Consider the following 53,847-nt stretch of genomic DNA (forward strand, 5'->3'; position numbering starts at 1 on the left):
CGTTCGCCACTAATCATTCTGTGCAAGCACAGAAGTCATCGTTCGACTTGCATGTGTTAAGCACGCCGCCAGCGTTCATCCTGAGCCAGGATCAAACTCTCCGTAAATGTGTTACAGACACAGCACCGAAGCCAAGGAAAATTGGCTGCAGGCACTGCACTAAATTCGAAACCGGCTAAAAAAACCGTCCCTTACCCACGGGGTGGGCGGAACGGCCTGTTCAACCAATCAAAATAAATTGGTATCAATAAACTTGGCACACTATTGAGTTCTCAAACAACAGACGCAATCCGAAAATACTCGGGAAAACAATTTTTTCCTTTTCTTCTTCGCTGCAATGTTTTATATCTTATTCCATTCCGGCGTTATTTGCAATTCGCGGTTTCCCTTGTCGGGACCCCGTGAAAAGCGTTTTCCGCCGTTCCGGACCCAGCATCGAACGGAGTCTTTCCCACCGGCCCTGCAAAGGGCGCGCACTGGTTGGACTCTGTTTTTTGTTGGGGTTTGGCCGCCATGCTCGGGCGCTTTTCCAGCGTCCCGGCCGCGGCGACTTAGAAAACTTTACACAGATTTACCCTCCGCAGCAAATCGGATTCGGGGTGACTCCCGACACGCATTCTGCGCCCCGATTCCGGCGTCGTTTTTGCTGAGCCGAGGGCGCAGCGTCGAACAACTGCGCGGCGCCGATTTCAGCAGCACCCCCGAACTATACGGGCGGCAACAGGGCTTCTTCGAGCCCCTGAAGCCCGGAGGCAGCCGCCTCATCCGAGATAACAGTGACCCGCGGATGCAGCTGGAGGATGGAGGCCGGGCAATCAACACCCACCGGCCCGGTCAGCGCCCGCTTCAGGATTCCTGACTTTTCCCCGCCCCGGACCAATAGCAGCAGGTGCTTGGCACGCCGGATGGTCCCCAGCCCCTGGGTAATACAGAACTGCGGAACCTCCCCTATAGAAGGGAAGAAGCGGGCGTTGGCCCTCCGCGTGGTTTCGGACAGACGCTGCACGCGGGTACGGGAGTCCAAGGATGAGCCCGGCTCATTGAAGGCCAAATGGCCGTTATGCCCGATTCCCAGCAGCTGAAGGTCCACTCCCCCGGCACTTTCCAGCCGGCGCTCGAATGCTTCGGCTGCTTCCGCGGGGTCCTCCGCACTACCGTCCGGTACGGCCACACAATCCGGGTCCAATCCAAGCGGGCGCGTGACCTCCCGGTCTATGACGGCGGCATAGGACTGTTTGCTGCCGGCCGGCAGTCCAACATACTCATCCAGGGCAAACGCCCGTAGGCGGGACAGATCCAGTTCATGCTCCGCCAGCGCCCGGTACACCGGCAGGGGCGAGGACCCCGTGGCCAGCCCGAGTACGGCATCCGGGCGGTCGCGAACCAGCACCTCTATAAAGGAGGCGCCAAGCGCGCCCAGCCCGGCGGCGTCGGGCACTGTATATAGGGCGAGACTCAACGCGGCACCCTGGGAAAATCGCCGGCCAGATAGCGGGCGGGAAACAGTGCGGAACTCGGGGAGCGCTCCGGCGCCCGGTACGGCAACACGGGACGGGCTGGGATGAGTGTCCGGGCGGCAGCCATAACCTGCGTAGCTGGGGAACGGCGCTTCTGCATGCTGCACTCCTGATCCGGCGGGTTTTCCAGTATGGCTCCGCAGCTGGAAGATGGCTCCGCGTCCCGGAAATCCACCCGGAATCCGCCGCGAGTCGAGGCCCGGAATTTTCGGGTAGACTGGTTCCCGGCCCCTCATGTGGTGTCATCCTGTGAACTCCCCCAGGACCGGAAGGTAGCAAGGGTAAGCGGGCTCTGGCAGGTGCATGGGGGGTCTTTAATTTTTTTGAGGAAGTGGAGTTTCCACCGTGCCTGCCGCCGGAGGAAAAACCGTCAGTGCCAACCGATAGGCTTCTATCTGTGAGTACAGCCCTTTACCGCCGCTACCGTCCCGAGAGTTTCGCAGACGTGATCGGCCAGGAGCACGTCACGGAGCCGCTGATGGCGGCCCTGCAAAAGAACCGCGTGAACCACGCGTACCTCTTCTCCGGCCCGCGCGGCTGCGGCAAAACCACCTCTGCGCGCATCCTTGCCCGCTGCCTGAACTGCGCCGAGGGGCCCACCCCGGTCCCCTGCGGCAAGTGCGACAGCTGCGTTGAGCTGGCCCGCAACGGTTCCGGCAGTCTCGACGTCATCGAAATTGACGCAGCCAGCCACGGCGGCGTCGACGACGCCCGCGACCTCCGGGAGCGCGCCACCTTCGCCCCGGTCCGGGACCGCTACAAGATCTTCATTATCGACGAGGCCCACATGGTCACGTCCGCCGGCTTCAACGCCCTGCTGAAGATCGTGGAAGAGCCGCCGGAACACATCAAGTTCATCTTCGCCACCACGGAGCCGGACAAGGTTATTGGAACCATCCGGTCCCGCACGCACCACTACCCCTTCCGCCTCGTTCCGCCGGAGCCGCTGCTGGCTTATCTCGAGAAGCTCTGCGCGCAGGAGAACGTAGCGGTCGCCCCGGGCGTCCTCTCCCTGGTCATCCGCGCCGGCGGCGGGTCCGTGCGTGACACCCTTTCCGTCCTTGACCAGCTCATGGCCGGTGCCGGTCCCGACGGCCTGGACTACGAACTGGCCGTCTCGCTGCTGGGTTACACCCCCGTGTCACTGCTCGACGACGTCGTCGACGCAGTTGCCGCCGCAGACGCAGCTACCGTGTTCCGCGCCGTGGACCGTGTCATTCAGACCGGCCAGGATCCCCGCCGGTTCGTCGAAGACCTGCTGGAACGCTTCCGGGACCTGATTATTGTCAACGCCATGCCGGACAGCGCATCCACTGTGCTCCGCGGCATGCCGGAAGACCAGATCAACCGGATGCAGACCCAGGCCACGCAGCTGGGCAGCAGTGAACTGTCCCGCGCCGCAGACATCACCAACACTGCCTTGACCGAGATGACCGGTGCCACGTCACCGCGGCTGCACCTCGAACTGCTTTGCGCCCGCATCCTGCTTCCGGCCGCAGACCAGGCCGAACGCGGGACGGCCGCCCGCGTGGACCGTCTGGAGCGCCGGCTCAGCTATGCAGGCGATCCCACCGAGGCAATGGGCCGCGCCGCAGCTGCAGCGTCTCCGGTGAACACCATTCCCGCGGCCGCGCCCACGGCTTCGCAGGCCGGTACTTCCGCGCCTGCAGTGGACGAAGCTCCGTCATCTCCGCGCGGAATCGACTTTGCGGCAACACCCGCCCCTGATGCAGCAGCGGCAGCCCCTGCCGCGCCGGCAGCCTCCAGCCAGGACAACAAGCCTGCCGGAAGTTCCCTGGACTGGGGCGGCACGTGGTCCACCCCGGCGCAGACACCTTCTGCGGATGCCCCTTCCGCTTCAAGCTCAGCGCCCGCAGCGGGATCCAACGGTTCCCGCCCTGCCGCCATCAGACCGTCCCAGCCGGCGCCGTCGCAGCAGGCACCGTCCCAGCCGGTGTCCCAGCCGATGCCGGCACAGCCGTCGCAGCAGGCACCGACTCAGCCTGCGCAGCCTCAGCAGCGGCAGGCTCCGGCCGGCGGCCCCGGTTCGGCTCCCGCCGGCGGAAGCGGCCAGATCGAAATGATCCGCCGTGCCTGGCCGGAGATCATGGATGCCCTGACCAGCATCCGCCGTGCCACCTGGCTGAACGTCAGCAAGAACTCCAGCCCGCGCGCCTTTGACGGCAAGGTACTTGAACTTGCCTTCACCAACCCCGGCGCTGCCACCAACTTCAACCGCCCCGACCATTTGGAGAACCTGCGCAAGGCGATCCATCAGGTCCTGGCGCTGGACTGCCAGATCAATCCGATCCATGACAGCTCGGCGTCAGCGGGTGAGTCGGGCCCAAAAGCCGATAGCCGGCAAGCGCCGGCATCCGCACCGGCCGCCAAGGCACCGGTAGTTCAGGCGCAGCCAGCCCAGGCGCAACCGGCTCCGGCACAGCCAGCTCAAGGGCCGGTGCCGGATGGGCGAAGCGCCGGGTCCGCCGCGGCTTCGGCCACCGGGACCACCAAGGTGGCGGGACCGGCTTCCAAGGCCCCGGATTCGCGTGCAGCCTCGGCGTCAGCCTCAGCGTCAGTCCCGGCGACTGCTTCCACACCGGAGCCGGCGAAGCCAGCTAACCGGGAAGTTCCGTCACCGCAGGTGCAGGCCGTTGCAGCGCCGGTCGCAGCACCCGCGTCCGTTGCCCCGGCCGAAACGGTTTCCCCCAACGAAGCGGCGGCACCGGGCGCACGGGTGCCCGGACCGGCAGTCGGCGCACCGGTTAACGCGGCTGCGGTTGCCCTCCGGCGCCGCGCAGGCAGCTCCAACGGCGGCAGCTCCAACGGCAGCGGAACGAAAACTACAGGCCCACGAACCGCAGGGCGGCCCGGCAGGAATAGCCCGTCGGATGAGCCCTGGCCGGACGAGCCCAGCGACCCGTTCAACGATGCGCCGGAAAGCAACGCCTGGGAAACCGCAGAGGCCCCTGTGGACGTGTATTCCGGCGGACACCTTTCGGACTCCGAGTGGGCAAGCACTGACTGGGCCGGCACCGGGTCCACCACGCGTCCGGCAGGCGGAAACTCCGCGCCGGACACCCGGAACGGCAGCAGTCAGGCAGCACCGTCCGTACCCGCAGGCGGCCCCCGTGCAGGGGTGCCGGCGTCGGCCGCACCCGCCGGCTTGACCTCACGGCCCGGAACCACAACCACGCCGGGTCAAGATCGGGACGCAGCGGCAACAAACGTCCGGACATCCGTTCCGCCGACGACGACGGCCCCCGCGGCCCCCGCCGGCGGTGCTCCCAACCAGCCGCTGAGCCGCTATCAGAAGCTCCTCAATGAAGCTGCCCAGCGCGGCGGCGGATCCCCCGTCAGGGGGAGCCGCCCAGTAGACTCGACCTACGTCGAAGATGTTCCCAGCGCGGATGACATCACGCTTGAGGATTCCGGTCTGGTGGGGCGTAAGGCGATCGAACGGATTCTGGGCGGACGCCTGATCGAGGAACGCAGCCTGGACGGCCGCTGACCTGCGCTGGCTCCCACCCGGCATGCCAGATCCGGGCCGCATCATGCGGAAACCCGGTAACACCCAGCTATAAACGCAGTTCAACCCAGCAGAGAAGGTTACGTGTACGAAGGTGCCGTTCAGGAACTCATCGATGAACTAGGCCGTCTTCCCGGCGTCGGGCCCAAGTCCGCCCAGCGCATCGCGTTCCACATCCTCGAATCCGATCCCGATGACATGAAGAAGCTGGCCACCGCCATTGTCACGGTCAAGGACCGGGTGAAGTTCTGCAGTGTCTGCGGCAACGTCACGGAGCAGGAAACCTGCAGCATCTGCAGGGACCCGCGGCGGGACCCGACCATGATCTGCGTGGTCGAAGAGTCCAAGGACGTGATTGCGGTGGAGCGTACGCGGTCCTTCCGCGGCCGCTACCACGTGCTGGGCGGCGCCATTAATCCGATTGCCGGCATCGGTCCGGACCAGCTGCGCATCCGGGAGCTGCTCAGCCGGCTGTCGGATGAGCAGATCTCCGAAATCATCATCGCCACCGACCCGAACCTCGAGGGTGAAGCCACCGCCACCTATCTAGTGCGGATGCTCAAGACCCTGGGTATCAAGGTCACGCGCCTGGCCTCCGGCCTGCCCGTGGGCGGAGACCTCGAATATGCGGACGAGATCACCCTGGGCCGCGCCTTTGAAGGCCGTCGGAGCATGTCCTAAGCTCGGGGTTCCCCAAGGCGCGGCGCCGTCCACGACTCGCCTGTGGCAGCAGGTTACGTGTAGGTATTTCGGGTCTTCCCGACGGCGGCGATAGACTTTCTGGACCGACGAAAGCCGCTAGTACCGCCCGCTTTCCGAGGAGAAGAGTTCGAAGCCGCGTCGAAGATGCCGGGCGCCAGCACCCACAACGAAACTTGAGAAAGTGTACGCATGAGCCTGATAGTGCAGAAATTCGGCGGTTCCTCAGTCGCGGACGCCGAAGGCATCAAGCGCGTAGCCAAGCGCGTGGTGGATACCCATGCCGCCGGAAACGAAGTGGTTGTCGTGGTCTCCGCCATGGGTGACAGCACCGACGAACTGCTGGATCTGGCCGGCCAGATCACCACGCTGAACAACGCCCGTGAAATGGACATGCTGCTCAGCGCCGGGGAGCGCATCTCTATGGCACTGCTGGCCATGGCCATCAACCAGCTCGGCGGCTCCGCGCAGTCCTTCACCGGCAGCCAGGCCGGCATGATCACCGATGCGATCCACGGCAAGGCCCGGATCATCGATGTGTCCCCGCACCGCATCAAGACCGCCATCGAGCGGGGCGACATCGCCATCGTTGCCGGTTTCCAGGGCGTCAGCCAGGACAGCCACGACATCACAACCCTTGGCCGGGGCGGTTCGGACACCACGGCGGTGGCTCTGGCCGCGGCTCTCGAGGCCGACGTCTGCGAGATCTACACCGACGTCGACGGCGTGTACACCGCCGATCCGCGGGTGGTTTCGAGCGCCCAGAAGATCGAGAAGATTTCCAGCGAGGAAATGCTCGAATTGGCGGCTTCCGGCGCCAAGATCCTCCACCTGCGCTGCGTGGAATACGCCCGCCGCTTCGGCGTTCCCCTGCACGTCCGCTCATCCTTCAGCTCGCACGAGGGAACCTGGGTGCTGCCCAGCCCCGATGACAAAATCAAGATTCAAGAGGGAGAACCCTTGGAACAGCCCATCATCTCCGGCGTCGCCCATGACCGTTCCGAAGCCAAGGTAACCGTGGTGGGTGTTCCGGACATCCCCGGCAAGGCCGCGGAGATCTTCGGCATCGTGGCGGGCGCCAACTCCAACATCGACATGATCGTGCAGAACGTTTCCACGCAGGGTTCGGGCCGGACAGACATCTCCTTCACGCTGCCCATCATCGACGGCAAGGAAGCCATCGACGCGCTGAACGCCGCGAAGGCCGAAGTCGGCTTCGACTCCATCGACTACGACGAGCAGATCGGCAAGCTCTCCCTCATCGGCGCCGGCATGCGGTCCAACCCGGGTGTCTCGCACCGCTTCTTCGAGGCCCTGCACCATGCCGGGGTGAACATCGACATGATCTCCACCTCCGAGATCCGCATCTCCGTGGTCACCAGCGCCAAGCTGCTGGACAGCGCAGTACGCGCGGTCCATGCGGCGTTCGGGCTCGACGGCGACAGCGAGGCCACTGTGTACGGCGGCACCGGGCGCTAGGGCAGCTTAGGAAAAAATCGGGCAGTAAAAAGGCCGGCACCCACACGGTGCCGGCCTCTACGCGTATCGGGAGCCTATTCGGGCTTGCGCGAGACGATGTAGCTGCTGCCGTCAGCCCGGGTCACGGTTTCCCACATCGCCTTCTCCTGCGCCTGCTGCGCCTTGAGCAGGGCCTGGTTCTCCTCCGTCATCGGATGGTCCAACGACCCCTGCTGCGCGGGTCCGAAGATCAGCCGCACCTTGCCCGTGGTCCGCATGAACCGGGTTACAAAGCTTTCCTTCTCAACCATGCTGCACCTTTCCGACGGGCATTCCGCTCCTATCGTACTAACGATCGGAGCGGTATTTTCCGTCAACCAAGCCCTGCCTGAACCAGCGGATGACGGGCGTACCGCGTGGCGCGATAATGGAATGGTGATTGCTTCCGCCCACCCCACCGTCCTCAGCGAGGACCAATGGCTGCCGCGGCAGTCTGCGCACGAAGAACGCGTCCGGCCCTTCACCGAAGGATTCCTCGCACGGCGCTCGGCCGGGCGGAAGCACCCGGTGGAGGACTTCCTCTTCACCTACTACTCCCAGAAACCCGGCCAGCTGCTGCGCTGGCACCCGGGCGCCGGCGTCGTTCTCACCGGTCCGTCCGCACTCGAACGCACCGGGTGGAAGTTCTACCGGACGCTGACGGAAACGGAACGGGACGCCGAGGGGATCGACGCCGAAACACCCGCCGTCACTGTGGATACCGAGGGGTTCGCCGCGGTGCGCGGGGACGCCCTCGGATTCACCACCATGCTGCTGTCCCGCACGGCCGCGCGGAGGCCGGTACTGGGATGCTTCGGCATGCACGAGTGGGCCATGGCCTATAAGTCGGAGGACAACGGCATCCGGCACGATTACCTGCAGCTGCGGCTGGGTGCCGACGGGACGGATGAACTGGTGGAGCGCAGCCGGATCCGCTGCACCCACTTCGATGCCTTCCGGTTCTACACACCGGAAGCAGTGCCCCTGAACGAGCTCACACCCACCCGCGAGAACCAGCGGGACCTGGAACAGCCCGGCTGCCTGCACGCCAACATGGACCTGTACAAATGGGCCTACAAACTGGTGCCGCTGCTTCCCAGCGAGGTGGTTATGGACGCCTTCGAACTGTCCTGGCGCATCCGCGAAATGGATATGTGTGCCTCACCCTATGACCTGGCCGACTGGGGTTACACCCCGATTGCGGTGGAAACTCCGGCCGGTCGGGCGCAGTACGCAGCCGCACAACGCGGCTTCGCCGAGGAATCGCAGCAGTTGCGGGCTCGCATCCTGGGCCTGCTGGAACCCTTTGGAGGACAGCTGTGCAGCCAGAACCGACCGGCCGGGTTATCCGCACCGGAACCGAGTCCTACGACCTGATTCTTCGCCGCGGCTTTCCCGAACCGGCTGCGGCCGTGTGGCCCAGCTTCACCAACCCCGACCAGACGGCCCAGTGGTTCGGCCGCTGGGAAGGGAGCCCCGTCAGGGGAGGCACCGTCGATCTGCAGCTGCTCTTCGAAGAGGGCCTGCCCTGGAGCAGGGTCCGGATAGCGGAGTGTGTCTCCCCGGAACTTCTGCGCCTGCTGGTCGAGGATGAATACGGCGGCTGGGACCTGGAGATCCGCCTCCGGAACGAACCGGCCGGCACCGCACTGGATTTTATCCACCATTTGGAGGATCCGCAGGCCGTTTCCAGCATCGGGCCGGGCTGGGAATACTATCTGGATCACTTGATGGCTGCCCGAAGCGGCGGACCGGCGCCGGACTTCAAGGACTACTTCCCAAGCCAGGAAGCCTACTTCGCGGCGCAGGCAGAGGCTGCCGCTGATTCGCCCGACCCTGCTTGACAGAGTTGGCTAGGCTGGTGGCTCCGCTACCGATGGAGGCCGTACAGTGCGCAACATTCGAGGAACCGCGTTAGTCCCCATGCTGCTGTGCACCGCCCTTCTGTTGGCAGCCTGCGGGGGCGGTTCCGGCCGTTCTCCGGAGTCCCCGGAATCGACCGACTCCCCCAATGAGCCAACGACGGCGCCGACCTCGCCCGTCGGTTCGCCTAGACCGATCGGCTCCCCGACCCCCCTTCCCGGGACCGGCGGGACCGGCGGCACCGGCGGCACCACCGCGGAGGCACCGGTTTCGCTGACCGTCGAGTTCAGTGCGGACGGGACGACGCCGAGCAGCACCTGGACGCTGCAGTGCGACGGCGCCGAGCCGCGGGAAGGCTCGACCGTACCGGATCCTGCCGGGGCCTGTGCCGTGCTCGCCGACCAGGGGGCAGCCGCCCTCGCGGAGCCGGCGGCGGGCTTGATGTGTACCCAGGAGATCCGCGGAATGCAGCGTGCACACGTCACCGGCATGGTTAACGGCGAGGCCGTGGACACAACCTTCTCGCTGACGGACGGCTGCCAGATTTCGCGCTGGGAACGGCTTACCGCCCTGCTGGGACCTGCGGACGGTTCCCTCTAGCTACCGGCGCACGCTTTCCCGCCGGGCTAGGATCACCAAAGTGCAGATTGGCCCCAGCACGGGGAATATCAGGCAGAAGAGAAGCAGCCCAAACCGCTCCCCGGCAGTGACTGCGCTCGAGCGGGCCAGGCGGATGATGGCCCACACCAGTAAAAGCAGCAGCGCTGCAGCAATGCCGGAAACCAGGACTGTGTCGACCGCCGGGATGCTCGGGTTGGCATCGTCATCCATGGGCCGCCGCCGTTCCGCTGGGCTCCGGCACGCCGGGCCGTTCCCGTTTGCGCCGCACATGAACCTGCTTGCGTATCCGGGCCACCACGTCGCCGCTGCTGTCGGTCACGTCCACCGAGAACCATTCGAGGACCTTCTCCCCGCCCGCGGCCAGCTTGCGCAGGCGTTCGACGTCGGCCGGATCCAGGACAAACTCGGCCCGCACCTCGCCCTTTCCCGGCTTCAGGAACTCAATCTCCGCTGCACGGTCCCAGACAACGTGGTCACGGCCGAGGTGGTGGAGCAGCATCATCATCCAGAACGGGTCCGTCATGGCGAACAGTGAGCCGCCGAAATGCACGCCGGCCACGTTCTTGTTCCACCAGTAGGACCGCAGCCGCACGGAGACACCCAGATATTCAGGGTCCAGTCGGGTGATCCGAATGCCGGTAAAGGCAAAGGGCGGCCACACGTTCATTAGCCGGCGGACGGTGGCGGGGCTTGCTTGTAGGAGTCTCACGGCCCCCACTCTAACCGGAAGGTAATCCACGCCACAGGAAGACCTGCGATAGCTAACCCGGCATGGATGGCCTATTATTGAATAAGCATGCTTAGTATTTTTCCGGACAACGGAGTGCCGGACCCGACTGAAAGCGTAGAAATGTCCATAGAAGCAAAGGACCAATACCTCTGGGCACGCGGGCTCCTGGAGTCCGATGACGCGGAATACATGCATTGCGGCGAACCCATGCAGCCCCGGGACAGCCGGCAACGCTCCATCTTCGAACCGATCACCGTGGAGTCCATGCCGGAGGAACCGGTGGATGTTCAGCTGGAAACCACTGTGCTCCGCTGCGCCTGCGGCTTCCAGTTGGAGATTCCGGCCTAGGTCCGGCCAGTCACCGTAACGCAGGTAACGCCGGTAGAATGGCAAGTGCAAGCTCGCGGAGCGCTGAATCAGCGTGAGACGGCAAGGTCCGCGGCCACCCATCTCGTCTAGAGGAGCTGCCGGATGCCCCGGATCGTTGTTGATGTTATGCCCAAGCCTGAAATCCTCGATCCGCAGGGCAAGGCCATTGCAGGCGCGCTGCCCCGCCTGGGACTGACCGGCTTCGCCGGCGTCCGCCAGGGCAAGCGCTTCGAGCTCACCGTTGACGGAGACGTCACCCCCGAAATCCTGGAGCAGGCCCGCACCGCCGCCGCGACGCTGCTGTCCAATCCCGTGATCGAAGACGTCACCCGCGTTGAAGTAATCCCGGAGGCCTGATCTTGAGTACTCCCCTGATCGGCGACTTTTCCGTCGCCCCCGAAAACGACGCGCTCCGCGCCGTCCGGGTAGGTATCATCACCTTCCCCGGCACCCTGGATGACCGCGACGCCGCCCGCGCCGTGACCATCGCCGGCGGCACCGCCGTCGGGCTCTGGCATGCCGAAGCGAATCTGCAGTCCGTGGACGCGGTGATCATCCCCGGAGGGTTCTCCTACGGGGACTACCTGCGCGCCGGGGCCATTGCCCGCTTCGCACCGCTCATGGAAAAGGTAGTGGACGCCGCCGCCGGCGGCATGCCCGTGCTGGGCATCTGCAACGGCTTCCAGATCCTCACCGAGGCGCGCCTTTTGCCCGGGTCCATGATCAAAAATAACCACCTGAAATTCTCCTGCGCGGACCAACTGCTGCGCGTGGAAAACAACAGCACCGCCTGGACCAGCGCCTACGAACCCGGTGCCGGAATGGTCGTTCCGCTGAAGAACCAGGACGGGCAGTACGTCGCGGACGAGAAAACGCTGGACGAACTGGAGGGCGAAGGCCGGGTGGTCTTCCGCTACGAGGGTGAGAACCCCAACGGGTCCCGCCGCGGCATCGCCGGCATTTCCAACGCTGCAGGAAACGTCGTCGGGTTGATGCCCCACCCTGAACACGCCGTCGAACCCGGCTTCGGCCCGGATTCCTCCGCCTACGGCGAGGTCGGCCTGGGCTACGGCACCGACGGGCTGCGCATCTTCAGCTCTGTACTCAACTCGCTCGTTGCCGGAGGCAAGTCATGACCGTTTCCCCCAGTGCTGCCGCTGAGCAGAAGAAGTTCCGCATCGACACCGTTGTGCACGCCGCTGCCACCCCGGACACGGAGCTGCCCTGGGCCGAGCTCGGCCTGAAGGAAGACGAGTTCAACCGGGTCGTGGAGATCCTGGGCCGCCGCCCCACCGCGGCGGAACTGGCGATGTACTCGGTGATGTGGTCCGAGCACTGCTCCTACAAGTCCTCCAAGGTGCATTTGAAGCAGTTCGGGGACAAGGTCACCGACAAAATGAAGGAACACCTGCTGGTGGGGATCGGCGAGAACGCCGGCGTGGTGGACATCGGTGAGGGCTGGGCCGTGACCTTCAAGGTCGAATCCCACAACCACCCGTCCTTCGTGGAGCCCTACCAGGGTGCCGCCACCGGCGTCGGCGGCATTGTCCGCGACATCATCTCCATGGGTGCCCGCCCGGTGGCCGTGATGGATCCGCTGCGCTTCGGCGCCATCGACCACCCGGACACCGCCCGCCTGGTGCACGGCATCGTGTCCGGCATCGGCGGCTACGGCAACTCCCTGGGGCTGCCCAACATCGGCGGGGAACTGGTCTTCGACTCCGTGTACCAGGGCAACCCGCTGGTCAACGCCCTGGCCGTGGGCGTAATGCGCCACGAGGACATCCGGCTGGCCAACGCCTCCGGCGCCGGCAACAAGGTGGTGCTCTTCGGCGCCCGCACCGGCGGCGACGGCATCGGCGGCGCCTCCGTGCTGGCCTCCGAATCCTTCGACGCGGACAAGCCCTCCAAGCGCCCCGCCGTCCAGGTGGGCGATCCCTTCGCGGAGAAGGTGCTCATCGAGTGCTGCCTGGAACTGTTCAAGTCCTCCGTGGTGGAGGGCATCCAGGACCTGGGCGCGGCCGGTATTTCCTGCGCGACGTCGGAACTCGCCTCCAACGGCGACGGCGGCATGCACGTGGAGCTGACGAACGTGCTGCTGCGCGACCCCACCCTGACGCCCGGCGAGATCCTGATGTCCGAGTCACAGGAACGCATGATGGCCGTGGTGACCCCGGAGAACGTGGAAGCGTTCGAGGCGATCATGGACAAGTGGAACGTGGAGTACTCCTGGCTCGGCGAAGTCACCGGCACCGGCCGGCTGATCATCGACTGGGATGGCGAAACCATTGTCGACGTCGATCCGCGCACAGTGGCGCACGAGGGTCCGGTGTACCAGCGGCCCATGGCGCGTCCGGCCGCGCAGGACAGCATCGAAGCCAACTCCTTCAACGCTGAACGGCCCTTCGGCAGCGCCGCAGTCAAGGACGCCATCCTGGAGCTGATGGCCTCGCCGAACATGTGCGACAAGTCCTGGGTCACCAACCAGTACGACCGCTATGTGCAGGGCAACACCGCCCTGGCCATGCCGGATGACGCCGGTGTGGTCCGCGTGGATGAAACCACCGGCCTGGGCGTCGCCATTTCCACCGATGCCAACGGCCGCTACTCCTACCTCAATCCGTACGAGGGCGCGAAGCTGGCCCTGGCCGAGTCCTACCGCAACGTGTCCACCGCCGGCGCAAAGCCGTTGGCGGTCACCGACTGCCTGAACTTCGGTTCCCCGGAGGACCCGGAGGTCATGTGGCAGTTCGCCGAGTCCGTGCGCGGGCTGGCCGACGGCTGCCGCGAACTCGGCGTGCCTGTCACCGGCGGCAACGTTTCGCTCTACAACCAGACCGGCGGCGTCGCCATCCATCCCACCCCCGTGGTGGGCGTGCTGGGCGTGTTCGACGACGTCGCCCGCCGTACGCCGTCGGGCTGGCGGCAGGACGGCCAGGCCATTTACCTGATGGGCACCACGCAGGACGAGCTGGACGGCTCCGAATACGCGAACCTGCGCGGCCATCTGGGCGGGCAGCCGCCCAAGGTGGACCTGCAGGCGGAGAAGCTGCTCGGGGAACTGCTGGTCAACGCCTCCCGCGACGGCATGATCGACGCCGCGCATGACCTCTCCGAGGGCGGCCTCGCCGCCGCGCTGTCCGAAATGGCCCTGCGCTTCGGCGTCGGTGCGCGGATCGGCCTTGGCGAAGTCTGCGAACGCGACGGAGTGGACCTGTTCACCCTGCTGTTCTCCGAGTCCCAGGCCCGCGCCGTCGTCGCGGTGGCCCGCAGCGAGGAAGTCCGGTTCAAGGACATGTGCTCGGCGCGCGGTTTCGCTCATGCCCGGATCGGCGTGGTGGACACCGAGATCGGCGCCCTGGACTTCCAGAGCAACTTCACCCTGCCCCTCGATGAGTTGAAGGCGGCTCACGAAGGCACCCTGCCGAAGCACTTCGGCTAAGCCGGCAGCACCAGCACGGGCCCGCGGACTCCGCCGGGCCCGTGTAGGCTCCTCAGGCATGGACAAGATCAACCGAACGCAGCAGGTCCGCCAGGTTGGCGGAGTACTAAGTCTGGCGGCGGGCGCCGTCCCACTGATTTTGAACCTGCCGTATTTGTTCAGCGGGGATGACCGGCTGACGGCCGGTCTCACCGTTGCGGCCGGGCTGCTGGCAGCAGGCATCGGGGTGTGGTTGCTGGCGGGGGCCCGCAGCCGGGGAGCGGAACAAGTGCTGACTGCGGACCGGGGACGGGTGAAGTTCATGGGGGCGATCGCGGTACTGTGCGCAGTAATGCTCATCATTTCGCTGCTGCTGCTCCAGCAGCCCACGACGTCCACCGGGCTATTCGGACTCCTTCTGGCGAACTCGTTCCGGATGCTCTTCGTACCTGTTGGGCGCCAAACCTAGTAGTGCCCTCCGGGTCCGGGTGAGCCGAATGAAGCAAAACCCGAAAGTACGTGCAAAATTAGCTCGTGAGCATAATCCCCGAGAACCTGGCCGCGGAGGCCGGCATTCCCACGCAGCGCCTGTCGCTGGACCTGATGACCGTGGCCGAAGTGGACGCCCTCATCATCCAGACGCGACGCCCGGACTGGGCGGAGGACTTCCCCCAGCCCACCGACTACGACGCCGCCCGCCAGTTCTTCGAGGCCGGATTGCTCGGTCCCGCTGCGTCGTTCGGCACGCGCCTGATCCGGGAACTTTCGACCGCGCTGGTGGTGGGAACCATCGGCTTTGCCGGCGTCCCCGATGAGGGCACGGTGGAAGTCAGCTACAGCGTGGTTCCCTCATGCCAGGGGCAGGGCTACGCCACTGAAGCGTTGGTGGCCCTGGCACGGTTTGCGCTCACCCACCCGGAGGTGGACACCATCATCGCCTACACGGAACCGGGCAATGACGCGTCCCAATCCCTGCTGTTGAGCGCGGGCTTCATGCCGGTGGAGGAAAGCGAACTCACCCTGCAGTTCGCCCTCCGGCGGGATCAGCTCCCGGAGGCCAGCCGGTAGGCTGCGGCGAAATACCGGTTGGTGTAAAACTGCTGGACGCGGGTGTTGACCATGTTGACGGCACCCACCAGCCGGTTGCCCGGGCGGCTGTAGGCAGCAACCCGGAAGTACAGCCGGCCGGCTTCGTCGAGTTCGGCGTAAAAACCTTCTTCACCGCGCTCCGGGTGTCCTGGCAGGGTGCCGTAGCCAAACCCGCTGCGCTGTCCGCGGACCGGCGCGCCGTCGTCGTCCAGCGCCGCTTCAGCAGCCCAGATCACGCGGCAGGGAGCGTAGTAGCGCACCCGCCAGACCCCCACGCCCGATGCCATGTCCACACCCGGGGCGGCGCGCGGCGTGCCGGGTGCCACATACAGCCCCGCCCGGCGGTGCAGGTCCCAGTCCAGCAGCCCGTTGGCGAGGCGGAGAAACCCGGCCTGCGGATCGGCCACTTCCAGTTCTGCCTTGCGCAGCACCAGCCGGTAACCCGCGGGCCAGCGGTCCGTCATGGGTGCCGGATAGGGCCGCTCGGTTAGCCCCTGCTCAGCGTAGGTGAAACCGGTGTTGTGCCTCATCCCTCCGCCAGGCCCTTCCAAGCGAGTGATTCCCGGTCCTTTCGCGGCAGCGAGGCCACCACCAGGTCATAGGAGTCCTCGACCAGGTCCCGGATCATGTCCCGCGGCAGGCCGGAGGCAACTTCCACCTGATTCCAGTGCGTCTTGTTCATGTGCCAGGCGCCGGTGATTTCCGGATGGGCGGCGCGTAGCTGAAGCGCCAGCTCCGGTTCGCACTTCAGGCTGATCATCAGGGGCTCACCGGCAAGCTCCGTCAGAGCGAACATCTTCGCTTTGCCAGCGGCGGCCCGCACCTTGAACACCGAGGACTCCGGCCCGAAGGGGAAGTCTTCGAACGCCCCGGGCAGGGACAGGCACAACCGCCTAAGCTCACCCGCATCCATGGGAAAAGCCTAGCGCTGCCGTCCGCGCAACGGCACTGCACAGCCCATGGGTGACAGGATGGGAGGAACAGGTAGATTACTGCGGGTGAGCCGGCAGCAGAGCGAAGGATAAAACGGTTTGAAGCAGATCAACCGCAGTAGCGGCCCCGTCAGCCAGGCTGCGGAGCGCGCCGCCGGTTCCAGGACCTTCGAGCGGTTCGCCCGGGTGGGCTATGTGGCAAGCGGGATAGTGCACATCGTCATTGGCCTGATCGCCTTGCAGATCAACGCCGGAGGGTCCGGCAATGCGGACACCAGCGGTGCCGTAGCTGCTGTGGCCGAACAGCCCGCCGGGTACGCGCTGGTCTGGTTCTGCTTCCTCGGCTGCTACGCCCTGGCACTATTCCAGCTCACCCGCATCTTCTTTGCCGGACAGCAGCTGAAGGACAAGGAGCTGTGGAAGGACCGGGCCAGCAACGCCGGGCAGGTTCTCGTTTACGGGGCCATCGGAACCGTTTTCGCTTCGTTTGCCCTGGGCCGCGGAAGCAATAACGGCAGCTCTTCCTCGGTCAGCTGGACCGCCCGCCTGCTGGCGGTACCAGCGGGCCAATGGATTCTTGGACTCACCGGGCTGGTGGTGGTGGGAATCGGCGGCTACTTCATTTTCAAGGGAGCCACCCGCCGCTTCCGCCGGAACCTCACCGGCATCCCCGGCGGACTCTGGGCAAAGGCCGTGGACATCACCGGCGTGGCCGGCTTCATCGCCAAGGGAGTGTCGCTTGGCATCCTGGGGGGGCTGCTCACCCTGGCCGCCGTGCAGGCGGACCCGGAGGAGTCCACCGGTCTCGACGGCGCGCTGCATACGCTGCGGGACCAGCCCTTCGGCGTGGTGGCGCTGGCCGCGGTGGGGGTCGGGCTGATGCTCTACGGGCTGTACATGGGGATCATCCGCGCTCGGTTCGCCAAACTCTAGAGCCCGAGGCGCGGTGCTTCGATGACCGGGCAGGCGTCCATCACGACGTCGAGCCCTGCCGCCGCCGCACGCGCGGCTGCCGCTTCGTCCACCACGCCGAGCTGCATCCAGACCGCCTTGGCGCCCACTTCGATGGCCTGGTCCACAATGTCGCCCACCCGGGCGGAATTCACGAAGCAATCCACTACGTCGATGCTTCCCGGGATTTCACTCAGCCGGCGGTATCCCTTGTTGCCGTGCACGTCATCGCCCTTCAGGCTCACCGGGATGATCTCCATGCCCAGCTGGTCCTGGACAAAGCGTGAGACGCCGACGGCGGGGCGGAGCGGGTTATTGGACAAGCCCACGATCGCCCACCGGGCCCCCTTGTTCCGGAGCAGCCGTTCGATTGCCGCTGGGTCGTTAGCGTGTGCCACAGTTTCTTCCTTTGCCCCGGAGCCGGTGATAGGCATCCAGCTTAGGCCAGGAAAGACTCGATGGCGTCGGTCAGGGCCGCATCAGGAATACCGCGGGTATCCGATTCCACCAGCAGGAACTCCCCGGAGTCCAAGGCCTCGGCGGTTTGCCGCGCCAGGTCCTGGGTATCGTCGCCGCTACTGCTGCCGGCCATAACGAGAACGGGGATGCTGACGCCGCTGAGGCCCTCGATCTCGGTCTGCAGGACCATCAGTTCGTCCTCCCCGTCAGCGAGGGACAGGGTTGGTTCCAGCGCGACCACCCGGCTGACCACCGTGGATTCCTCCGCGGCCCTCAGCGCCAGGAACGCGCCTTCATCAAAGCCGTAAAGGTCAGTTGATCCCCCGGCTACCTGAAGGACGGCGAGCAGGTCATCGACGTCCGACTCCGCCGTGTATTCCTCGCCCATGCCGCTTTCACCGATGCCCCGGCGGTCATAGGTGTAGACCGTATGGTTTTTCGAGAGGGCATCCGCCAGGACCACCGTCGCGGGACTGCTGCGGTGCGCCAGCAGGGGTCCGACGATCGCCAGCGGAGGGCCGCTGCCCCGCCGGGACCACGCAATGGGCGTTCCATCGGCGGACATCACGATTCCGGAGGCACCCGAAGCTGATTCCATGGCCGGCTCCTGCTGGTTGGGGGAAGGAAAACGCCGGGTGGCTGGTCGCTGATACGCCAACCGCACCCTTCTCCAAAATTAGGAGCCGACGGCGCGCGAGGTCAATGCCCGCAGGCGGCAGGTGCATCGAAGTGCCGCAGACGATGGACCGGCGACGCGGCGTCGAACATTTCTTTATGTGAACGCGGGCAACCTGCCGGGACTTGTCGGATCCGCCGATCCGGCGTTTAGTAGTGCTTGACCATCCCGAGCGGCTGAGAGACCTGGATCGATGAAGCCGCAGCAACCCTGGTTGCCGCATTTCCTCCTTGAACTGCGGCAATAACGAGGCTGGTGTCGCAGGAAGCCGTTATCCCGGCTCAGGACACCTTCCGTAGGGTGCTACTGCCAGGATCGATGGAGTGTTTCTATGACTGCAGTACTGCCCTCTTCCACGTCCTCCCCCGCCTCCGGCACAGGACCCGGTGCGGCCCTGCCGGTAAAGTTCGCCGGGCTCGGCCGCAGCTTCGGCTCCGGACCGAACGAACATGTAGTCCTTCGGGACATCACTTTCGAGGTCCGGCCCGGCGAGGTGCTGGCCATCCTGGGCCCGAGCGGCTGCGGCAAGTCCACCCTGCTGCGGGCCGCCGCCGGCCTGGACCTGCCCACTGACGGCAGCATCCTGATCGACGGCAAGTCCGTCAGCGGGATAGACGACCGCTGCGCCGTCGCCTTCCAGGAACCGCGGCTGCTGCCGTGGCAGACGCTGCAGGCCAATATTGCGATCGGTCTGCCCAAGTCCGCGAGCGCCAGCCGGGGGAAGGCCAAGGTTGCCGAGCTCCTGGACCTGGTGGGACTGTCCGCCTTCGCCAAGCACCGGCCGCGGGCGGTGTCCGGGGGCATGGCCCAGCGGACCTCCCTGGCCCGGGCGCTGGCCCGGGAACCCGGCGTCCTGCTCCTGGATGAACCCTTTGGTGCCCTCGACGCACTGACCCGGCTGAAGATGCAGGACCTGCTGCTCGCCCTGCACCGGGCAGCGCCCGCCACGGTACTGTTGGTGACCCACGACGTGGATGAAGCCCTGCAGCTGGCGGACCGCATCATTGTCCTCGGCAGCCAGGACGGCGCCCCCGGTGCCACCATCACCGAGGTTGTCACCGTTCCCGGCGCCCGGCCCCGTGACCGGGCCTCGGCGGAACTGGCCCGAATGCGCGGCGAGCTCCTCGCCCTTCTCGGCGTCGAGCGCCACTAGACCCCCATCCCCACCCGGGAGCTCTCCCGGCCCGCTCCTGCCCCTTTCCGGGGCGGAGCTATCCCGTGTTACCCGCTTACGGCCGCAGCCGGACGCTTTCGCGTACCCGGCGCAGGCCTCGCCTCCCTAAGGAATCGATTCCCATGAACAGCCGTTCTCCACTCCAGAACCGCACCGCCCGCACGCTCGCCGCAGCCACCGCCGTCGCCGCCCTTGCCCTCACCGGGTGCGTCGCCGGAGAAGACTCCACCGGTGCGTCCGCCGTCCAAGACGCCGACGGCGGCACCCTGACCCTCGATTTCGCTACCTACAACCCGCTGAGCCTGATCATCAAGGACCAGGGCTGGCTGGAGGACTCCCTGGCCGAGGAGGGAGTCACGGTGGAATGGGTCCAGTCCGCCGGCTCCAACAAGGCCAATGAGAACCTCCGCTCCGGTGCCATCGATGTGGGTTCCACCGCGGGCTCGGCGGCTCTGCTGAACCGGGCCAACGGTTCCCCGATCAAGGCCATCGATGTGTTCTCCCAGCCGGAATGGGCCGCCCTGGTGGTCGGCGCCGACTCCGACATCACCTCGGTGGCGGATCTGGCGGGCAGGTCCGTAGCCGCAACAAAGGGTACAGACCCGTACTTCTTCCTGGTCCAGGCGTTGGAGGAGGCGGGCCTGAGCCTCTCGGATGTCACCGTGGAGCAGCTGCAGCACGCTGACGGCCGGGCTGCGCTGGACAACGGGGCCGTCGATGCATGGGCCGGGCTGGATCCGATCATGGCCGACGCCGAGCAGAACGGCGCCCGGCTGGCGTACCGCAACCTGGACTTCAATACCTACGGGCTCCTGGCCGCCAACGAATCCTTCCTGGCGGAGGACCCCGAGCAGGCGCAGGCCGTGGTCAACGCCTATGAAAAGGCCCGTGCCTGGGCCGCGGAAAACCCGGACGAAACCGCGCAGATCCTGGCCGATGTGGCCGGACTGGACCCCGCAGTCGCCAAAACGGTGATTCTGGAGCGCAGCAACCTGGACGTTGACCCGGCACCCGGCGAGGCCCAGCGCAGTGTCCTGGCGAAGATCGGCCCCACGCTGGTGGAGACCGGCGACGTGGCCAGCCAGGAGCAGGTCGACGACGCCCTGGACAGCCTTCTGGACGACTCCTATGTGCAGAACGCGGATCCGGATGCCCTCGGAGCGTCCTCATGAGCGCCCCGGCATCTTCCGCCGCTGCAACCCGGACCGGCGGGACGCCGGCCCGCGGCACCTTGAAGGCACCCGCCGGGAGAGCCGGCGGGTGGCTGGATCAGCGGCTTGCACGGCTCGGCTTAGGACTTCTCGTCCCCGTGTTGCTGCTCGCCGCCTGGCAGCTCACCTCCACTGCCGGAGTCTTCAGCGCAGTGCAGCTGCCCTCCCCCGGAGCGGTGTACAACGCCGCAGCGGATCTGGTGCAGCGCGGCCAGCTCGGCACCCATATCGCGATCTCCACCCAGCGGGTGCTCACCGGTTTCGCCATCGGCTCGGCGCTGGGGCTGGTCCTGGGCGCACTGCTCGGCCTGTCCCGGTTGGCCGATGCCCTGCTGGGCCCGGTGATCGGAGCCCTGCGGGCGGTGCCGTCCCTGGCCTGGGTGCCCCTGTTGATCCTGTGGATGAAGATCGGTGAGGACTCCAAAATCACGCTGATCACCATCGGCGCGTTTTTCCCCGTTTTCACCACGGTTGCCCTGGCCCTGCGCCATGTGGACCGGAACCTGGTGGAGGCGGCCCGGGCCTTCGGACTGCGCGGGGTGAAGCTGCTGACCACCGTCCAGCTGCCGGCCGTGGTGCCGGCGGTCTGCTCCGGCCTGCGGCTCGCGCTGGCCCAGTCCTGGCTGTTCCTGGTCGCGGCCGAACTGATTGCGTCCTCGATGGGGTTGGGGTTCCTGCTGATGGATTCGCAGAACAACGGCCGGACGGACCGGATGTTCCTGGCCATCATCACGCTCGCCGTCTTCGGCAAGGCCACCGATGCCCTGCTGGGCATCGCGGAGAAATGGGCGGTGAAGAAATGGGCCTGACCGCAGTCCCCGCCACACTGCCGGAGCCGGCCACGGAAAGCGAACGCATTGCGTTCTGGGAATCCGCTGCCCGCCGCCTCGAGTGGGAAACGCCGTGGCACACGGCCCACACCTTTGAAAAACCCCAGCGGCTCAGCGGACCGGACATCCCGGAGGCCGACGCCGAGTACACCGTTCCCGCCATCGAATGGTTCGCCGGCGGCCGGTTGAACGCGGCGGTGAACTGCGTGGACCGGCATGTGGCGGCCGGCCGCGGGAACCGGGTGGCCCTGCATTTCGAAGGCGAGCCCGGCGACCGGCGCACCCTCACCTACAACGAGCTGCTCCGCGAGGTCAGCCGTGCCGCGAACGCCCTGCAGGACCTGGGCATCGGGGCCGGCGACCGGGTGGTGATCTATCTGCCCGTGCTGGTGGAAACCATCGTGATCACCCTGGCCTGCGCCCGGATCGGTGCCGTGCACTCGCTGGTGTTCGGCGGGTTCTCCGCCGAAGCGCTGAAGTTCCGCGTCCGGGACACCGGCGCCAAGCTGCTGGTCACCACGGACGGCCAGTACCGCCGCGGCAAGGCCGTGCCGGTCAAGGCCAACGCGGATACCGCCGTCGCCGGGGCGGACACCGTTGAACACGTGCTGGTGGTCCGCCGCACGGGCTCCCCGGTCACCTGGGTGGACGGCCGTGACTTGTGGTGGCACGAAACGGTGGAGACGGCGTCGGACGTGCATACCCCCGCCGCGTTCGACGCGGAGGCGCCGCTGTTCATCATGTACACCTCCGGCACCACCGGCCGGCCGAAGGGCCTGGTCCACACCACCGGCGGCTACCTGACCCAGGCGGCGGAGAGCTACGCGTACCTCTTCAGCCATCCCGACCCCGCACAGCGGAGCGCGGACGTGCACTGGTGCACCGCCGATCTGGCCTGGGTCACCGCCCACACCTATGAGATCTACGGACCGCTCGCGAACGGTGCCACGCAGGTGATCTTCGAAGGCACCCCGGACACCCCGCATCCGGGCCGGCATCTGGAGATCATCGAACGCTACGGCGTGACCAGCTACTACACCGCCCCCACCCTGGTGCGGTCCCTGATGGGCTGGTTCCCGGACGGCATCCCGGACGTCTATGACCTCTCCTCCATCCGCCTGCTCGGCACCGTGGGGGAGGCCGTTAATCCGGAGGCCTGGCGCTGGCTCCGCCGCGAGCTCGGACGGGACCAGGTGCCGGTGCTCGATACCTGGTGGCAGTCCGAAACGGGTGCAGCCATCCTCTCCCCGCGGCCTACTGACACCGTGTTCAAGCCCGGCTGCGCGGCCCGGGCGCTGCCCGGCGTCGGCACCCGGATCGTGGACGCGGACGGCAACCGGGTGCCGCCGGACATCCAGGGCTACATAGTGGTGGACCGGCCAGGCCCGGCCATGGCCCGCACGGTCTGGGGCGACCCGCGGCGCTACCTCGACTCCTATTGGCGGCAGTACGCACAGCAGGGCTGGTTCCTGGCCGGTGACGGCGCGCGGTACGACGGCGACGGCGACACCTGGATCCTGGGCCGGGTGGACGACGTGTTGAACGTGTCCGGGCACCGGCTGTCCACCATAGAAATCGAATCGGCACTGGTCTCTCATCCCTGGGTGGTGGAAGCCGGTGTCTGCGCGGTCGCCGATCCCCGCACCGGACATGCTGTCGTCGCGTTTGTGGTGCTTGCGGCGGGCGCGGACCCGGACCGGGCCGCCGAGGACCTCCGGGCGCACGTGGGCCGGGAGATCGGACCAATCGCCCGGCCCGCCGCCGTCGTTGTTGTCCGCGACGTGCCCAAGACCCGGTCCGGGAAGATCCTCCGCCGCCTACTGGCCCAGCTGTTCGAGGGGATCCCGCTGGGCGATACCAGCAGCCTCCAGAACGAACCCTGCATCACGCAGATCTCCGCCGAACTCCGGCGCCGGCGGGAGGGCTAGTGTCTGCGCGTCAGCGTGACTCGGTCCAGCACCACGGCTCCGCCCATGGCCTGGTGGACCTGCAGGAATTCGGTGGGCGAAACCTCAAGGATGTAGCTGTCCGTCCGGGACGGCAGCAGGTCCTCGCGCCGACCCTCGATCAGGTCGAGGAACACCCCGGTGGCCTCCCGCCTGCCCATCGGTTCGGTGAAGGTCACCCGGTGCGCGGCCGAGGCCATCTTGTAGCCCGTCTCGACAACAATCACGTATTCGTCCACTCCGACCTCCTGAGTGCCCGCGGCGCACGCGCCCCTACCTGCAACCTAAGCCCACACCGGCACCAAACCACAACGGGAAGCTCCCCGATCCGCCCGGCATCACCCGAGGAAGGACCACTCTGCCCATGAGTGAACATCAGTTCGGTTTCCGCACGCGTGCCCTGCACGCCGGCGGCACCCCCGACGCCCTGCACGGCGCCCGCGCCGTCCCCATCTACCAGTCGACGTCCTTCGTCTTCAAGGACACCGCCGACGCCGCCAATCTGTTCTCCCTGCAGAAGTACGGCAATATCTACTCGCGGATCGGCAACCCAACCGTCGCCGCGTTCGAAGAGCGCATTGCCGCCCTGGAGGGAGGCATCGGAGCGGTGGCGACGGCGTCGGGCATGTCCGCCGAATTCATCACCTTCGCCGCCCTCTGCTCCGCCGGGGACCACATCGTGGCGTCCGCCCAGCTTTACGGCGGCACGCTCACGCAGCTGGACGTGACCCTGCGCCGGTTCGGGATCGACACCACGTTTGTCCCGGGCACCGATCCGGCGGACTATGCCGCGGCGGTGCGGGAGAACACCAAGGCCGTGTACGCCGAGGTCGTCGCCAATCCCAGCGGTGAAGTCACCGATATCGAGGCGTTGGCCCGGGTGGCTCACGACGCCGGTGTGCCGCTGATCCTGGACGCCACCTTGAGCACCCCGTATCTGGTCCAGCCGTTCGCGCACGGCGCGGACATCGTTATCCATTCCGCCACGAAGTTCCTGGGCGGACACGGCACCACCCTCGGCGGCGTCGTCGTCGAAAGCGGCCGGTTCGACTGGGGCAACGGAAAGTTCCCGGCCATGACCGAACCGGTACCCAGCTACGGCAGCATCTCCTGGTGGGGGAACTTCGGCGAATACGGGTTCCTGACCAAGCTGCGCTCCGAGCAGCTGCGTGACATCGGCCCCGCGCTGAGTGCAACGTCGGCGTTTGCGCTGCTGCAGGGGGTGGAGACGCTGGCCCAGCGCATGGACGAACACCTTCGCAACGCACAGGCGGTGGCCGAATGGCTCGAAGCGGATCCGCGGGTGTCCTGGGTCAGCTACGCCGGACTGCCGTCGCATCCGCATTATGGGCGGGCGCGGAAATACCTGCCCAAGGGGCCCGGCTCGGTCTTCAGCTTCGGGGTCCGGGGCGGACGGGCGGCGGGGCAGACCTTCATCGAGTCCCTGCAGCTTGCCTCCCACCTGGCCAACGTGGGTGACTCCTGCACGCTGGTGATCCATCCGGGGTCCACCACGCACCAGCAGCTGTCGCCCGACCAGCTCATCAGCGCCGGCGTTCCCGAGGACCTGATCCGCATTTCGGTGGGTCTGGAGGACCTGGATGACATTCTCTGGGACCTGGATTCCGCGCTGACGGCGGCCACCGGGGCTGCGCCCACCACCGTTCCGTCTGTTGAGGAGGAGATTGCCCATGTCCGCTGACACCACTGCCCGGCAACGCACCTGGACCGGCCCGACGGCGCCGGAGCGGCTTGCGCTGCTGCGCTCGGCCGAGTCGATCGCGATTGTCGGGGCCTCGGACAAGCCCTCGCGTGCGTCCTACTTCGTCGCCACGTATCTGCTCTCTTCCTCGCGGTACCGGGTGTATTTCGTGAACCCGACGGCGAAGGAGATCTTGGGCCGACCGGTGTATGCCTCGCTGGCGGACCTGCCCGAGGCCCCGGACATCGTGGACGTGTTCCGCCGGCACGAGGACCTGCCGGCGGTGCTGGCGGAGACGAAAGCTGCAGGGGCCGGGACCCTCTGGCTCCAGCTGGGGTCGTGGCATGAAGAGGTTGCCCGGCAGGCCGAAGCGTCAGGACTGAGCGTGGTGATGGACCGCTGCGTGAAGATCGAGCATGCCCGCTTCCACGGCGGCCTGAACCTGGCCGGCTTTAACACCGGGGTGATCTCCTCCAAGCGGCAGCTGACGGCTTAGCAGCCGGGCAGCGGGGTTTTGCGCGGCCGGGCCCTACCGGTCCCGGTGGGGCGAACCGCGGCCGGGGGAGCCGGCCCCGCCGTTGCCCCGGCCTTTGTCTTTATCCGACCCTGCGTCCGAGTCCTCGCGCGAACCCGAGCGCGAGTCCTGGCGCGAAGATTCACGGTCACCGGCCAGATTCGCTCCCGCTCCGTTGGCGGCCCGGCCGCCGGCGTTGGCACCCTCATGAAGGTCATCGCCGCGAGGCGGGTCCGGAACAATCCCGTGGCCGCCCCCGATGACCGGAAGGGGAGGGTTGCCCGGCTTCACACCCGGGGCAGGGAGGATAGCCGGAGCCGGTGCCTGCTCCGGCTCCGGCTCGGGCTCTGGGACGGGTGCGGGTACAGGGACGGCTGCCGCAGTCGGCGCGGGCTCCGCCGCCGGAACGGCGGCAGCGGGCAGCGGATCCGGAACCGCCTCCGGGGCAGCGGGCTCGGACCGTTGCAGCGTGGGCGCTTCCGGAGTGAAGGTGACTTCGGGCCTCGGATCCGCTCGAATCAGAAAGTCAGGGTTGGCCGCGACGCCGCCGGCACCGACGCCCATGGCCCCGATCAGGGCAGCGCCGAGGATGATGCCGCGGCCGCGCCGAACCCTGGGGCGAAGCGGCACGGGGTTGCCGGCGAAAAGGGCAGCCAGCTCTTCGTCGGGTTCCGGCGCAGGAACACGGGACTGCATGCGCAGGGCGAGCAGCTGTTCAACCAGTTCGGGAGACTCCTCGACGCCGGCTTCCCCCAGGAGGCCGCGGACATAGAGCTTGTCCTGCCCTTCAGGATGCTCGTTCATTGTCCGGTACCTCCTTCCGTTCGAGTTGGTTCTTGAGTACACCCAGCGCGCGGCGCTGGAGCTGCTTGACCGCACCGGCACTGCGCCCCATGATCTTCGCCGATTCTTCAATGGAAAGATCGGCCACCACGCGCAGCAGCAGGACTTCCTGTTGCTGCTGCGTGAGCCCTTCCAGCAGGTGCTCGGCTCCCGCCACGGCGCCGAGCACGCTTTCTTCCGCGGATTCGGCCTCACGGCGGTCCAGCTCCGGATCGAACACGGCCATTACCGGCTCGCGCTCGCGCCGTCGGACGTCGTCCACCATACGGGCGTGGGCAACGGAGAAAGCGAAGGTACGGGCCCCGCGGAGCCCTCCCTTAAGCGTGTCCAGTTTGGAGAACAGCGTCAGGAAGACTTCCTGCGTGAGCGCTTCGGGGTCATCGCACCCCTTGGAGCGGAGGTAGCCGAGAATGCCGGGCGCGAAGTCGTCGTAGATTTCCCGCAAAGCCGCCGGTTTTCGGGCACGCGCATCACGGAGCGTTTGCTCAGTAAGCGGTGCAGGCACGGCGGATTCACTTTCCTGGGAAGCGGGAGTGGTCCAAATGCTACCGCGTCCACTGCCGTAGACATGCGTGCAACGGCCGCACCGATGCTCGTTGGGGGGATAAGCCTCGGCGCGGCCGTTACAAACAGGTAATCGCGGACGGGTACGAAAAGGTTACGCAGCTCATGGGAAAATTTTTCGGCAGGGCCGCCCAGACCTAGTGCGCCTCCACAATCCGCGCATTTCCGGCAAAGCGGCGGTTCCTCAACACCGGCAGGAACTGCCGTACGTCGTCGATCCGCTGGCGGGTGACGTCCGCCGTCACTACGGCCTCACGCTCGTCCTCCAGCGCGGCCTGCGGCACTCCCATGGGGTCCAAAATGGCGGAGTGGCCCACGGTATGCCGGCTGGAGGTTCCCGCCGCGGCAACCCACAGTGTGTTTTCAATGGCACGCGCCTTGAGCAGGGTTTCCCAGTGGTCGATCTTGTGCTCACCCTTGAACCAGGCCGCCGGCACAGCCAGCAAATCCGCGTCGAGGTCGGCGAGCGCCCGTGCCAGTTCCGGGAAGCGCAGGTCATAGCAGGTCATGACCCCCACCCGGAGGTCCCCTACCTGCATAACCTTCACGCCGCCGTCGCCCGGTTTGATCCGGGTCGATTCGGCGTAGGAAAACGCGTCGTAGAGGTGAAGCTTGCGGTACGTGTCCACAATCCGTCCGGTCGCATCGATGAGGACCAAGGTGTTGAACGGCCGTTCCTCGCCGCTGGACTCGTAGCCGCCGGCGATCACCGCGATTTCCAGCTCGGCGGCGAGCAGGGACAGCTGGGAGACGAAGGTGGTCCAGGAGGCGTCGACGGCGGCGGCCAGCGATCCTTCCACCTTGCCGATGCTGAACATGGATTCTTCGGGGAAAATGATCAGCTCGGAGCCCTCGGCGCGGGCCTTGCCGGCCAGGGAACGCATGGTGTCCAGGTTCTCCCGGACCTCGCCGGAGGGGCTGAACTGACCGACGCTGACTAACACTTTCGACCACCTTCGTTTCGGGCTCGCTTGTCCCCAGCCTAGAGCAGGTCAGCGTTGTTCTGCAGGATCCTCCGTGAAGCGGCAGATCGGTGACTGGGCCAGTGCAGCGGCCGCACCAAGCCCGGAGGCTATCCGCCGTCCTGAGCGGTCCAGAACTCCAGGATGGTCCGGGTGACCTCATCCGGAGCCACGAGCAGCGGCGCGACGTGTCCACCGCCCGTCACAGGAACGAACCGACCGGCAGGCATGGAACGGGCCGCCCGTTCCGCCTCACCGACGTCGTTCATGGGATCATCCCGGCCGGACATCATCAGGGTTGGCACCTGCAGCCGCGGCAGGACCGGGCGAAGATCCGGACGGCGGAGCATCAGCGAGCGCATGGCCCAGTATTTTCCCTGCCTGTCGCCGCGTTGAAAGGCGGCGGCAACAACGGATGCAGCAGAAGGCGCGCTCTTGGCGGCTCCCTGCCCAACCAGCGCGTCCACCACAACTTTGCTGAGTGGCCGCGGGCCCACAATCCGGTACAGCGGGACCAGGAGTGCGGTCTTCCGGCGATCGGCCCCGGACAGCGGATAGGCCGGCGTTCCGATGGTCACCAAGGTCCTGATGCGGGCCGGAGAGGTATCTGCCAGGAGTATGCCCATGTGTCCGCCCCACGCGTTACCCACCCAATCAACCGGGGCGGCAACCTGAAGGGCGTCCATCACCTGCACCGCCGCTGCCGCGCAGTCCTGCAATGAATAGAGCCGTCGGGGGCCTGGACTGTCTCCATGCCCTGGACCGTCCACCAGGAAGAGCTCACGCCCGCGCCCGAGCTCCTGCGTGACGGAGGCAAAAGTCTCCGAATCAACGAACATGCTGTGCCAAAGGAACGTCGGTGGACCCGCGCCGATCCGGCGGATTCTGAGGGGTCCTACGGCTGTAGGGACCACGGTCGACGTTGTTTTCGTATCCATGACGCCTCCTAAGATGAACCCTTAGAATGCTTCGGATTCCGAAGCTTATGGCATAGACTCTCCACCATGTCACTGCCGCCGTCAAGAGATTCCGCTACCGAAAATTCCGCTCGGAGGCGGCTCCCCGTCGGCCAGCTCCTGGTCCGGCTCCTGGCCGAATTCCGGCGTGAGCTGCTGGAAGAGGCAGACCTGCGCGGATACGGGGATCTCCGCCCCGCCCACCTGCAGATCACCGGCAATATCGGCACGAAGGGCATCCGTCTGACGGCCCTCGCCGCAAGGGCACAGCTCAGCCTCGCCGCCACATCGGAACTGGTGAATGAGCTGCAGACTCTGGGATACCTGATGCGCGTTCCCGACCCCGCTGACGCACGGGCAAAACTGATCCTGCCAACCCCGCGGGGCCTGCAGATGCTCAGCGAAGCTTCAGACAAAGTCCGTGAATTGGAACACCTGTGGGGAACATACGCGGGAGAGCAACACTTCGAAGCAGCAATGTGGACCCTCCAGGACATTCTGGATGCAACCCGGCGGCGCGCCGGCAACCGATAGACCGAGGCGGCGGCAAGGCGCCCGCCTTGCGCTCCCCTAGACTTGGGCCGCATGGATGAAATCACCGCCCCCGTTAACCTCGGCTCAGCTGCCGGGGTGCTGAATCCGGCAGCCGTGGGCTTTGCCCGCAGCGCCCTGCACCGTCCCGTGGTTCCCTCGGGCGCCAAGGGCGGGTGGCGGACCAAGCGCTGGGAGTACTGGGGCATCCTTACCCCCGAGCTTGCCGTCGGCCTGACCATTGCCCACCTGGACTACGCCTCCACCCTGCAGCTGTACGTGTTCGAACGCGGCACGGGCAAGGAGACCAGCCTGGATCCGCTGAAGATCCTGCCCTCCTACGCGGACGTCTCCCTGCCGGATACGCTGCCGCCGCTGACAGCGTTTGGAGCCTTCGGCGGTGCCGGCCTGCGTTTCCACGACGCCGACGGCGGCACCCGCCTGCAGGCCTCGTCTTCCCGGATCTCGGCGGACCTGTTCGCTGAAGCGGACGGAGACGTCCTCGGGGTGGTGGTGCCGTGGTCAGCGAGCCGTTACCAGTACACCCTCAAGGACGTGGCCCGCCGGGTTTCCGGCACCGTCACCGTGGACGGACGGACGTATCCGGTAGGCGGAGCGGATTCCTTTGCGGTGCTGGACCGCGGCCGCGGGCGCTGGCCGTACTCGCAGCGCTGGAACTGGGGCGTGGGCTCGGGCACGGTGGACGGCACCCGGCTGGGCCTGCAGATCGGAGGGAAGTGGACCGCCGGCACGCCGGCTACGGAGAACGCCCTGATAGTGGACGGGCGGCTGCACCACTACGACGGCGAACTGGAGTTTGCGTACGATCTCGCCGATCCGGCGTCGGCCTGGCGGGTGCACGGACCGTGGATCGATGCCACCCTGACCCCCTTCCACCGCCGCACCGCGGCGACCAACGCCGTCGTGATCAGTGCCCGGACCTGGCAGGCTTTCGGCACCTGGACCGGAACCGCGCGCACCCCGGACGGCACGGAGTATTCCCTGGACGGGCTGGGCGGCTGGATCGAGGAGGCCCGCAACCGCTGGTAGCCGGGGCCGGTCAGTGGTCTTGAGGGCCCGGGACACGCCAGGTGGGGGCCGGTTCGGGCGTGAGCCCCGGGACATCCGGGATTTCCGGGGTGTCCCCGCCGCGGAGAAAGTCCGGTGCCTGCGGCAGATCGACGGAGTCCACCCAGACGGAGGGACCGGACCCGGTGAACAGCATCCCCGCTCCGAGGCCCACCAAGGCCAGGGGAACCAGCAGCACGGCGGTAACAACCACGTTCCCGGGAATCAGGACCCGGGTCCCTGCGCCTTCGGCACGGATGGCCAGGCGCTGACCCGCCTCGCGGTGCTCGTCCGGGGTGGCAAGCAGCAGGGCGGTCGTGTAGACGCCGCGGACCAGGACGAACCCGCCGGCGGCAACCGCCATCACGCCGGTCAGCGGGTTGGCGCCGAGCGGATCGGAGGGCAGCGCGAGGAAACCCAGGACAATGCCGACAACCAGGTACCAGAACGGACGGAGGCCTATCTTGATCCGCCATTCCCGGTAGTCCTCGAAACCGTCGGCTCGCCATTTCGGCACCGTTTCCCGCTCGGCTCCTTCCAGCAGATGGACGGCGGCAGCCGCCATAATGACCGCGGCCAGCAACAGGAACCCTCCGGCCGCACCGCTGCCGTCCCCCGCAGTCCACAGGGTGCCGGCGGTGGCGGCAGCGAAGGCCGCGAAGGCGGCAGCCGCTCCGCCTCCCGCACGCCGGTTCCCACGGAGGAGGTCAACAGCGTATCCGGGCGGAAAACGCCGCAGATGCAGCAGCAACTGGACGCCGGCAACAGCCAGCAGCACACCCGCCAGGACCAGGGCGAGGACGGCGCACGCTGCGGCATCCGGCGTCAGCCAGCGGGATGCAAAGCCGGCGCCGGCCAGAGCTGCCAGTGCCGCCGTTGCTCCCCCCATCCCCCGTTTGTCATCAATACGGACACCGTCCAGGCCAAGCGCGTAGCGATGTCCGTGCCGCAGCCGCTGCACAAAAGCCACCGCCCCGAACAGGACCACCAGGACCAGGGCCACGAAGGCGGTGTTTCCCTGATTGGCCAGGGACGTGGCCAGGAAACCGAACACCAGAACCTGCAGCCACGGGATAAAAGCGAGGCTGGTGAGCCGCCGGAAGAACTCACCGCGCAGAGAGTCGAGGGCTTCCCGGTCCTGCGGATTGACCGCCAGGAGCGACGACACCAGGGCGGCGGGGTCGATCCCGGCCGGGGATTCCTGGAGGGCTGCGCTGGCCAGGATCAGCTGGCGGTTTCCGGGATCGAGCGAGAGCCCCTCTTCCAGGAACCGCCGACTCAGCGCGACGGGACCGCTGACCGCTGTATTGGCATAAACGGCAACCACGTACTGCTCGGGATCGTGCGGATTCAGTTCCAATGCGCGCTGGATGTGCGCCCAGCCCTGCTTCCGGTCCGCCTCGTCGTCGGAGCCTACATAGACGGCCGCGGCAATCCGGTGCGCGACGGCGTCGTCGGGGTAGAGCGCGACGGCGGTCGCGGCCGCATCCCTGGCTTCCGCCGAACGTTCCAGCTCCTGCTGGGCAATGGCGAGCAGGAGCAGTGCCTCCCGCCCCTCCGGGTCAAGGGACAGACTTTGGCGGGCGGCCTGCTCGCCCTCCGCGTAGCGTTCCAGGCTGACGTACAGCTGGGCCAGATCCGCGTGGAGCCACGGTTCGTCCAGATGGTGGGGAGCCTGCTCCTGCAGCAGGGCCAGGGCATCGGCTTTCCGGCCGGAAGAGGCCAGCACCTCGACCCGCGCGCGGATGGCCTCCCGGTGCAGCACTGTGCTCACAGCATCTTCCGAGAGCGCAGGTAGTCGGCGAGGTCGTTGTAGCGGCCGTCCCGGTTGGCGAACCGGACAACGTTGCGGGACTGTTCCAGCCACGTCCGGGTGGACGCGTTGACCTCCGCCAGCGCATCTTCAATGTGGTCCATCCCGATGGGCCGCAGCTCTCCGTCCGCGATCGACACGGTCATGGCCTTTTCGGCAGCAGTGACGCAGATGTGCTCCAGATCGGCCCCCGAAAAGCCTTCGGTGCGGTGGACAATGGCGGGGATGTCGATGCCGGCGATCGGCCGGTTGGATAGGTGGTAGCGCAGGATGGCATCCCGGGCCTCCGGGTCCGGCGGGCTGACCAGGACCATCCGGTCCAGGCGTCCGGGGCGCAGCAATGCGTCGTCCAGGTCCCACGGGTGGTTCGTCGCAGCGAGGATGTAGAGGCCGTCGTTTTCCCCGGAGGTGGAGTCCATTTCGAGCAGCATCTGGTTGACCATCTGCCGCAGCCAGGCGGAACCGCCGGTCAGGCTGCTGCGCCGCATACCCAGCGCGTCCACCTCGTCGAGGAACAGCACGGCCGGGGACCGGCGACGGGCCTCGGTGAAGACCTCGTGCAGGTTCCGCTCCGTGCCGCCCACATAGGCATCCAGCACATCCGTCATCGTGACGTTGATGAACGAGGCGCCGAGTTCCCCGGCGACGGCCCGGGCCAGGAAGGTCTTGCCGCACCCCGGAGGTCCATACAGCAGCAGGCCACCGCGCAGCGACTTGCCGAATGCCTTGGCTATTTCCGCGTGTTTCATCGGCTGAAGGAAGGATTCGTGCAGCCGTTGCTTCACGTCACGCAGTCCGCCGACGTCGGCGAGGGTCACCGCCGGGGCCGACGGTTCCAGCGGCGGGGCCGCCGGCGTGCCCGGATCTCCGTTCCGTGTTTCGACGAAGGGCGGCGGGAGCTCCGCCCCGAGGTCAGACTCTGCCGCAGCCCAGTCGAAACCGCGGTCGCCGTCGTCGTTGTTTTCCGCTTCCGGCTCCGACTCCGGCTCCCGCTCCGGCTCCGGCTCCCGTGCTTCTCCCGGGGCGGCCGCGGGATCCGGCCCGGGGGCGGGATCCGGCCCGGGGGCGGGCGGAGTGCCCGGGTTCAGGGCAGCTGCCGTCCTGCCTAACAGTGCCAGCGCGGCAGCGTTACCCGGCTCCTGGCCAAGTGCCGCGTTGATCTGTCCGAGTGCTTCCACGGCCCGGCCCGCCTGCAGCAGCAGCTCGGCCAGGTGCAGCCGGAGCGTGGTTTCCTGCGGGTTGGCCTCGACGGCGCGCTGCAGACTGCTGACAAGTTCTTCGCTGATTCCCCCCATGGGAAAAATCCTAATTCACCCCGCAGGGGTTCCCCGCACCTGTCCTGCAGGTGTTACGCCGGGCTCCCGGGACGTTAAACGCGTCAGGGACGATGCCGTCGCCGGCACCGTCCCTGACCGCGGGAAAAGCTACTCGTTGATGAGGTCCCGCACCACGATGGTCTGGTCGCGGTCCGGGCCCACGCCGATGGCGGAGAAGCGCGTGCCGGACATCTTTTCCAGCGCCAGCACGTAGTTCCGGGCGTTGTCCGGCAGGTCCTCGAGGCTCTTGGCCCCGGTGATGTCCTCGGTCCAGCCGTCGAAGTACTCGAAGATCGGCTTGGCGTGGTGGAAGTCGGTCTGCGTCATCGGCATCTCGTCGAACCGGACGCCGTCGACGTCGTAGGCCACGCAGACCGGGATCTTCTCGATGCCGGTCAGCACGTCCAGCTTGGTCACGAAGTAGTCCGTGAAACCGTTGACGCGGGACGCGTGGCGGGCCAGGACGGCGTCGTACCAGCCGCAGCGGCGCGGACGGCCGGTGTTCACGCCGAACTCGCCGCCGGTCTTCTGCAGGTACAGGCCCATGTCATCAAACAGTTCGGTGGGGAACGGACCGGCACCGACGCGGGTGGTGTAGGCCTTGATGATGCCCACGGAGCGGGTGATCCGGGTGGGGCCGATGCCCGAGCCCACGGATGCGCCGCCCGCGGTCGGGTTGGAGGACGTGACGAACGGGTAAGTGCCGTGGTCCACGTCCAGGAAGGTGGCCTGGCCGCCCTCCATGAGGATGACCTTGCCCTCGTCCAGGGCGGAGTTCAGCTCGTAGGTGGAGTCGATGACCATGGGGCGCAGCCGGTCCGCATAGGAGAGGAAGTACTGGACCACTTCTTCGGCGTCGATGTCGCGGCGGTTGTAGACCTTCAGCAGCAGCTGGTTCTTCTGCTTCAGGGAGCCTTCGACCTTCTGGCGCAGGATGGACTCGTCAAAGATGTCCTGCACGCGGATACCGAGCCGGGCCACCTTGTCCATGTAGGCCGGGCCGATGCCGCGTCCGGTGGTGCCGATGGCACGCTTGCCCAGGAAGCGCTCGGTGACCTTGTCCATTACCTGGTGGAACGGGGCCACCAAGTGCGCGTTGGCGGAAATCCGGAGCTTGGACGTATCTGCACCGCGGGATTCGAGGCCGTCGATCTCGGCGAAGAGTGCCTCAAGGTTCACCACGCAGCCGTTGCCGATCACGGGAATGGCGTTGGGGCTGAGGATGCCTGCGGGCAGCAGCTTAAGTTCGTATTTTTCACCGCCGACGACGACGGTGTGGCCGGCATTGTTTCCGCCGTTGGGCTTGACGACGTAGTCGACGCGCCCGCCGAGCAGATCGGTGGCCTTACCTTTACCTTCGTCGCCCCACTGGGCGCCGACGATGACTATAGCTGGCATGGGATCCTCCCCCATTAGTTACGGGGCAGAGCTGCGAGGTTGCAGATCCGCTACCGTGCATGAGAACGCCCCTGAACTTGGCGCGTCCTGCCTCACGGCGTACCTCGGCGCAAGTTGCGGGGCTCTTACCTGCCAAGTTTAGCCGATCATGCTGTTCCTCACTCGAGAATGCGCTGCAGGGGCATCCATCTGCGGCGCTTCGCAGGTAGCGTGGCCGGATGGACCGATTCCGCGGTTACATTGCAGGGCTGGGAACTGCCTCCGGCACGAGGCTCGTGGTTGGGCACTGGCTCGATTCCCCGCTGGGCGCCTTCACCGATGTGATGGCTGAGGACGACGCCGGTGTACGGACGCTGCTGGCCCCGTCCGACGCGGCGGCCCGGTATATCGGTGAAACCTACAGTTTCGACCGGACCGTGGTGGCACCCGTGGACGCAGTCCTTTCCCCGGAGACGCTCCGGGTGGCCGCTGGACCGCTGCGGTTGGAGGCGGTGCTGGGGCCGGTGACCTTCCTGGGCCGGGTATTGGAACACGTGCCGGGGCCGCTGGCCGTGGCTCCGTGGTGGTTGAGGCTGGTTAATCCTGTGGCCGGACTGCTGGTCCCGGGCGTGCGGACCGCTGGATCTGCCGGTGCCGGGCGGCGCGAGTTCTACGGCGTCCGGTCCATCCGCACGCTGACAGGTGCGACAGCAGCGTGGGACGGTTCCGATCTGGGCGGGTTGCGCCCGGTCGAGCCGCCGGTGAAATTCGGATTCAGTTCCGTTCCGGCTGCCCCGCAGATTGTCGCCGTCACCACAACCATCCAGCCCTGAGCAGGTTTGCCGGGGCTCCTGCCGTCTTGTGGCGAGATACGCCGGACCAGCCCGCCGGATTCCTCCAGTTTGACTAGATAGGCCCCTGCGCTTTGTCTGGATCCCCGCGGTCTGTCCGGATCCCTGCGCTTTGTCCGGATCCCTGCGCGGGATCCCCGCGCTTTGTCCGGATCCCTGCGCGGGATCCCCGCGGTCTGTCCGGATCCCCGCGCTTTGTCGGGATCCCTGCGCCGCGCAGCGAGGGGATTGACACAAACTGCAGGGATTAGGACAAAGCGCAGGAATTTGACGGGATTCGACACCATCCGGTGCCATCCCAGCCCGTATGAGTCCGAATCAGTCCGAATCAGTCCGACGAAGCTGTTGCGTGAGAGCAACCTTTGCCCCGGCGAACTATTTCGGCTCTGCCGTACCCAATTTCCTACCCGGGGGAAGCGGTGCGATTACCCGGATACCTACGCTTTCAGAGTCATCCACCACCTGGATGCCCTCCTTTACTCAGGAAGCAGGGAATCACATGAAAAAGACGACAGCTGGCCTCACATTGACGGCCATCACCGGATTCGGGCTCCTTTCGGCAACACCGGCGCTGGCCGCGCAGCCGCCGGTACCTCCGGATCCTCAGCCCATGCCGTACGCGAACTGCACCGAGGCAGCCGCGGACGACGCTTACAACATCCCCTCCACCCATCCCCGTTACGGGGCCTGGCTGGACAATGACATGGACGGCATCGGATGTGAGGACTCCTCCCGGCCCATGCCCCAGCCGCAGGGACATATGGACAGCAACGGGACCTGGATTCCGTCTTATGTGGAACAGATGCCCGCGCAGGTAGGCAGGGTGCCCTCGGGCGGCGCCAACACCGGCATTCCGCAGGAGCCGGAGGAGTCCAACGCAGGAGTCTTGGCCCTTGGCGGCGGACTGGTGCTAGCGGCGGCAGCAGGCGGCACCTTCGTGGTTCGGCGGCGTCTCGCCGGCCAGGAATAAGCGGATTCCGGTGAGCGGATCGACATGAGGAACACTCCGGGCGGCCGCCGCAGAAGCCTTGGTGCGGCTGCGGCGGCCGCGCTTCTCCTCCTCGCGGGGGTCAGCAGCGCCGGGCCGATCAGCATTGGCGGCACTCCGTCGGCAACAGCGTTCGTCCCGACTCCCGTTCCCGCTGCCTCCATTCCGGATTCCCCCATCCCAAGCTCCTCGGCACAGAACTCTCCTACCCCAGGTGTCCCTGCACCAACAGTCCCCGTACCAACCAGCCCGACACCAGACAGCCCCGTAACGGCCGTACCGGTACCGTCGCCGTCGCTGCCGGCCGCGCCTTCCGCGGCACCGAACGCCCAGCCCATGGGAATGCCGGAATCCGCACCGGCGATGCTGCGCATTCCCTCGATCGGGGCGACGTCCAGACTGATCCGCCTGGGCCTGGACGCCGACGGCGCATTGCAGGTCCCTTCGGGCAAACCGGGTTCGCCTGCGGGCTGGTACGAGCACTCCCCCACACCGGGCGAGACGGGTCCGGCCGTGCTGCTGGGGCATGTCAATGCTGAGGGAGGCGGTCCCGGGATTTTCGCCGGCCTCCGCCGGCTCTCCCCCGGTGACCGCATTGAGGTGGTCCGGGAGGACGGCAGCACAGCGGTCTTCACAGTGCGCGGCGGCGAGCAGTATCCCAAGGACGAATTCCCCACGTCCAAGGTGTACGGAAATACCGCCGGTCCGGAACTTCGCATGATTACCTGCGACGGCTATGACCCGAAGACCGGACACTTTGATGACAATTACGTGGTGTACGCCGCGATGGTCCCCTGATGCCAGCCTGCTGCTGCACTAGGGTCTTGGAGTAACAGCGGCTCCGTTCGTGGAACCGGCACGGTGGCGCAGAGTTTCAGGGGGAAACAATGGGTAAACCAACTATGCGTTCCGGCGGCACCCAATCAAGGTCCAAAGATAAGAGCAAGAGTGACCCGCATGAGGCATCGACGTTTTTAGCCGCTCTGATCTGTCTGGCACTCGGTGGTATTTCCCTCCACTGGGACATTGCCGGCGTCAGGGACGACAGGCGCCTTCTTGCAGAGGGCGTGCACGCTCAGGGCGTTGTCACGCGCACTTACGTGGAACGGCACGGAACAGCACGGTACGGGTCCGACGAGACCGTCGCGTCGATCATTTATTCGCCCTCCGCTGGGGACGAGGTCGCAATCACCCATACGGTGCGGAATTCACCAACCGAGGGACTTGAGGACCAAGAGGTAACCCTGTTCTACAACCCGGCTGACCCTTCCGAAGCTGTTGTCGAAGAATGGCGTGACGAGTACGACTGGATGACCGTGGCGGCAGTCCTGTTTTTGGCCGGGGGTGGCTTCGCCTTGGTGGTGAGTACGCGCTCCATTATTAGGGGATTAATTAGGAGACGCCGAAAGCCAGCGGAAAAGCCGCTCTAGATCACGGTGCGGTGCTGCGCACCGGTTGGCGCAGCACCGTCCGCAGCTTCTCCGGAGCCGCCCGCCGCGGGTCGCTGAGGTACACCTCGTGGTGGTCGCCGTTGAAGGTCAGGTGACGTTCGGGCATCCAGGAGTCGTGCAGGCGGGCCAGGACCGGCCCCTCGGCGTCGTACGGCCCAACGAACAGGATCTGCGCAGCCAGGCCCTCCGTAAGTGTCTGCAGCCGCACCTGTTCCAGGCCGGGAAGCTTCTTTTTAGCCTCAACGGAGGCAACAGCTGCGTCCACCATTTCCGGGGTGATCCACTCCGGCTGGGCAATCAGCATGGTCCAGTCCCAGGAGCTTTTGTCGCGGCGGACAAAGGCCTCCGGATCCTCCGCGCGCCACAGACCTTCCAGCGGGCCGACCGTGAAGTCCGCCTCCAACTCATCCTTGGAGGCGAACTTCAGCGAATACGCCACCGGATACAGGCACTCGAGCGCCCGGGTGTATTCAGGGGAAGTATTGGGGTCACCGTGCCCGTCCACGGCCAGATAATGCATGATCGGCACATCCACCAGCGTGAAGTCGCGGCCGCCGGGCGCATACAGTTCCGGATAGGACCGTTTCAGGTCGAACTTTTCCATGCGCTGTCCCTTTCGAGCGCCACCTTTCGAGCGGCTTTCCAGCGTAGGCGTTTGCGCCCGAATACCGGGAGGCCCGGCCGGTGAAGGGGCAACCGGCAGGACCAAAAAGCAACGGGCACCAAAACGGCGGCCCCCAGCAAAACCGGGGACCGCCGTCGTTGTGGTGAAGCCGGGAGCCTACAGCCCTTCGATGGCTGCCTTGGCCTGCGGATCGGAATCGTCGAGGAACTTCCGGATCCGGTCCACTTCCTCGGTCTCGCCGATCGCCGCGGCAGCGCGGCCGAGCGCGTACAGCGAGCGCAGGAAACCGCGGTTGGGCACGTGCGACCACGGGATGGGGCCGATGCCGCGCCAGCCGGCACGGCGCAGGGAATCCAGTCCCCGGTGGTAACCCACCCGGGCGTACGCGTAGGACTCGACGTTGCGGCCCTCTTCGAATGCCTCGTCCGCGAGCGCGGCCCACACCTGCGAGGAGGTGGGGAACTTCGCGGCGAGATCCACCGGTTCGTCGCCGGCCTCCAGACGGGCGACGACGTCGGTCTCCTCCGGCAGGTAGGTGGCGTCGGGGCCGAGGAGGTTCTTGCGGAATTCGTCTGACATTAGAGTGCCTTACCTGCCGATCCAAGGTTCTGTGCTGCTTCCACCACGCGGGCGGCCATGCCCTTTTCAGCGGCTGCACCCCAGACGCGCGGATCGTACTGCTTCTTGTTGCCCACTTCTCCGTCCACCTTCAGCACACCGTCGTAGTTGCGCAGCATGTGGTCCGCCACCGGACGCGTGTAGGCGTACTGGGTGTCGGTGTCGATGTTCATCTTCACGACGCCGTAGGAGACGGCGTCGGCGATCTCCTGGGCGGAGGAACCCGAGCCGCCGTGGAAGACCAGGTCGAACGGCCGGTCCTTGCCGATGGATCCACCCACGGAGTCCTGGATTTCCTTGAGGATTTCCGGGCGCAGCTTTACGCCGCCGGGCTTGTACACGCCGTGCACGTTGCCGAAGGTCAGGGCAGTGATGTAGCGGCCCTTGCTGCCGTCGCCGAGGGCTTCGATGGTGGCCATGCCGTCCTGGACCGTGGTGTAGAGCTTGTCATTGATGGCATTTTCCACGCCGTCCTCTTCACCGCCCACGGTGCCGATCTCGACCTCGAGGATGATCTTGGCGGCGGCCGTGCGGGCCAGCAGCTCCTGCGCGATGCGCAGGTTGTCTTCCAGGGTTTCGGCCGAGCCGTCCCACATGTGCGAGTTGAAGATCGGATCCTCGCCGCGCTTGACGGCGGCTTCGGAGGCGGCCAGCAGCGGCAGGACAAAGTCGTCCAGCTTGTCCTTGGGGCAGTGGTCGGTGTGCAGCGCAATGTTCACGTTGTAGCTCTTGGCCACTTCCTTGGCGTAAGCCGCAAACGCGAGGGAACCGGCGACCATGTTCTTCACGGTGGCGCCGGACCAGTAGGCTGCACCGCCGGTGGACACCTGCACAATGCCGTCCGAACCTGCTTCGGCGAAACCTGCGAGCGCAGCGTTGAGCGTCTGCGAGGAGGTGACATTTACTGCCGGATACGCGAAGCCCCCTGCCTTGGCTCGGTCAATCATCTCGGCATAAATCTCCGGGGTTGCAATAGGCATGCTGACTCCAAGGTCGATACGGCAGGGCCTTCAGCCCTCGTTGGCTCCTTACATCCTAGCCACAAGTGTCCCCGAGACATCAGGTGCCGCCGCCGATTACGACGGCGGCTTCCGGCGCCCGTCCTTAGCCCACCTTCTGGCCGAAGACGTGCCGGCGGATCCAGCCATGCATGGCGATGGCCGCAGCGGAGCCGGCGTTGATGGAACGGGTGGAGCCGAACTGGGCAATGGACAGGGTGGCATCCGCTGCGGCGTGGACTTCCGGGCTTAGGCCGGGGCCCTCCTGCCCGAAGACCAGCACGCAGTTCTCCGGAAGTTCATAGGTTTCCAGCGGCACGGAGTCCGGAAAGTTGTCGATCCCGATGATGTGCAGGCCTTCGCTGCGGGCCCACTGCACAAAGTCCTCAACGGTGGGGTGGTTGCGGATGTGCTGGTAACGGTCGGTGACCATGGCGCCGCGGCGGTTCCACCGGCGTCGTCCGATGATATGCACTTCCTTGGCCATGAAGGCATTGGCGGTGCGCACCACGGTGCCGATGTTGAAGTCATGCTGCCAGTTCTCGATGGCAACGTGGAACGGATGCCGCCGGGTGTCCAGGTCCGCCACAATCGCGTCATGCTTCCAGTAACGGTATTCGTCAACCACGTTGCGGGCGTCCCCGTTGGCCAGCAGTTCCGGGTCCCAGTGATCCCCTTCCGGCAACGGCCCCTCCCAGGGGCCCACACCCACCTGGTGCAACGGTGCGGCGGCTTCATCTACGGTGTCATCGCTGACTTCTTCGGGGCTGTCTATCACCCTTCCAGCCTAAGGTGAAAGACTGGCAACGCCCGCTTCCGGCGCCTCCGGGACAGGTTCCCGGCAGTGCGTGCCCTGTGAGTCGAGGCAGTAAATGCAGTATGCGAGAAATGGGAGACCGTGGGCGAAAACGAGAACATTGAATGCTGGCTGACAGACATGGACGGGGTCCTGGTCCACGAAAACCACCCGATTCCTGGTGCCGCTGAGCTCATTGACCGCTGGGTTGCCACATCCAAGCGGTTCCTGGTGCTGACCAACAATTCCATCTACACCCCGCGGGACCTCGCCGCACGCCTGCGTGCCTCGGGACTGGAAGTCCCGGAAGAAAACCTCTGGACGTCCGCGCTGGCCACGGCCGAGTTCCTCAAGGACCAGGTGAAGAACTCCGGCACTCCCGGACGCTGCTTTGTGGTGGGCGAGGCCGGACTTACGACGGCGCTGCACGAGGCAGGCATGATCCTCACCGACACCGCTCCGGACTACGTGGTGTTGGGCGAGACCCGCACCTATTCCTTTGGCACCATTACCAAGGCAATCCGGCTCATCCTGGACGGCGCGCGTTTCATCGCCACCAACCCGGACGTCACGGGCCCCTCGCAGGAGGGACCGCTCCCGGCGACCGGCGCCATTGCCGCACTGATCACGGCGGCCACCAAGATGGAGCCCTACATTGTCGGCAAGCCGAACCCGATGATGTTCCGGTCCGCCATGCGCAAGATCGACGCCCACTCCGAAACCACCGCCATGATCGGCGACCGGATGGACACCGACATCGTGGCAGGCATCGAGGCGGGACTGCACACCGTGCTGGTGCTCAGCGGCATCACCCAGCGCGAGGACATCAACCGGTATCCGTTCCGGCCCACGCAGATCATGAACTCCGTGGCGGACCTGATCAACACCATCTGAGTCCTCCCGGAACCGGCCCGGGCGGGGGTTATTCCTCCGCCCGGTGACCTCCTGCGGCTTCGGGCGGGTCGAAGAGCCGCAATACCTCCAGCACTATGTCCTGATAGACCGCAGGGTTCCACTGCGGGCTGGCATGGGCGGGACGTGCTCCTTCGGTGACCAGCGAGCTGGTCAGCAGGTTCGCCGGGAACGCGGCTTCCCAGCCGGCCCGGGCCGCGCCGTAGTCCACCGTCCCGTCCTCCGGATTTCCGATGAATGCCAGCTTTGTCCCGCCCAGTGATCCGGAAAACCGGGGAGCCGTGAAGTGGTAGATGTAGGACGCCTGGGACTGGATGAGCCGGCTGGACGGAGCCAACGGTGAAAGCTGTTCCAGGGTTTGTTCCGCAACCGTCCGCCAGGACCGTTCGTTCCGGTGCAGTACGCGCTCCCCCAGCTCGTAGCCACCGCGCAGCCCGGTGGTGATCCGGTAGCCGTTGTCATACAGGAACACCGCTCCCTTGAACATCGTCTGGTCGCGGACTGCATTCCGGCCGGACGGACTGGAATCCAGGACAATCAGGTCGACGGCAACCCCGCGGCCGGCCAGACCTGCGGCCACCTGTACCGCCAGCATTCCGCCGAAGCTGTGCCCGTAAAAGTAGACGCGCGTCAGCGAGTGTTCCCGGATGGAAGCATGCACCGCCTCAAGGATTGCCGGGACTTTCAGGCCCAGATTGGAATATCCGATCCCGGCCAGCTGTCCCCGAGTGGCCAAAGCCGGACGCAGGGAGCGCAGGAGCCAGGCGGTTTCCTCCCAACTGGTCTTGTAGCCGGGGAACAGGAACCACATGGCATGGGGAAACCGCCGTTCGGCGTCCTCGTCGGGCACCCGCAGGATTTCCAGCTCTTCCCGGTAGTGCTGGACGCGGTCGGTGACAACGAGATCGGTGCTGAGCAGGATCCCCGCAAGCGAACCGGCCAGGAACCGGCGTCGGGATACCCGGTGCAGGTCTGCCGTGGTCCGAAGGAGATCCCCCGGAGCGGTAGGTTCCGGTTTCATCGACCCGGTGCCGCGGCGGTTGCTGCCGCTATCCGAGGCCGAGTTCATCCTTGCCGAACGCAAACAGATAGGGAACGCCGGCCTCGGCCTCGATACGCTCCTTGGCTCCGGTGTCCCGGTCCACGATCACAGCCACGGCCACCACGTTGCCGCCGGCGTTGCGCACACCCTCGACGGCGGTCAGCGCCGACCCGCCGGTAGTGGAAGTGTCCTCCAGGACCACCACGTTGCGGCCGGCGACGTCGGGGCCTTCCACCTGGCGGCCCATGCCGTAGGACTTCTGTGCCTTGCGGACAACAAAGGCGTCCACGGCCCGGCCGGCGCGGGTGGCCGCGTGCATTACGGCGGTGCCCACCGGATCAGCTCCCATGGTCAGTCCGCCCGCGTTGGTGAACTCAATGCCTGCACGCTCCAGCAGTTCCAGCATCACGTCGCCGACCAGCACGGACGCTTCGTGCTGCAGCGTGACACGGCGCAGGTCAATGTAGTAATCCGCCTCGGCGCCGGAGGAAAGCACCACTTTGCCGCGCACCACCGCCAACTCCATGATCAGTTCGAGCAGCCGGGCGCGGGACGGGGCGATCGCGGGCGAAGTCATGGCTCAATCCTAGCTACGGGCAACGGGAGGACAGGGCTTTGGTCCCTTATGCGACGTGACACCGGTCAATTCGGCAATCCGGGGCCGGGGCGGCCCAACTCGCACTGCCCTTCCCGGGCACGGCGCGGCAGACGGATATAGGCTGTGATCCATGCGGAAACTACAAGCGGAAATCATTGCCGAACTGGGAGTTCAGCCCACCATTGATGCGGCCGCGGAAATCCGCCGCCGGGTGGACTTCCTCAAGGACTACCTGCACGCCTCGCATACCTCGGGGTACGTTCTGGGCATCAGCGGCGGCGTGGATTCCACGCTTGCGGGCAAGCTCGCCCAGTTGGCCGTGGACGAGCTGAAAGCCGAGGGCACCGACGCGCAGTTCATTGCCCTGCGGCTGCCGTATCGGGTCCAGCATGACGAAGCGGATGCCCAGGCTGCCCTCGAGTTCATCGCGCCGTCCAAGTCCCTGGTGTACAACGTCGGACCGGCGGTGGACGGCTTCGAAGACGAATACGTGAAAATGACCGGCGAGAAAATCACCGACTTCAACAAGGGCAACATCAAGGCCCGGGTGCGCATGACCGCGCAGTATGCAGTGGCGGGCCAGCACAACCTCCTGGTGATCGGCACCGACCACGGCGCCGAATCCGTCACCGGATTCTTCACGAAGTTCGGCGACGGCGGCGCGGACCTGCTGCCGCTCTCCGGCCTGGACAAGCGCCAGAACCGGGCCCTGCTGGCGGAGCTGGGCGCCCCGGAAAAGCTCATCGGCAAGGCACCCACCGCCGACCTGCTGGACGACAAGCCCGGCCAGACCGATGAAACCGAGCTGGGCCTGAGCTACGACACCATCGACGGCTATCTGGAAGGCGGGGACACCCCCGCCGAAGACGCCGAAAAGATCGAGGCACGCTTTGTGATGACCCGGCACAAGCGCACCGTACCCGTCACTGTTTCCGACACCTGGTGGAAATAGCTCCCTTTCCCTACCCCGAGCCCGCCTAAGCGGGCGGTCCATCCCGGCCGCCCGCTTACCCGTTGTGGTGCGGGGCGCAGTGTGGAGCCGGACGGGATTCGGTAACGTAGCAGTGTGAAGATAGCTACCTGGAACGTGAACTCCATCCGCGCCCGAGCCGACCGCATTGAGGCCTGGCTGCAGCGCTCCGACGTCGACGTCCTTGCCATTCAGGAAACCAAGGCGAAGGACGACAATTTCCCCTGGGAACTGTTCGAAAAGAACGGTTACGAGGTGGCCCACTTCGGGCTGAGCCAGTGGAACGGTGTCGCGATCGCGTCCCGCGTGGGGCTCGACGACGTCGAACGCACCTTCCCGGACCAGCCGATGTTCGGCAAAACCGAAGAAACCACGGTGGCTGAGGCCCGCGCCATCGGTGCCACCTGCGGCGGCGTGCGGGTGTGGAGCCTGTACGTACCCAACGGCCGGGCCGTGGATGATCCGCACATGCCCTACAAGCTGCAGTGGCTCAAGACGCTCAAGGACCACGCAGCGGAGTGGATCACCAAGGATCCGTCCCTGGAACTGGCTCTGATGGGCGACTGGAACATTGCTCCGCAGGATGACGACGTATGGGACATCGACTGGTTCCGCGCCCAGAATGCCACGCACATCACCGAACCCGAGCGGCAGGCCTTCAACGAGTTCCTTGACGCCGGGTTCACCGACGTCGTCCGGCCCTTCCATCCCGGCCCCGGCGTCTACACCTACTGGGACTACACCCAGCTGCGGTTCCCCAAGCGCCAGGGCATGCGTATCGACTTCGTCCTGGGCTCCCCAGCCCTGGCCAAGCGCGTAACCGGAGCCGTGATCGACCGGGAAGAACGCAAGGGCAAGGGCGCTTCGGACCACGCACCCGTGATTGTGGAACTGGACTAGCCGTGACGCGGCATCCGCAGCAGTCGCTGTACCGCACCTTCCCGTTTGTCTCCTACCTCCGCGTCTACGAGCCGCTGGACGCCTTTGATGACAGCCAGCAGCTGGCAATCATGGAGCAGCGCGCCCGCGGACGCCACGAAACCGAGGTCCTGGAACGCACGGACGCCGTCCGCCGGCTGGTCCGGGTGGTCTCAGACCCCTTCCCGCACAACGCCACGGACTTGGTCCGGGTGCTGCATTATCCGGCGCAGGAAGGGGTCACCAACCGGTTGTACTGCCCCAACCAGCTGGCCGTGCGCACCTCCCTGGCGGCGGAATCCCTGGGCGAGTCCATCCGCGGCCCCCTGGTGGACGTGCTGGTCCCGGAAGTAGCCCGCGAGGCCCACGCCGCGCGGCTGGATCCGGATTCCTTTGCCGACTCGCTGGCGAAGCTCCACACCCGCTCCGCCACCTGGGGCGTGCCCTTCGGCTGGTTTGTCCTGCTGCACGAAGAGGACCACACCGAGGTGGTGGAGGATGACGGCCATGTCCAGACCGTCCGCCTCTCCGCGCCGGTGCTGCAGTGTATTGACCGGGCGCGCGCAGCCTCGGCCGCCCTGGCCATAGCCGCTCCGGAACTGGACCTGCTGGATGAACTGGCCGAGCTGACCGCCTGGCTGGAGGTCTTTGACCCGGACGCCGTGCTGGAACTGGACTACGGCCCGGTGGCGGACCTCGTCTTCCCGGACGACTCCCCTTCCGACGTGCGGCTGGGAATCGAGTCCCTGGCCGACGGCGACATGACCGGCGCTGCGGCCGCGTACCGCCGGCTGGCGTCGCGGTGGATTCCCATCCGGCAGCTGGCCAGGGCCTCCTAGGGCTCCTAGCGGACCCGGTCCTCGCGGTTGAAGCGCAGCCGGCGTCCGGCCTCCAGGCTCAGCAGCACCGGTGTCTGGTGTCCGAGGACGGTGTCCAGGGTTTCCACCAGGGCTGTGGCGTCGGCAGCAATCAGGTGCGGGGCGGCTCCCTGCCGGGGGGTAATCCGCACGCGCAGGGCGCTGCGCCCCTTCACCGAGTAGGTGCTGACCGCGGAGGCTGCAACGTCCGGGTTCTCCGAAAGGGCGCTGCGCAGGGCCTGCTCGGCCACGGTTCCGCTGATCGCGACCCGGCCGGGGGCGCCGTCGTCGTCGTACTCGGAGAGAAGTGTTCCCGTCCGCCCGCCGCCCTGGCCGGCCATCCACACCGCCATCAGCACGATGCCCAGGAAGCTAAGCACGGCAAGGGCCACCCAGATCCAGCTGCCGCCGCCCCCGGGCAGTGCCGTGGCGGAGAGCGTGGCAGCGATGACCTGCCCGGCATCGGCTGCGAACCCGTGCCAGGCCCGTGCCGCAGCAGGCCAGGCGGAAATGAGCACCAGCCCGGCGCCGATGCACATCAGCACGAGCCCAAGAAGCCCAAGCAGGAAACGGTTCAGTGCCCGCGGTGTGGCATTCACTGTCCAATCACCCCGGCTTCGGCGACCCGTACGCGGACGGCCGGCTGCGGATCCAGTTTGGTCAGCAGCAACTCGTCCTCCACTGCACCCCGCACCGCCTCGGCATCCACGGGAGTGCCCGACGTCGGGCGGATCTGCACCTCCACCAGGGTCCTTCCCACCGTGACGAGCACCTGCTGCGGCGTGACGTCAGCGCGCATCCGGGCGCACCGGGCCAACGACGCGGCCAGGACTTCGCCGTCCACGACGACGGCGGCACGCGGGTTGGGCAGCGCATAACGGGCGCGGCGTCCGGGCAGCACGGCCGGCAGGAAGAACAGCAGGCCGGCAAGGAAGATCAGCGCGCCGGACAACCCGAGGATCAACGGGTCCGAGCCTGCGGGAAGGTCCGCCAGCCACCGCCCGAAGGTAGGCGGATCGATCAGCCACGCCTCCTGGCCCAGCGCCTGGAGCACGGATTCCAGCAGGACGTACGCAAAAAAGAGAATGCCAAGGACGGCAGCAAAGGCCGATGCGGCAGTGCGGGCTGAATGGGTTTCCCGTCGGAGGATTCTGTTGGTTACGTCCAGGTCCGCCTGCTTCATTGCACCCGCCTTCCTTCAACCGGCAGCGCGCCGGTGATGCGGATGTCGACACGGGAAAGACGGGACCCGGTAAGGTCTGCCACCCGTCGGAGCAGGACCGGTTTGGCGGCGTGTGCGCGCTCCCAGACTGTCCCGCCGGCGTGCTGCAGCATGGCCGGTGTAAGGGCCTGCAGCGGTGGCAGGGCGATGGGCAGGGATACCGAGAGCGCCAGCAGCCCGCGGTCATCGGTCCACTGCACGCGCACCTGCTGTGCCGGCACGCCGAAGTATTCGGACGCGGCGGCCTTGGCGGTGCTGGTCAGCGCCTGGGTACTGATCCGGTTATGCCCGGCCAGCCCCGCCCCGGTCTGGATCGCCGGAGGCGCGGTCATCCCGGCGGCGCTCACGAAGAGGAGCGGCGGCCGGTCAGCGCATCGGAAACGCTGCGGAAGTCGATCTTGCCTTCTGCAGCGCGGCCCAGCAGCGCTCCGACTGCAATGAACAGGGCGGTCAGCAGAAAGCCCCAAAAATCGAATATCAGTGCGGCGAAAGCCAATACGGCCCCGACTGCCATTCCCACCACTGTTGGTTTCATTTCCCCTGCCTTAATACCTGCTCCACATAACCCGGTGCGTCCTGCGAGGAACGTGCTTTGAAGCCTATACCGCTTTCGCGCCGCCAACCGGTGCGGTACCGGCTGGATCGGTGGGAAGGTGTACGTCCGAGATTTCCACGTTAACTTCCACCACGCGAAGGCCCACGAGTTTCTCCACGGCACCGTAGACCGCGGCACGGACATTGTTGGCGACGACCATCAGTGCATTGCCGTAGACGGCGATCAAGCTGATATCGACGGCAACTTCCCGTTCGCCGACTTCCACGTGCACACCGGAGGTGGCGCTCGTTCCGCCGACGGCGTCGCGGACGGCACCCAGCGCCCGCCCCGAACTGTTGCCGAGGTTGAAGACGCCCGGAACTGCCCGGGCAGCAATCGCCGCAACCTTGGCCACGGCCTGCTCGCTGATGGAATTGCGGCCGCCGATCGCGGCGGCATCACCGGCACCGGCCACGGCGTGCGCCGGGCTTGCCGGCGCGGGGGCGAGTGGTGCCGCAGTGACGGGAGCGTTCGCTGATGTGTTCCGGGGCTCATCCATGGGTTCAGCGTATCCCGGCAGCCGGACGTTTTGCAGGGCGCAGCAGCTGGGCTGTCAGCGCTGCGTGCGCGCCGGGCCGGCCGGGCAGCTCCCAACAGGCAAAAAGAAAAACCCCGTCCTGTCTCCTGCGAGACAGCTACGGGGTTTTAGCTGGTGGCTCCGACCGGCGTCGATCCGGTGACCTTTCGATTTTCAGTCGAACGCTCTACCAACTGAGCTACAGAGCCTGGCATCATCAACCGATGATCACCGAGATCTTCCAAATCGCTTCAGAAAATCTGAGCGACCCTGACGGGACTTGAACCCGCGACCTCCGCCGTGACAGGGCGGCGCGCTAACCAGCTGCGCTACAGGGCCTTGCATTTCACGAGTGTAAACTTTACCAGATTCTCACCGGCTCATTTACCACTCCTGAGTACCCCCAACGGGATTCGAACCCGTGCCGCCGCCGTGAAAGGGCGGTGTCCTAGGCCGCTAGACGATGGGGGCCAACAGAACACACATGGATTGAAGCGGCTGGTGAACCAGTCGTTTCGCTCCGTTGTGGACTCTAAAACTATAGGGCTTATTTCCGGAATATCCAAAACGCTTCCGGTGAGGCCTGCGCCACTACAGTGGAGGGGTGCCAATCGAGATGAATCCGGATGAGTTCGACGCCTGCGTGGAAGCCGCCCTCGACTCCATTCCAGCGGACCTGTCCCGCGCCATGAACAACGTCGCGGTCTTCATTGAGGACGAGTATGTGCCGGGCCCGCACGAAGATCCGGACACGGAACTGCTGGGGGTCTACGAAGGGACCCCGCTGACCGAGCGGGATTCCTGGTGGGATGCGGGTTCCCTGCCGGACCGGATTGTGGTGTTCCGCGGGCCCTTGCTGCGGATGTGCGACAGCCGGGAGGAAGTAGTGGACGAGGTCCGCATCACCGTCATCCATGAGGTGGCCCATCACTTCGGCATCGACGACGAGCGGCTGCACGAACTGGGCTGGGGCTAGCCTTTAAGCATGGGTGAACATCACGGGCACAGCCACGGACTGGGCACAGTCACCGCTACCGGTAAGCACCGGCGGCGCCTCCTGATCGTTTTCCTCATCACCATCTCGGTGGTCCTGATCCAGGTTGCCGGCGCCCTGCTTTCGGGGTCGCTGGCGCTGCTTGCCGACGCCGGCCACATGCTTTCCGACGCAGCAGGCGTTTCCATTGCGCTGTTCGCGGCCTGGATTGCCGCCCGGCCGGCCACAAACCGGCGGACCTACGGCTACCAGCGGGCCGAAGTCCTGGCCGCCTTGGCCAATGCCGTGCTGCTGATCGTGATTGCCGTAGTGATCTTCGTCGAGGCGGTCCGCCGCCTGGGCAGCGAGCCCGACGTCGACACGGGGCTGATGCTGCCGTTCGCCGTCGTCGGCGGCCTGGCCAACCTCATTTCCCTGCTGGTCCTGCATGCCGGACGCAAGGAATCCCTGAATGTGCGAGGCGCCTACTTGGAGGTACTGGGGGATCTCCTGGGCTCGGCTGCCGTGGTGGTTTCCGCCGTCGTCATCATGACCACCGGCTATCAGCAGGCGGACACCTGGGCCTCGTTCCTGATTGCCCTGATGATTGCCCCGCGGGCCTGGTCGCTGCTGCGGGAAGTGATCGATGTGCTGCTCGAGGCCACCCCGCAGGGCGTGGACGTGGGCATGATCCGCAACCACATTGTGTCTGTGGACGGGGTGTCCGACGCGCACGACATACACATCTGGACCATCACCTCCGGCGTTCCGGTGTTCTCCGCACACGTGGTGGTGGAGGAGGAGCACCTCACTCCGGACGGCCTGGACACCGTACTGGACCGGCTGACCAGGTGCCTGAGCAGCCATTTCGACACCGAGCACTGCACCTTCCAGCTGGAGCCCGCCAGCCATGCCGTGCACGAGGGCCAGCAGCACGCCTAAGTACGTGGCAGGCTGCTACTCGGCAACCATGGGGCCGAAGTCAGGCCGGTCCAGCAGCCTCGGATCCTCGTGGTCCGGCACCACCATCAGCGGACCCTTGGCATGGTGCAGCACGCTCTGGCTGGTGGACCCCATCAGCATGCCGGCAAAGCCGCCGCGGCCGCGGGTGCCCAGCACCAGGAGTTCAACCTTTGCGGTGCGTTCAATCAGGATCTCGCCCGGGGACCCGTCAACCAGTTCAACGGTCATTTCCAGTCCCGGGAAGTGGCTCTGCAGCCAGTCCCGGCCGGCGTCGAGCTGTTCATGCAGTTCCGCATGCAGCGCCTCGATGTCCAGCGGGGCAGGCACCCAGGCCAGCGAGCCGGTGAACGGCGGCAGCGCGCACAGAATACGCAGCGGCAGGCCCATACTCCGCGCCTGTTCGGCCGCAACGAGCGATGCGGCGCGGCCCTGTTCCGAGCCGTCCACTCCGACGACGACGGCGCGGTGCACGGCATCCGGGTCCGGCGAGTTTGCCGGGGGCCGCACTCCCGAGTCGGGAAGCCGTCCGGCGGTCCGCAGCGGCACCACGACGGTAGGGCACTTCGCGTGCGCGGGGAGGGCACTGGAGACCGAACCCAGCAGGCGCCCGACAAAACCGCCGCGGCCGCGTGAACCCACGACCATGAGGTCTGCATCTTCGGAAAGCTCCAGCAGGACTGCGGCCGCATCTCCGGTCTCCACCCGGGGAATTACTTCAACCCCGTAGTGGCTGATCCGCTCCACGGCTTCATCCAGCACCTGCTGGGCGCCGTCCCGGATCATTGCGTCATCAACCGTGGTGTAGCCGGCGTCCATGGAGGAAGCGGCGAAAATGGGCACCGTGTACGCCGTCACTACGTGCAGCGGGCACTGCCGCCGCCGCGCCTCCCGGGCAGCCCAGAACAGGGCGCAGATGCTTTGGTCGGATCCGTCCACGCCGACGACGATGCCCGCAGGCCCCTCAGCGCCGGGCCCTGTACCCCAGGTCGAATCAGTCATATGCCGCTCCTTCGGGTCCCCAACCGGCAAGTCCCCTTCCGGCTGTCGTTGGCAGTAGCGTACCGCGCCGGGTGCCCGGTCACGCTACCGCTGCAGGGCAAGTGCCTATAGGGTGCCGCCTTGAAGCCTGTGGGGAGGGTTACCAAGACCGTCGGAAGGAACGACTGCGTGGATTCTTCTCCGAACGCGCAAACCGGTTCCACTGGGCATGAGGAAACAAAGCAAGATGAAGCGGCAACGGAGCTGACCGGGGCCGTGGTGATCGGCTGCGGCCTCAGCGGGTTGGCGGTGGCCACCGAACTATGCCGCCAGGGCGTGGACTCGATAGTGGTCCACGGACCGGCACCGGCCGCAGCCACCATCAGGGAAGCCGCGGCAGAGCCGGAGGTGTTCCCGGAACGGTTGGAGGTGCTGCGCGTGCTGCACGCCTATGCTGCCAGCCACCGGCTGGACGTCCGGGAGGATTCCGAAGCGCAGGAAATGACCTTGGCGGCTCCCGCCGGCCTCCTTCCCTCGCCGGCGGCTGCCAGCGGCAAATGGGCCATCCGCACCGGCAGGGAACTGCTCCTGGCCGACTATGTGGTGCTCACCAGTTGCTCCAGATCGGATCTGCGGAAGCTGGCCCGGGCGCTGGGCGTGGGCGCCGGACCGGAAGCAGTGGAGGCGTTGCGTGGAATCGGCGTATATCTGGTCGGCGTCGGCGAAAACCTGCTGCCGTCCCTCCGCGGGCTTATGCGCCAAGCGAAGGCAGCCGGTGAGGCAATCGCGGACGCGGGGTCACCTGCCCCGCAAGCCCCTACCCAGGGGTGAGCGCTAGTCCTCGCGCAGCCGCCGGCGAACGATCAGGGCGATCAGCACTGCCACGGCGAGAATCACCACCGCTGCCGGCACGATCACCGGCCACGGGGATCCGGCGTCGTCGGACTGGTTCAGCACCGGGCTTTGACTTGCTGCGGGCGGCAGGGGCGCAGCAGTAGACGGAGCGGGGGTGGCGGTGCCGGTGCCGCCGCCTGCCACCGTAAACCCGAATGTCCCCTCGATCGGGTGGGCGTCAGAGGACACCACGCGCCACTGAACCGTGTAGCTGCCGGCGGGCGCTCCGGTGCGGAGCTGCTGGGTGGCGGTGTTGTCCAGGATCCGCACCGAGCCCTGCGCCCAGTCTGTTCCGTCCTCATCCAGGACCCGTACCTCGGAGCCGATGGCGGCCGGAACACTCGAAAAGGTCAGCTCCACGGATTCCGGAGCCGCATCCAGCACCGAGCCGCTGCCCGGAGTGCTGCCCGTCAGTTCATCATGCGCCGCGGCGGGCGGAGCAGATACCAGCAGCACCGCGCAGAGGGCGAGCAGGAAGACAGCGGCCACGGGGGCGAAAGCTGACCGGGAGAGGTAAGAGCGCACAGAAATCGTCACCGTTTCAGCCTAACGGAGCGCCGTTCCGGGCACCGCCATGTCCGAAACGATAAGATCTAAGTGCAGGATTCCCTCACCATCCCCCCACTGGTCAGTTCAGAGGACGCGTCATGCTCAAACAAGGTTCAAAGCTGGACCGTTACTTCGAAATCACCAAGCGGGGTTCCTCCGTATCCGCCGAAGTGCGCGGTGGCCTGGCCACTTTCTTCGCCATGAGTTACATCGTGGTCCTTAACCCCCTGATCCTCGGCGGTGAGGACTCGATGGGCAACACCATGCCCGGCCCGGCAATTGCCGCGGGCACCGCCCTGGTGGCAGGCGTCCTGACCCTGATTATGGGCATCTGGGCCAAACACCCGTTCGCGATTGCCACAGGATTGGGCG

General features: G+C 66.3%; 62 protein-coding genes, 3 tRNA genes, 1 rRNA gene and 1 other RNA gene (1 of these 67 only partly in view). 34 read left to right on the top strand and 33 right to left on the bottom strand.

Annotation, left to right across the window (positions count from 1 at the left end):
* Positions 1-107 (bottom strand): 16S ribosomal RNA (locus tag NNX38_RS00005); the annotation flags it as partial.
* 599 nt (positions 108-706) lie between these two features.
* Complete coding sequence (locus NNX38_RS00010) at positions 707-1,459, bottom strand: glucosamine-6-phosphate deaminase (protein ID WP_255796144.1); 753 nt, start codon at positions 1,457-1,459, stop codon at positions 707-709.
* 281 nt (positions 1,460-1,740) lie between these two features.
* Between NNX38_RS00010 and ffs the strand changes: the two genes are divergently transcribed.
* The 4 genes from ffs to NNX38_RS00030 all read left to right on the top strand — a co-directional run bounded on the left by ffs (position 1,741) and on the right by NNX38_RS00030 (position 7,224).
* Positions 1,741-1,836: signal recognition particle sRNA small type (ffs, locus tag NNX38_RS00015), an RNA gene on the top strand.
* A gap of 78 nt (positions 1,837-1,914) precedes the next feature.
* Entirely contained in the window at positions 1,915-5,028 is a 3,114-nt protein-coding gene (locus NNX38_RS00020) for a DNA polymerase III subunit gamma and tau (protein ID WP_255796147.1), read from the top strand.
* A 102-nt stretch (positions 5,029-5,130) separates the two neighbouring features.
* Positions 5,131-5,727, top strand: a complete 597-nt coding sequence (gene recR / locus NNX38_RS00025; protein WP_255796148.1) for a recombination mediator RecR — start codon at positions 5,131-5,133, stop codon at positions 5,725-5,727.
* A 210-nt stretch (positions 5,728-5,937) separates the two neighbouring features.
* The gene (locus NNX38_RS00030) at positions 5,938-7,224 is read left to right on the top strand and encodes an aspartate kinase (RefSeq protein WP_255796150.1); all 1,287 of its coding nucleotides are present in this window, start codon (positions 5,938-5,940) and stop codon (positions 7,222-7,224) included.
* A 74-nt stretch (positions 7,225-7,298) separates the two neighbouring features.
* Here the strand turns inward: NNX38_RS00030 and NNX38_RS00035 are convergent, their stop codons facing one another.
* The gene (locus tag NNX38_RS00035; RefSeq protein WP_229951489.1) at positions 7,299-7,514 is read right to left on the bottom strand and encodes a hypothetical protein; all 216 of its coding nucleotides are present in this window, start codon (positions 7,512-7,514) and stop codon (positions 7,299-7,301) included.
* Between the two features lie 121 nt (positions 7,515-7,635).
* Between NNX38_RS00035 and NNX38_RS00040 the strand changes: the two genes are divergently transcribed.
* From NNX38_RS00040 to NNX38_RS00050, 3 genes are read left to right on the top strand one after another with little or no spacing between them, the layout of a single operon-like run.
* Entirely contained in the window at positions 7,636-8,619 is a 984-nt protein-coding gene (locus NNX38_RS00040) for a 3-methyladenine DNA glycosylase (RefSeq protein ID WP_370646341.1), read from the top strand.
* The gene (locus NNX38_RS00045; RefSeq protein WP_255796151.1) at positions 8,562-9,086 is read left to right on the top strand and encodes an SRPBCC domain-containing protein; all 525 of its coding nucleotides are present in this window, start codon (positions 8,562-8,564) and stop codon (positions 9,084-9,086) included. Before NNX38_RS00040 ends, NNX38_RS00045 begins: the two co-directional genes overlap by 58 nt.
* Before the next feature lie 46 nt (positions 9,087-9,132).
* Positions 9,133-9,705 carry a hypothetical protein gene (locus NNX38_RS00050; protein WP_255796152.1) on the top strand — a complete coding sequence of 191 codons (573 nt, stop codon included), beginning with the start codon at positions 9,133-9,135 and terminating at the stop codon, positions 9,703-9,705.
* Here the strand turns inward: NNX38_RS00050 and NNX38_RS00055 are convergent, their stop codons facing one another.
* Positions 9,706-9,936, bottom strand: a complete 231-nt coding sequence (locus tag NNX38_RS00055; RefSeq protein WP_255796153.1) for a hypothetical protein — start codon at positions 9,934-9,936, stop codon at positions 9,706-9,708.
* Complete coding sequence (locus NNX38_RS00060) at positions 9,929-10,435, bottom strand: DUF4442 domain-containing protein (protein ID WP_255796154.1); 507 nt, start codon at positions 10,433-10,435, stop codon at positions 9,929-9,931. The genes NNX38_RS00055 and NNX38_RS00060 overlap by 8 nt, the downstream gene beginning before the upstream one ends.
* 141 nt (positions 10,436-10,576) lie before the next feature.
* Here NNX38_RS00060 and NNX38_RS00065 point away from each other — a divergent pair, with 141 nt between their 5' ends.
* The 6 genes from NNX38_RS00065 (at position 10,577) to NNX38_RS00090 (ending at position 15,314) form a co-directional block, all read left to right on the top strand.
* The gene (locus tag NNX38_RS00065; protein ID WP_229951483.1) at positions 10,577-10,804 is read left to right on the top strand and encodes a hypothetical protein; all 228 of its coding nucleotides are present in this window, start codon (positions 10,577-10,579) and stop codon (positions 10,802-10,804) included.
* Between the two features lie 123 nt (positions 10,805-10,927).
* On the top strand, positions 10,928-11,182 hold the full coding sequence (gene purS / locus NNX38_RS00070; RefSeq protein ID WP_227920839.1) for a phosphoribosylformylglycinamidine synthase subunit PurS: 255 nt from the start codon (positions 10,928-10,930) through the stop codon (positions 11,180-11,182).
* Positions 11,182-11,961 carry a phosphoribosylformylglycinamidine synthase subunit PurQ gene (gene purQ / locus NNX38_RS00075; RefSeq protein ID WP_370646355.1) on the top strand — a complete coding sequence of 260 codons (780 nt, stop codon included), beginning with the start codon at positions 11,182-11,184 and terminating at the stop codon, positions 11,959-11,961. The genes purS and purQ overlap by 1 nt, the downstream gene beginning before the upstream one ends.
* Positions 11,958-14,267 carry a phosphoribosylformylglycinamidine synthase subunit PurL gene (gene purL / locus NNX38_RS00080; RefSeq protein ID WP_255796157.1) on the top strand — a complete coding sequence of 770 codons (2,310 nt, stop codon included), beginning with the start codon at positions 11,958-11,960 and terminating at the stop codon, positions 14,265-14,267. The genes purQ and purL overlap by 4 nt, the downstream gene beginning before the upstream one ends.
* Before the next feature lie 58 nt (positions 14,268-14,325).
* Complete coding sequence (locus NNX38_RS00085; RefSeq protein ID WP_255796158.1) at positions 14,326-14,715, top strand: hypothetical protein; 390 nt, start codon at positions 14,326-14,328, stop codon at positions 14,713-14,715.
* 65 nt (positions 14,716-14,780) lie between these two features.
* Positions 14,781-15,314: a GNAT family N-acetyltransferase gene (locus NNX38_RS00090; RefSeq protein WP_255796159.1), complete on the top strand. Its 534-nt coding sequence runs from the start codon at positions 14,781-14,783 to the stop codon at positions 15,312-15,314.
* On the opposite strand, the gene NNX38_RS00095 is transcribed toward NNX38_RS00090, so the two are convergent.
* Both NNX38_RS00095 and NNX38_RS00100 read right to left on the bottom strand, forming a co-directional pair.
* The gene (locus NNX38_RS00095; protein WP_255796160.1) at positions 15,290-15,865 is read right to left on the bottom strand and encodes a DUF1990 family protein; all 576 of its coding nucleotides are present in this window, start codon (positions 15,863-15,865) and stop codon (positions 15,290-15,292) included. The genes NNX38_RS00090 and NNX38_RS00095 overlap by 25 nt on opposite strands.
* Positions 15,862-16,248 carry an MmcQ/YjbR family DNA-binding protein gene (locus NNX38_RS00100; protein ID WP_255796162.1) on the bottom strand — a complete coding sequence of 129 codons (387 nt, stop codon included), beginning with the start codon at positions 16,246-16,248 and terminating at the stop codon, positions 15,862-15,864. The genes NNX38_RS00095 and NNX38_RS00100 overlap by 4 nt, the downstream gene beginning before the upstream one ends.
* Positions 16,249-16,366: 118 nt before the next feature.
* On the opposite strand from NNX38_RS00100, the gene NNX38_RS00105 reads away from it, so the two are divergent.
* A complete protein-coding gene (locus tag NNX38_RS00105; protein WP_255796163.1) occupies positions 16,367-17,200 on the top strand; it encodes a DUF1206 domain-containing protein in 834 nt (277 codons plus the stop codon).
* Here the strand turns inward: NNX38_RS00105 and NNX38_RS00110 are convergent.
* Positions 17,197-17,616 carry a CoA-binding protein gene (locus NNX38_RS00110; protein WP_255796164.1) on the bottom strand — a complete coding sequence of 140 codons (420 nt, stop codon included), beginning with the start codon at positions 17,614-17,616 and terminating at the stop codon, positions 17,197-17,199. The two genes, NNX38_RS00105 and NNX38_RS00110, sit on opposite strands and share 4 nt — an antisense overlap.
* Before the next feature lie 41 nt (positions 17,617-17,657).
* Positions 17,658-18,275, bottom strand: a complete 618-nt coding sequence (locus tag NNX38_RS00115; RefSeq protein WP_255796166.1) for an alpha/beta fold hydrolase — start codon at positions 18,273-18,275, stop codon at positions 17,658-17,660.
* 409 nt (positions 18,276-18,684) lie between these two features.
* Between NNX38_RS00115 and NNX38_RS00120 the strand changes: the two genes are divergently transcribed.
* From NNX38_RS00120 to acs, 4 genes are all read left to right on the top strand, one after another.
* Positions 18,685-19,506: an ABC transporter ATP-binding protein gene (locus NNX38_RS00120; RefSeq protein ID WP_255796168.1), complete on the top strand. Its 822-nt coding sequence runs from the start codon at positions 18,685-18,687 to the stop codon at positions 19,504-19,506.
* A gap of 143 nt (positions 19,507-19,649) precedes the next feature.
* Entirely contained in the window at positions 19,650-20,699 is a 1,050-nt protein-coding gene (locus tag NNX38_RS00125; RefSeq protein WP_255796169.1) for an aliphatic sulfonate ABC transporter substrate-binding protein, read from the top strand.
* Positions 20,696-21,547, top strand: coding sequence for an ABC transporter permease (locus tag NNX38_RS00130; protein WP_255796170.1), 852 nt, complete (start codon positions 20,696-20,698; stop codon positions 21,545-21,547). Before NNX38_RS00125 ends, NNX38_RS00130 begins: the two co-directional genes overlap by 4 nt.
* Positions 21,523-23,496, top strand: coding sequence for an acetate--CoA ligase (acs, locus tag NNX38_RS00135; protein ID WP_255796173.1), 1,974 nt, complete (start codon positions 21,523-21,525; stop codon positions 23,494-23,496). Before NNX38_RS00130 ends, acs begins: the two co-directional genes overlap by 25 nt.
* Here the strand turns inward: acs and NNX38_RS00140 are convergent.
* Entirely contained in the window at positions 23,493-23,753 is a 261-nt protein-coding gene (locus tag NNX38_RS00140; RefSeq protein ID WP_255796174.1) for a hypothetical protein, read from the bottom strand. The genes acs and NNX38_RS00140 overlap by 4 nt on opposite strands.
* Before the next feature lie 125 nt (positions 23,754-23,878).
* Here NNX38_RS00140 and NNX38_RS00145 point away from each other — a divergent pair, with 125 nt between their 5' ends.
* Entirely contained in the window at positions 23,879-25,216 is a 1,338-nt protein-coding gene (locus tag NNX38_RS00145) for an O-acetylhomoserine aminocarboxypropyltransferase/cysteine synthase family protein (RefSeq protein WP_255796175.1), read from the top strand.
* Positions 25,206-25,712: a CoA-binding protein gene (locus NNX38_RS00150; protein WP_255796176.1), complete on the top strand. Its 507-nt coding sequence runs from the start codon at positions 25,206-25,208 to the stop codon at positions 25,710-25,712. The genes NNX38_RS00145 and NNX38_RS00150 overlap by 11 nt, the downstream gene beginning before the upstream one ends.
* Before the next feature lie 33 nt (positions 25,713-25,745).
* Here NNX38_RS00150 and NNX38_RS00155 read toward each other — a convergent pair whose 3' ends face one another.
* The 4 genes from NNX38_RS00155 to NNX38_RS00170 form a co-directional block, all read right to left on the bottom strand.
* Positions 25,746-26,534: a hypothetical protein gene (locus NNX38_RS00155; RefSeq protein ID WP_255796177.1), complete on the bottom strand. Its 789-nt coding sequence runs from the start codon at positions 26,532-26,534 to the stop codon at positions 25,746-25,748.
* Entirely contained in the window at positions 26,518-27,078 is a 561-nt protein-coding gene (locus NNX38_RS00160) for an RNA polymerase sigma factor (RefSeq protein WP_255796178.1), read from the bottom strand. Before NNX38_RS00160 ends, NNX38_RS00155 begins: the two co-directional genes overlap by 17 nt.
* Before the next feature lie 196 nt (positions 27,079-27,274).
* A complete protein-coding gene (locus NNX38_RS00165; RefSeq protein ID WP_255796179.1) occupies positions 27,275-28,081 on the bottom strand; it encodes a carbon-nitrogen hydrolase family protein in 807 nt (268 codons plus the stop codon).
* A gap of 128 nt (positions 28,082-28,209) precedes the next feature.
* On the bottom strand, positions 28,210-28,938 hold the full coding sequence (locus NNX38_RS00170; protein ID WP_255796180.1) for an alpha/beta fold hydrolase: 729 nt from the start codon (positions 28,936-28,938) through the stop codon (positions 28,210-28,212).
* Between the two features lie 165 nt (positions 28,939-29,103).
* Here NNX38_RS00170 and NNX38_RS00175 point away from each other — a divergent pair, with 165 nt between their 5' ends.
* Both NNX38_RS00175 and NNX38_RS00180 read left to right on the top strand, forming a co-directional pair.
* Positions 29,104-29,589, top strand: a complete 486-nt coding sequence (locus tag NNX38_RS00175) for a MarR family winged helix-turn-helix transcriptional regulator (RefSeq protein ID WP_255796181.1) — start codon at positions 29,104-29,106, stop codon at positions 29,587-29,589.
* Positions 29,590-29,640: 51 nt separating this feature from the next.
* A complete protein-coding gene (locus tag NNX38_RS00180) occupies positions 29,641-30,636 on the top strand; it encodes a DUF2804 domain-containing protein (RefSeq protein ID WP_255796182.1) in 996 nt (331 codons plus the stop codon).
* Between the two features lie 10 nt (positions 30,637-30,646).
* Here the strand turns inward: NNX38_RS00180 and NNX38_RS00185 are convergent, their stop codons facing one another.
* The 3 genes from NNX38_RS00185 to NNX38_RS00195 all read right to left on the bottom strand — a co-directional run bounded on the left by NNX38_RS00185 (position 30,647) and on the right by NNX38_RS00195 (position 35,181).
* Positions 30,647-32,428, bottom strand: a complete 1,782-nt coding sequence (locus NNX38_RS00185) for a hypothetical protein (RefSeq protein WP_255796183.1) — start codon at positions 32,426-32,428, stop codon at positions 30,647-30,649.
* Positions 32,425-33,762 carry a 26S protease regulatory subunit gene (locus tag NNX38_RS00190; protein ID WP_255796184.1) on the bottom strand — a complete coding sequence of 446 codons (1,338 nt, stop codon included), beginning with the start codon at positions 33,760-33,762 and terminating at the stop codon, positions 32,425-32,427. Before NNX38_RS00190 ends, NNX38_RS00185 begins: the two co-directional genes overlap by 4 nt.
* 129 nt (positions 33,763-33,891) lie before the next feature.
* On the bottom strand, positions 33,892-35,181 hold the full coding sequence (locus NNX38_RS00195; protein ID WP_229951460.1) for an adenylosuccinate synthase: 1,290 nt from the start codon (positions 35,179-35,181) through the stop codon (positions 33,892-33,894).
* Positions 35,182-35,399: 218 nt separating this feature from the next.
* On the opposite strand from NNX38_RS00195, the gene NNX38_RS00200 reads away from it, so the two are divergent.
* From NNX38_RS00200 to NNX38_RS00215, 4 genes are all read left to right on the top strand, one after another.
* Positions 35,400-35,993 (top strand): hypothetical protein, encoded by a 594-nt coding sequence (locus tag NNX38_RS00200; RefSeq protein ID WP_255796185.1) that lies wholly within the window; start codon positions 35,400-35,402, stop codon positions 35,991-35,993.
* A gap of 517 nt (positions 35,994-36,510) precedes the next feature.
* Positions 36,511-36,981 (top strand): excalibur calcium-binding domain-containing protein, encoded by a 471-nt coding sequence (locus tag NNX38_RS00205; protein WP_255796186.1) that lies wholly within the window; start codon positions 36,511-36,513, stop codon positions 36,979-36,981.
* A gap of 354 nt (positions 36,982-37,335) precedes the next feature.
* Entirely contained in the window at positions 37,336-37,797 is a 462-nt protein-coding gene (locus NNX38_RS00210) for a class F sortase (protein ID WP_255796187.1), read from the top strand.
* Between the two features lie 89 nt (positions 37,798-37,886).
* Positions 37,887-38,429 (top strand): DUF3592 domain-containing protein, encoded by a 543-nt coding sequence (locus tag NNX38_RS00215; protein WP_255796188.1) that lies wholly within the window; start codon positions 37,887-37,889, stop codon positions 38,427-38,429.
* Position 38,430: 1 nt separating this feature from the next.
* Here NNX38_RS00215 and NNX38_RS00220 read toward each other — a convergent pair whose 3' ends face one another.
* The 4 genes from NNX38_RS00220 to NNX38_RS00235 form a co-directional block, all read right to left on the bottom strand.
* On the bottom strand, positions 38,431-39,054 hold the full coding sequence (locus NNX38_RS00220; protein ID WP_255796189.1) for a GyrI-like domain-containing protein: 624 nt from the start codon (positions 39,052-39,054) through the stop codon (positions 38,431-38,433).
* Positions 39,055-39,231: 177 nt separating this feature from the next.
* Positions 39,232-39,654, bottom strand: coding sequence for a DUF3151 domain-containing protein (locus tag NNX38_RS00225; protein WP_229951454.1), 423 nt, complete (start codon positions 39,652-39,654; stop codon positions 39,232-39,234).
* Entirely contained in the window at positions 39,654-40,673 is a 1,020-nt protein-coding gene (gene fbaA, locus NNX38_RS00230) for a class II fructose-bisphosphate aldolase (RefSeq protein WP_255796190.1), read from the bottom strand. The genes NNX38_RS00225 and fbaA overlap by 1 nt, the downstream gene beginning before the upstream one ends.
* A gap of 124 nt (positions 40,674-40,797) precedes the next feature.
* Positions 40,798-41,466, bottom strand: a complete 669-nt coding sequence (locus NNX38_RS00235) for an RNA methyltransferase (RefSeq protein WP_227920975.1) — start codon at positions 41,464-41,466, stop codon at positions 40,798-40,800.
* A gap of 162 nt (positions 41,467-41,628) precedes the next feature.
* Between NNX38_RS00235 and NNX38_RS00240 the strand changes: the two genes are divergently transcribed.
* Complete coding sequence (locus tag NNX38_RS00240; RefSeq protein WP_229951537.1) at positions 41,629-42,381, top strand: HAD-IIA family hydrolase; 753 nt, start codon at positions 41,629-41,631, stop codon at positions 42,379-42,381.
* Between the two features lie 28 nt (positions 42,382-42,409).
* Here the strand turns inward: NNX38_RS00240 and NNX38_RS00245 are convergent, their stop codons facing one another.
* Complete coding sequence (locus NNX38_RS00245; protein WP_255796191.1) at positions 42,410-43,420, bottom strand: alpha/beta fold hydrolase; 1,011 nt, start codon at positions 43,418-43,420, stop codon at positions 42,410-42,412.
* A 28-nt stretch (positions 43,421-43,448) separates the two neighbouring features.
* Positions 43,449-44,018, bottom strand: a complete 570-nt coding sequence (pyrE, locus tag NNX38_RS00250; RefSeq protein ID WP_255796192.1) for an orotate phosphoribosyltransferase — start codon at positions 44,016-44,018, stop codon at positions 43,449-43,451.
* A gap of 151 nt (positions 44,019-44,169) precedes the next feature.
* Here pyrE and nadE point away from each other — a divergent pair, with 151 nt between their 5' ends.
* From nadE to NNX38_RS00265, 3 genes are all read left to right on the top strand, one after another.
* Positions 44,170-44,991 carry an ammonia-dependent NAD(+) synthetase gene (nadE, locus tag NNX38_RS00255; protein WP_255796193.1) on the top strand — a complete coding sequence of 274 codons (822 nt, stop codon included), beginning with the start codon at positions 44,170-44,172 and terminating at the stop codon, positions 44,989-44,991.
* Positions 44,992-45,105: 114 nt separating this feature from the next.
* Positions 45,106-45,909 carry an exodeoxyribonuclease III gene (locus tag NNX38_RS00260; RefSeq protein WP_255796194.1) on the top strand — a complete coding sequence of 268 codons (804 nt, stop codon included), beginning with the start codon at positions 45,106-45,108 and terminating at the stop codon, positions 45,907-45,909.
* Between the two features lie 2 nt (positions 45,910-45,911).
* Positions 45,912-46,766 carry a hypothetical protein gene (locus NNX38_RS00265; RefSeq protein ID WP_255796195.1) on the top strand — a complete coding sequence of 285 codons (855 nt, stop codon included), beginning with the start codon at positions 45,912-45,914 and terminating at the stop codon, positions 46,764-46,766.
* A 5-nt stretch (positions 46,767-46,771) separates the two neighbouring features.
* Here the strand turns inward: NNX38_RS00265 and NNX38_RS00270 are convergent, their stop codons facing one another.
* The 8 genes from NNX38_RS00270 to NNX38_RS00305 form a co-directional block, all read right to left on the bottom strand.
* Positions 46,772-47,383, bottom strand: coding sequence for a hypothetical protein (locus tag NNX38_RS00270; protein ID WP_255796196.1), 612 nt, complete (start codon positions 47,381-47,383; stop codon positions 46,772-46,774).
* Entirely contained in the window at positions 47,380-47,967 is a 588-nt protein-coding gene (locus tag NNX38_RS00275; RefSeq protein WP_255796197.1) for a DUF6286 domain-containing protein, read from the bottom strand. Before NNX38_RS00275 ends, NNX38_RS00270 begins: the two co-directional genes overlap by 4 nt.
* The gene (locus tag NNX38_RS00280) at positions 47,964-48,338 is read right to left on the bottom strand and encodes a hypothetical protein (protein WP_255796734.1); all 375 of its coding nucleotides are present in this window, start codon (positions 48,336-48,338) and stop codon (positions 47,964-47,966) included. The genes NNX38_RS00275 and NNX38_RS00280 overlap by 4 nt, the downstream gene beginning before the upstream one ends.
* Positions 48,339-48,349: 11 nt before the next feature.
* Complete coding sequence (locus tag NNX38_RS00285; protein ID WP_229951443.1) at positions 48,350-48,541, bottom strand: DUF2273 domain-containing protein; 192 nt, start codon at positions 48,539-48,541, stop codon at positions 48,350-48,352.
* A 64-nt stretch (positions 48,542-48,605) separates the two neighbouring features.
* A complete protein-coding gene (locus NNX38_RS00290) occupies positions 48,606-49,100 on the bottom strand; it encodes an Asp23/Gls24 family envelope stress response protein (RefSeq protein ID WP_255796198.1) in 495 nt (164 codons plus the stop codon).
* A 151-nt stretch (positions 49,101-49,251) separates the two neighbouring features.
* Positions 49,252-49,327 (bottom strand) — tRNA-Phe (locus NNX38_RS00295).
* Between the two features lie 56 nt (positions 49,328-49,383).
* Positions 49,384-49,457 (bottom strand) — tRNA-Asp (locus NNX38_RS00300).
* Between the two features lie 59 nt (positions 49,458-49,516).
* Positions 49,517-49,589 (bottom strand) — tRNA-Glu (locus NNX38_RS00305).
* A 145-nt stretch (positions 49,590-49,734) separates the two neighbouring features.
* Between NNX38_RS00305 and NNX38_RS00310 the strand changes: the two genes are divergently transcribed.
* Together NNX38_RS00310 and NNX38_RS00315 are read left to right on the top strand one after the other, a co-directional pair.
* Entirely contained in the window at positions 49,735-50,094 is a 360-nt protein-coding gene (locus NNX38_RS00310; protein WP_229951535.1) for a metallopeptidase family protein, read from the top strand.
* Positions 50,095-50,103: 9 nt separating this feature from the next.
* Positions 50,104-51,033 carry a cation diffusion facilitator family transporter gene (locus NNX38_RS00315; RefSeq protein WP_255796199.1) on the top strand — a complete coding sequence of 310 codons (930 nt, stop codon included), beginning with the start codon at positions 50,104-50,106 and terminating at the stop codon, positions 51,031-51,033.
* Positions 51,034-51,048: 15 nt separating this feature from the next.
* On the opposite strand, the gene NNX38_RS00320 is transcribed toward NNX38_RS00315, so the two are convergent.
* A complete protein-coding gene (locus NNX38_RS00320) occupies positions 51,049-52,053 on the bottom strand; it encodes a universal stress protein (RefSeq protein ID WP_255796200.1) in 1,005 nt (334 codons plus the stop codon).
* 168 nt (positions 52,054-52,221) lie between these two features.
* On the opposite strand from NNX38_RS00320, the gene NNX38_RS00325 reads away from it, so the two are divergent.
* Positions 52,222-52,863, top strand: coding sequence for an FAD-binding protein (locus NNX38_RS00325; protein WP_255796201.1), 642 nt, complete (start codon positions 52,222-52,224; stop codon positions 52,861-52,863).
* Positions 52,864-52,866: 3 nt separating this feature from the next.
* Here the strand turns inward: NNX38_RS00325 and NNX38_RS00330 are convergent, their stop codons facing one another.
* Positions 52,867-53,463 (bottom strand): copper resistance CopC family protein, encoded by a 597-nt coding sequence (locus tag NNX38_RS00330; protein ID WP_255796202.1) that lies wholly within the window; start codon positions 53,461-53,463, stop codon positions 52,867-52,869.
* A gap of 110 nt (positions 53,464-53,573) precedes the next feature.
* Here NNX38_RS00330 and NNX38_RS00335 point away from each other — a divergent pair, with 110 nt between their 5' ends.
* Positions 53,574-53,847 carry the 5' end (the start) of an NCS2 family permease gene (locus NNX38_RS00335; protein WP_255796203.1) on the top strand. It continues 1,157 nt past the right edge of the window, so 274 of the gene's 1,431 nt are visible here — the first part of the coding sequence; it begins with the start codon at positions 53,574-53,576; its stop codon lies off the right edge, out of view.

Source organism: Arthrobacter sp. zg-Y238, assembly GCF_024385525.1.
Classification (GTDB): domain Bacteria; phylum Actinomycetota; class Actinomycetes; order Actinomycetales; family Micrococcaceae; genus Arthrobacter_B; species Arthrobacter_B jinronghuae.

What these genes read in the sequence shown, in the direction of transcription:
- NNX38_RS00065 (WP_229951483.1), top strand. Translation starts at nt 10,577, where the DNA reads ATGTCCATAGAAGCAAAGGACCAATACCTCTGGGCACGCGGGCTCCTG.
- NNX38_RS00120 (WP_255796168.1), top strand. Translation starts at nt 18,685, where the DNA reads ATGACTGCAGTACTGCCCTCTTCCACGTCCTCCCCCGCCTCCGGCACA.
- NNX38_RS00205 (WP_255796186.1), top strand. Translation starts at nt 36,511, where the DNA reads ATGAAAAAGACGACAGCTGGCCTCACATTGACGGCCATCACCGGATTC.
- NNX38_RS00155 (WP_255796177.1), bottom strand. Translation starts at nt 26,534, where the DNA reads ATGAACGAGCATCCTGAAGGGCAGGACAAGCTCTATGTCCGCGGCCTC.
- acs (WP_255796173.1), top strand. Translation starts at nt 21,523, where the DNA reads ATGGGCGGTGAAGAAATGGGCCTGACCGCAGTCCCCGCCACACTGCCG.
- NNX38_RS00190 (WP_255796184.1), bottom strand. Translation starts at nt 33,762, where the DNA reads ATGGGGGGAATCAGCGAAGAACTTGTCAGCAGTCTGCAGCGCGCCGTC.
- NNX38_RS00275 (WP_255796197.1), bottom strand. Translation starts at nt 47,967, where the DNA reads ATGAAGCAGGCGGACCTGGACGTAACCAACAGAATCCTCCGACGGGAA.
- NNX38_RS00150 (WP_255796176.1), top strand. Translation starts at nt 25,206, where the DNA reads ATGTCCGCTGACACCACTGCCCGGCAACGCACCTGGACCGGCCCGACG.
- NNX38_RS00100 (WP_255796162.1), bottom strand. Translation starts at nt 16,248, where the DNA reads ATGGATGCGGGTGAGCTTAGGCGGTTGTGCCTGTCCCTGCCCGGGGCG.
- NNX38_RS00210 (WP_255796187.1), top strand. Translation starts at nt 37,336, where the DNA reads ATGGGAATGCCGGAATCCGCACCGGCGATGCTGCGCATTCCCTCGATC.
- pyrE (WP_255796192.1), bottom strand. Translation starts at nt 44,018, where the DNA reads ATGACTTCGCCCGCGATCGCCCCGTCCCGCGCCCGGCTGCTCGAACTG.
- purS (WP_227920839.1), top strand. Translation starts at nt 10,928, where the DNA reads ATGCCCCGGATCGTTGTTGATGTTATGCCCAAGCCTGAAATCCTCGAT.
- NNX38_RS00125 (WP_255796169.1), top strand. Translation starts at nt 19,650, where the DNA reads ATGAACAGCCGTTCTCCACTCCAGAACCGCACCGCCCGCACGCTCGCC.
- NNX38_RS00085 (WP_255796158.1), top strand. Translation starts at nt 14,326, where the DNA reads ATGGACAAGATCAACCGAACGCAGCAGGTCCGCCAGGTTGGCGGAGTA.
- NNX38_RS00215 (WP_255796188.1), top strand. Translation starts at nt 37,887, where the DNA reads ATGGGTAAACCAACTATGCGTTCCGGCGGCACCCAATCAAGGTCCAAA.
- NNX38_RS00175 (WP_255796181.1), top strand. Translation starts at nt 29,104, where the DNA reads ATGTCACTGCCGCCGTCAAGAGATTCCGCTACCGAAAATTCCGCTCGG.
- purL (WP_255796157.1), top strand. Translation starts at nt 11,958, where the DNA reads ATGACCGTTTCCCCCAGTGCTGCCGCTGAGCAGAAGAAGTTCCGCATC.
- NNX38_RS00245 (WP_255796191.1), bottom strand. Translation starts at nt 43,420, where the DNA reads ATGAAACCGGAACCTACCGCTCCGGGGGATCTCCTTCGGACCACGGCA.
- NNX38_RS00310 (WP_229951535.1), top strand. Translation starts at nt 49,735, where the DNA reads ATGAATCCGGATGAGTTCGACGCCTGCGTGGAAGCCGCCCTCGACTCC.
- fbaA (WP_255796190.1), bottom strand. Translation starts at nt 40,673, where the DNA reads ATGCCTATTGCAACCCCGGAGATTTATGCCGAGATGATTGACCGAGCC.
- NNX38_RS00055 (WP_255796153.1), bottom strand. Translation starts at nt 9,936, where the DNA reads ATGGATGACGATGCCAACCCGAGCATCCCGGCGGTCGACACAGTCCTG.
- NNX38_RS00320 (WP_255796200.1), bottom strand. Translation starts at nt 52,053, where the DNA reads ATGACTGATTCGACCTGGGGTACAGGGCCCGGCGCTGAGGGGCCTGCG.
- NNX38_RS00200 (WP_255796185.1), top strand. Translation starts at nt 35,400, where the DNA reads ATGGACCGATTCCGCGGTTACATTGCAGGGCTGGGAACTGCCTCCGGC.
- NNX38_RS00225 (WP_229951454.1), bottom strand. Translation starts at nt 39,654, where the DNA reads ATGTCAGACGAATTCCGCAAGAACCTCCTCGGCCCCGACGCCACCTAC.
- NNX38_RS00220 (WP_255796189.1), bottom strand. Translation starts at nt 39,054, where the DNA reads ATGGAAAAGTTCGACCTGAAACGGTCCTATCCGGAACTGTATGCGCCC.
- NNX38_RS00095 (WP_255796160.1), bottom strand. Translation starts at nt 15,865, where the DNA reads ATGAGGCACAACACCGGTTTCACCTACGCTGAGCAGGGGCTAACCGAG.
- NNX38_RS00170 (WP_255796180.1), bottom strand. Translation starts at nt 28,938, where the DNA reads ATGTTCGTTGATTCGGAGACTTTTGCCTCCGTCACGCAGGAGCTCGGG.
- NNX38_RS00195 (WP_229951460.1), bottom strand. Translation starts at nt 35,181, where the DNA reads ATGCCAGCTATAGTCATCGTCGGCGCCCAGTGGGGCGACGAAGGTAAA.
- NNX38_RS00290 (WP_255796198.1), bottom strand. Translation starts at nt 49,100, where the DNA reads ATGGATGAGCCCCGGAACACATCAGCGAACGCTCCCGTCACTGCGGCA.
- NNX38_RS00180 (WP_255796182.1), top strand. Translation starts at nt 29,641, where the DNA reads ATGGATGAAATCACCGCCCCCGTTAACCTCGGCTCAGCTGCCGGGGTG.
- NNX38_RS00030 (WP_255796150.1), top strand. Translation starts at nt 5,938, where the DNA reads ATGAGCCTGATAGTGCAGAAATTCGGCGGTTCCTCAGTCGCGGACGCC.
- NNX38_RS00115 (WP_255796166.1), bottom strand. Translation starts at nt 18,275, where the DNA reads ATGGAATCAGCTTCGGGTGCCTCCGGAATCGTGATGTCCGCCGATGGA.
- NNX38_RS00040 (WP_370646341.1), top strand. Translation starts at nt 7,636, where the DNA reads ATGGTGATTGCTTCCGCCCACCCCACCGTCCTCAGCGAGGACCAATGG.
- NNX38_RS00280 (WP_255796734.1), bottom strand. Translation starts at nt 48,338, where the DNA reads ATGACCGCGCCTCCGGCGATCCAGACCGGGGCGGGGCTGGCCGGGCAT.
- NNX38_RS00240 (WP_229951537.1), top strand. Translation starts at nt 41,629, where the DNA reads ATGGACGGGGTCCTGGTCCACGAAAACCACCCGATTCCTGGTGCCGCT.
- NNX38_RS00285 (WP_229951443.1), bottom strand. Translation starts at nt 48,541, where the DNA reads ATGAAACCAACAGTGGTGGGAATGGCAGTCGGGGCCGTATTGGCTTTC.
- NNX38_RS00035 (WP_229951489.1), bottom strand. Translation starts at nt 7,514, where the DNA reads ATGGTTGAGAAGGAAAGCTTTGTAACCCGGTTCATGCGGACCACGGGC.
- nadE (WP_255796193.1), top strand. Translation starts at nt 44,170, where the DNA reads ATGCGGAAACTACAAGCGGAAATCATTGCCGAACTGGGAGTTCAGCCC.
- NNX38_RS00315 (WP_255796199.1), top strand. Translation starts at nt 50,104, where the DNA reads ATGGGTGAACATCACGGGCACAGCCACGGACTGGGCACAGTCACCGCT.
- NNX38_RS00130 (WP_255796170.1), top strand. Translation starts at nt 20,696, where the DNA reads ATGAGCGCCCCGGCATCTTCCGCCGCTGCAACCCGGACCGGCGGGACG.
- NNX38_RS00145 (WP_255796175.1), top strand. Translation starts at nt 23,879, where the DNA reads ATGAGTGAACATCAGTTCGGTTTCCGCACGCGTGCCCTGCACGCCGGC.